Raw genomic sequence first — 57,671 nt, forward strand, 5'->3', positions numbered from 1 at the left:
TATTATTTAACATATCATAAACTATGTTGTCATTATAGTTGCAACTTGCTTTTCTTGATTCCAGTCTATTTTTATACCCATAGATTCAGCTATTTGCCTCAATGGTAAAAGCACCCTAGAATTATCAACTTCAGGATCTTCTTGTAGGTTAACCTTTTTACCATTACCACAACTAGGTTACCATTCATTTCAAGATAATCAGCTAGATTAAACTTACCACCCATTCGTGAATCTTGTGCTTTTATTTGGATATTTAATAGGTTTTCTATATCGAAATTCGATGTAATTTCTTTGAATTGACCCTTATATAAAACTAAAGCATTATCTTCTTTCCATCAACCTTTTTAAGATCAGTCATTTTACTAATAACTGATAGTGTTGCCTTAGTATTACCTAAGATAGAGTTGTCATTATTTTGACTAACAACTATACCAGTATCAATCCATTTTGGATTTTCTTCCTTACCTTAGGGCAATTTGTAAAGTTTGTCTAGGTTCAGTAGATTCAAGTTTAGGACTTTCAAAAACTGAAGGAAGATTTTCTTCTTTGAGACTATCAAAGGAGAAATTATCTATATCAGCTTGAGGATTATTTTGATTATTTTCTGGAGCCTTACTTTCATCTTTTTGTTGTAATTTATTATCCTCTTGGAAACCAGTATTATTAATAAAATCCTTCATACTTGCATTAGTTTGAGGATTATTTTCTATAGCTGGTGCTGGTTGAGCCTTCTTATTATTTTGCTCTTTGAAAGAGAAGTTATCCCAATTAAAACTTTCATTAGTTTTAACTTCTTTGTTATTAGACTTAGAGGATGAAGCCTTCTTTTCTAGTTTATTGTCTGTAGTTTTTTCTTCTGCTTTAGCCTTAGTATCTTCTTTTATATCTTCTATCTTATTATCCTTCTTATCGGATTTCGATACTTCTTCTTCATCCTCAATAACAATTTCGTGTTTTGATTCTTCCCTATCTCTAACTTCTTGCATATCTATAAGCTTAATTATTAGTGGAATAAGTTCATCTTTATTTAGCTCATCTACCCCATAGTTAATTCTAACTTTTAGATCTTTTAACAAGTCAGTAGTTTTATCTCTTAATTCTTTTAAACTTAGACTATTTAAGTCATTAGTCATTGAGTTTTTGACTTCTTCTACATCATTAGTAACTAGGTCACCAGTAGTAGCTTTAACTTTATAGTCATTAAATATGTTGTTTCTTACACCTAAATCACTTCTAGCAAAAGAATAGTCATTTTTCTTATAGGCCTCTAGGGTTTCTTTAAGAGTTAAACCTTTAGCTTGCTTTTCTTTTAGGTATAAGTAAGAAATATTGTTAGCACTATCCATTGATTGAGCAAAAGTTCCTATTGGACTTAATAGGCTTGCTGCTAAGCACATTGTTATAATTTTTTCTTATTCATTTGTTTCCTCCTAAATATAATCACTTATTGATTTCCAAAATATATGACTTAATTTCTTCTACTGGATCTTCTCCAAGTAAAGATTCAAGTTCATCAGATGTTTCTATAAAACATTCTTAACATCTCCTGCGAAGATTTGAACATTGGCATAACCTTCTTCATCCAAGGTTAAAGTCACGACACAATCTTCATAAACCAAGATTTTGGATTCATAAGGAATTAAACTCTCCAGATTTCCAGCGTCTTGGAAAATTTTATCCATCATATTTTTGTATCTTATTTCATTAAAATTCATTCTTTACCCCCTATTCCTATATGAAGGAATTTAATATTAGTGAAACTATTAAACCGACAGCCGATAACAATGATACACATATTAGAACAGTAAATATGTCCTTCAAAATATCTCTACGAATTAAAGGATGACTATAGGATCCTTGAAGTCGAATAAAGTGAATAATCAGACATAGTATAGCTGTTACTAATGTGAAGGCTATTAAAAAAGTTGCTAGGTCATTAATTTCACCCTTAAAGGCTCCTAGAGCCTTGTTTAATTTACTAACTTCTTCTGGTGTTAGCGTATCTAACCCAGCAGCATAAACTTTAAGCATATAGCCACCTACTTTCCTCTTAGGGGTAATCATTAAAAATTAATTATATATTTAACCTATCGGATTTCGATAAGTCTTAATCTTTACTTGTAGTATAGCAAGGTCTATACAAGACACAAGTTATTTTGCAAGTACCTGAAAAGTGGAGATAAGAGCTTTTAATATTAAATCCAAGTCGCTTTATTCTCTCCACTTTTCGAGTATATGAAATATAAAGGTGGATTCTCTCGATAACTTTACTCTAGGAGGTAAATATGAAGAATGTTTTATTAATTACAGAAAAACCTTCTGTTTCAAGGGCAATATCGCAAGTTATAGGTTCAAGTTTTGGCGATTTTAATATCACCTACAAGCCTTTACACGGTCATATTACTTGTTTATATGAGCCTGAAAAATACAAAGATTCTTGGAAAAGTTGGGATATAAATGAACTCCCCATGATACCGAGTAATTTTAAATATGAGATTACGGACAAAAATTATTTAAAGAGATAAAAGAACTAATAAAAACTAACAAGTTTGATTTTATTATAAACGCTACTGATGCAGGGCGTGAAGGTGAGGCAATCTTCTGGAATGTCTATGATTTACTAAATATCAAGACTTTAGTTAAGAGGCTCTGGCTAAAAGATATTACTGATACCTCTATTAAGGAGGCTATGGATAATCTTTTAGATTATACAAATCAAGACTTGGAAAATTTAAAAGAATCAGCTCTTATACGACAAGAGATTGACTGGCTGTATGGTATGAATTACTCCAGATTTTATTCAATTTCTTCTTATACAGGGATGGCTATGGGGAGGGTAATGACCCCAGTCCTCAAACTCATCTTCAACCGAGATGAAGAAATAAAAAACTTCAAATCCAAAAAATCCTACTACTTAGAAGTCTTATCGAAATCCGATATGACCTATAAGTCGGGGAACTATGAGGATAAACTGGATGTTGAAAAAATGAAGGCTGAAATAGATAAGGACAAGTTTCTTATATGTAAGGAATTTCAAAAGAACTTTGAATATACAAACCCTCCATTGTTACCAGACTTAACCGATCTTCAAAAAGAAGCTAATAAGATGTTTAAATTTTCATCTAAAAAGACCTTAGATATATTACAAGCCTTATATGAAAAGGGCTTAGTTTCATACCCAAGGACAGATTCAAGATATTTAACAAAGGCTGTAGCAGACACCCTCAAAGACACCTTTATAAAACTCAAATCTTATAAAGATACAGGGGCAGAGTGGGAGAGAACAAACCAACTAGCTCTCTTATCGAATTTCGATATACCCAAGAGGTTTATAAACGAAGGAAAGGTTACAGACCACCATGCAATAATTCCAACGGGTAAAACTAGCTCTAACTTAAATAGTGATGAAAAACTTTTGTATGAATATATCCTTAAAAGATTCTTTATTATTTTCTTAAAACCAATTAAAAAAGAGGTTTATAGAATTATTGGAGAGAAAAATAAGAAGGAATATAAGGCTAATAAATCCCTAGTAATTGAAAGAGGTTATGGAGAAATTCTCCTAGGCTTAAAAGAAGATAGGGAAGTTGTAAAGGAAATCAAGGTTGGGGAAGAAATTCCAATCAAATCTTCTAAGATTAAAGAATCTATAACTAGACCTCCAAGTCATTATACTGAAGCAAGTCTACTAATGGTTATGCAAAATCCAACCCTAAGTATGGTTGAGGACTTAGACCAGTATAAAGACATACTTAAAGAAGTAGGGGGCATAGGTACTCCTGCAACAAGAGCAGGCATTATTGAAAAACTTAAAAAGAAAAAATATATCAGCATAAAGAATAACTATATTTATATAAGCGATTTAGGACAAGAGATTATTCTCACAAGCCTTAATCATAAAATTCAAGACATATCTTTAACTGGATCTCTTGAAAGCAAGCTAAAGGAAATTGAGAGTGGGGAACTAGACCCAAGTGTATTTAGAAAGGAAATAGTTGATAGTATGAGTGAAGATATAAATAGCCTAAAAGAAAGTACGGAAAAACGAGTTATGAATAGAAGTGGGGCAGTCATTGGTACTTGTCCTAAGTGTGGTGGTCATGTAGTAAATGCCAAGAAGTTTTATAAGTGCGAAAACTATAAGTCAGACTCTGGCATTATGTGTGATTTTACCCTACCAGGAACTCTATGCCATACAGACATTGAGGTAGAAGATGTAGAAAGACTACTTAATGGAGAAGAAACCGAAGAAAAGGAATTTACTTGGAAGTCAGGCAAGACTGGCTCAGCCAAGTTAAGACTTGATGATGAAGGTAAACTTGTTTTTATCTTCCCAGAAAATAAAAAACTTCCAAAAGAAGAAGTAGGTACTTGCCCTAAGTGTGGCAGGAAAGTAATAGAAGGCAAGAATTATTACCTATGTGAAGGTTATAAGGATTCTTGTGATTTTATCTTTGGTAAAACCCTTTGTCATAGTCCAATCACTAAGGCAGATATAAAAATCCTCCTAAGTGGTGGTACAACAGATGAAAAAGAATTTACTTGGAAATCTGGTAAGAAGGGAAATGCCAAATTAAAACTCAAAGATGACGGAAGCCTTGAGTTTATATTTGAAGATTAATTTTAGGAAGTATTAAAAGTAGGAGAGGGGCTACCTAATAAAAAAAACAAGCCCTCATATACTCCTACTTTTACAGTAGATGAGGAGGAAATACATGATCAAACCAATAGTAGTTATATTTGATGAAAACCAAGCCTCAAAGAAACTTGTAAGTAATATTCTAAGAAAGAATTACAAGTATATTAGCGTAGATAATTTAAAAGACCTTAGCTATGCTATGAGGAATAATGATGTAAAAGGGCTTTTAATAGCAGATACTATTAAAGACCATAAGAAAATTATAGAACAGATAAGAAAAATCTATCCAGCTAATGAATTAGGGATTATCCTACTACAATCTATGGATGATAAGGAAGAATATAAGGAAGAACTTAATATAGGTTTTGTTAAGAAACCATTCCAACCTACAGAGCTTTCATCTTCTTTAAAATTTGTCTTATCTTCAATTCCTTTAGTAGAAGAAGATAAAGCTTTAAAATTTCCAAAGAGTAAAAGCAAAAACCTAAATAAGGATTTTGATATAAAAAAACTAGATGAAAAAGAATATGAAGAACTTTATCAAAGACCACCTTTAGGTTTAAAAATTCTTCAAAGCTTTACCTATGCTGGAGAAGTAGAATCTATCTATTTAAAAGATTCTAAATTTGATGTAATTAAAAAACAAAAAGTTGAAAAGAAAAAGGCTCCAGAACAACTTAAAGAAGGTAAGAAAAAAGAAATAGAAAAGGTAGAAGTAAAAGAAGAAAAAATCGACTTACCGAAATCCGATAAGGAAGAAATAAGAATAGAAGAAGTTATAGAAGATAAAAAACTTGATGTAGAAGTAAAAGAAATTAAACCAGCTCAAGAAGAAGAACTTAAAGATAAAGATTTAGTAACTCCTATTAAGCTAGATATAAAACCAGTAGATCGAGAAGAAACTGAAAACTCTAGTGATAAAGAAATATTCTTAGACCTAGGTACTATGAATGTGGAAGAAGATAAATCTGAAAATTTAGTCTTAGAAGTTGAAGAAAAACCAAAAGAAGAAAATTTTGACTTAAAAACAAAACCTGAAGAAATCTTAGATTTAAGCCAAGACTCAAACCCTTCCCTTCAACCTCAAGAACCTACACTTAAAACCCTAGACCTAAGCCAAGATACAAATGAAGTTAATAAATTAGAACCTAACAGACCCTATGATTCAACTTTTGATATGTATGTAGATGAACATGAGGATTTAGAGGAAGAATTTTCTTTATATGATTCTAAGGAAAATAAGGGTTTAATAGTTTTAAATATAGATTCATCCCTAGAAGATAGGGGAAAAGAAGGTCAAGATATGAGTTTAAATAGGATAACAATAGATCCTGATGAACCCACTATTCCACCCAAGCACCAATCCTCAATAGACAAAGTTAAGAAAATGTTTAAGGATTCTAAAGATTATTTAGATGACAAGGTAGATGAATATGAAGTTAAAGAAAAACTAGAAGAATCTAAAAACTTCTTAGATGAAAAGGCTAAGGAATATCAAGTAAAAGATAAATTAAAACAATCTAAGGACTATATATCTAATAAGGTTGAGGAATATCAAGTAAAAGATAAATTAAAACAATCTAAGGACTATATATCTAATAAGGTATCGGATTTAGATATAGAAGATTTAATTAAGCCTCCTAAAAATGCTAATAGGTTTGAGGGGGATGAGCTTGAGAAGAAGTGGGGATGGGATAAGAAAGACGATATTGATGAAAATATAAACCTTATCAATCCTGAGATTACAAATAACGATAAGAAGAATAAAGAAAAGAAATCTTTATTCAAGAAACTTTTTGGAAGAAAGTAACTTCTGTATTTTAAAAAAGAAAGTGGGGGATGGGCCTAGCCCAGAATTATGTTTATAAAAACAAGAATAAATAAAATTAACGCAGATAATCTATATTGTGAAGGACAAGTTATCAGTATTCTCGATAACGATAAAAAAACAATAGAAGATAAGAAGTTAAATGATTATAAGGTCATCATTTCTTTTGACAAGATTGACCTATCAACTTCTTTAAAGAATTATGATTTTATGATTAATGAAACTGTAATAGGTAAGGTTATAGAAACTGATGACAAAGGAAAGTTAATCTCTTTAGATATTTCTGAATATCAAAAAGAAATCTTTGATGATTTTGTAAAAGGTGGCCCTTATAAGGCTAAAATCCTATGGTTCCTATCTTATGGTGCTATGGTAAAAGTAAATGAATTTCTAGGAATTATTAAGAACTCTGATTTTTCTAATAAATACCTAAAGGTTTCTCAATTTTACCACCCAGGAGATTTAATTGAGGTAGAAGTTGCAAATACTTACTTAAATAAGATTTATTTTAAGCCAACTGATATGAGTCACGAAGATTATCAAGCTGACCTATCTAAGTATAAGGTTAATGATGTAATAATAGTTAGAATTAGCTCAACTAGACCTTGGGGAATTTTTGTAGGCATAGCTCCAGGTGTTGACGGACTTTGTAATAATCCAGATAACCTTGGCTTAAAAGCAGGTATGAAAATAGCCTACAAGATTACAAAAATTAATGAAAAGGGAATCAAAGGTCGCTTTGTTAAATTGATTGGTTAAGGTGATCTTATGTATTTCCTAAACAATCAAAATTTACTAGAAATAGATGATTCTTACCACCAAGTTTTTAAAAATCCCTTCCATGTAAACCTAGCCCTACATGAAATTCCTAGAATGAAGGATGCTGGCGACTTAACTGATTTAGATGTTAAAGTCTGTAAACTAGTCCATAAATTCACATTCCTAGACAAGCAAAGAATTGAAAGATTGTTGGGAGTTGAAATTAAGGATAGGTTGGAAAGCTTGGTGAATATGAGGGTATTGAACAAGTTTGTTTTATCTAATGGATATGAAGATTATCCAAAGGTTCATGACTTAGATGTTCCAGATATTATTAAAATGAAGAACAAGGAAGTTCTTGAAAAAGACTGCTATATATTGTATTGCCTAGATATGGCAGGTAAGGTTTTATTAGAAAAATATACTAACCTCGATCTTGAATCTTGGTACACATCAGAAAACTTAATAAGAGCCAATGCAGTTCTTAAAAAATTGATACTAAGTGATTTTTATATAAATATTATGGAAAACACTAAGCAATATACTTGTGAAGAATTTAACCTAGGAAGGACTTTTTATGTAAATAAGAAACCCCTAACCAATGACGCTGATTTAACAATGAGGTTAAATAACCACAAGGTAAACTATATTTTATTAACTTTGAGGGATGAAGATTTTCCTCAATATTTAAGGTCTATTTCAGAAAGATATGAAATATTATTGACTACTAAATCTTGGAAGAAATACTTCTTTGAAATAGAAGAAAGCCCAGTTTTACTAATTATTTGTGAAAATACAGATTTAGCACTAAGGGTAGGACAATTTATTAGTCAATGTACTAACATCGAAAGATTTAGACTTGGAGTATTTGAAAATATAAGAGATATTAAACTATCAGATTTAGGAGCTTTTTACAAAATAGAAGATGACAAGCTAAAGAAGATTAAGGCAGGAAGTTTTGAATAGCATCTACTCCAAAAGCAGAGTTAATAAGGGGCGATCTAATTGTATTTAGACCATTTGACTCTGCTTTTGTGGTACTTGGAAAGGAGAGAGCATTTTGAATATTCAAAAGAAGCGTAAATTTATTCTAATAGCACAAGTTGCAGTAGTTATTGTTGCTAGTATGGGAATTTACTTTTACACAAACAATCAAATAAGTCCTACTAAAGCCTATATCTATACAAGAGATGTAGAGGCTTATTCTACAATTTCTGACAAGGATATAAAGGAAATTTCAGTTCCTAGTAAGGCTGTAAATAACAGTTTTGCTAAGACAAGTGAAGATATAGTAGGCAAAAAGATAGATAGAAAGGCCAAGAGTGGAGAATATGTTTATATGTCAAATTTAAAGACATCTGAAGATAAGAAAGATCCACTTGAAGGCGAAAATAGTGGCAAGTATAGGATTGTAACCCTATCCTTAAAAGATATTGGGGATTCAACTATAAGCCAACTAGAAAAGGACTCTAGTGTTGATTTAATTTTTGTTGGCAAAGGACAAAACAAAAATAGCGATACTGACCAAAACTTTGTCTATTCCAAGACTTTTATGCAAGACATCTTAGTTAAAGATCTTGTAAAAGAAGATAAGGGTAATGCCAAGGAAGGACAAAATCAAGGGGCAGTTATAGGAGTTAAACTTGCAGTAACCCTAGCTCAAGCTGAAGAAATTGAGGCTCGTGCAAGTGTAGGTCAAATCAAGCTAGTCCAAAGATTTAATGTTTCTAAACCTTATGATACTTCAGGTTATGTTGTAGGTGACTATAACAAAGTATTCTCTGGTAAGGCATCTGCTGAAACAGCTCGTACTGATTTACCAGAAGATTCTGCTGAAGTTTACCAAGAAGATAACACAGGCATAAACAATCAAACAAATGTAGATTTCTCTCAAATAGACTTAAAAGATACAACAGTTAATAAGTAAGGGGTTGATAAAATGCAAAAGATTATAACAGCGACAGGTGTAAACAATGTCGATTTGGCTATTGCAAAAGAACTCCAGAGTAATTCTAATTTTCAAGTAATAGGGGCTTATGATAAGAAAAAAGACTTGTTACTTATTTGTGAGAAATATCAGCCTAATATTTTAATTATTTCAGATGCACTCTATGGCAACGAAAACTTAACAAAACTTTTAATAGATATTAAGAAATCATTAGAGGACATTAGGATTGTTTATCTAACAAGCCCTTCTAAGGATAAACAGGTCTTATCTGATTTAAGCCTCTTAGTAGATATGGGGATATACGACATAGCTAGGAATAAGAATTTTACCATAGATTTTATTGTTAACCTTATAAAAAATCCAAAAGATATATCCTATGTCCAAGACCTACAATTAAAAAGAGAAAATAGGCAAGAAAATGTGAAGTTTATTATAGACGACTTCTACGATGAAAAGGCTAAAAGAAGGGCAAAGATAGTCATTTGTTCTTCAATTAAACCAGGTTCAGGTAAGTCCTTCTTATCAGTTAATTTAGCTACTGGTATAGCTAAGTATGGCAAGGATCACCCAAAGGTATGCCTAATCGAGGGGGATTTGCAGAATCTTTCTATTGGAACTCTCTTAGGCTTGGAAGATACTAAGAAAACATTAAAGACAGCTATGGATAAGATTGCAACTATAGTAAGTAAGACGGGGGAACTAGAAGCCTCTCCCTACCAAATAGAGGAGGTAAATAGATTTATATTAAACTGTTTTGTTCCCTATAAGCATAAGGAAATAGATAATCTCTATTGCCTAGTAGGTAGTGAACTTAGCTTTAATGAAGTTTCTAGTATCTATCCTTCATATTACGCCTATTTAATTGAGGCTATTGCTGATGAATTTGATGTAATCATTATAGATACCAATTCTTCAGTATCTCATACCACAACTTTACCCTTACTGGAGTTTTGTGATAAGGCTTACTATGTCATCAACCTTGACTTCAACAATATTAAAAACAATGTCAGATATAGGGAACTCCTAAAAGAAATTGGCATAGCGAAAAAGGTTAAATATGTTCTCAATGAGGCTATTAATAAGGATAAATCTAGCAACCTAAAAGAGGATTTATTGTTTAGTCAAGAGAATATAGTTGACGCAGGTTTTGACCTAGTGACTAGCATACCAATAATAGACAAATCAGTATTTTTAAATAGGTTATTTACTGGGGAGCCAATTATTCTTGATAAAAATATAGATTATACAGAGGATGCCAAGAGGGCCTTGTTAAAAGTTTGTGAGGATGTCTACCCTTGTGAAAATACAAGTGAAGATAAGTCAGTAGGCACTAAGAAAAAGAAAGGTTTTTTTAGGTGATGTAATATGCAAGGAATTGAACAAGATTTAAAAACCTTTAAAAAAGAGATGTATAAGATTAGGAATGTAGAATCTAATAATATCACCATATCCTATGAAGAAGCCTTAGAGAGAGTTAGAAGTGAAATAGTCCAAAACCTCCTAGAGGAAGAAACTAATGTCAATTCTGATGAAATCAAGGATAAGGAGTATTTAGAAAGGCTTAAAAGAGAATATAAGTCAAAAATTATAGATATTATAAATCTAAAAGGCATAAAGGTTAATGGACTGAGTATAAATGAATTTGCTGACAAGGCAGTTAGTGAATTTGTAGGTTATTCAGTCCTTGAGCCAGCCTTCCAAAACCCAAATATAACCGATATTTACCTCATCTCCTATGACAGAATCTATGTAGAAATAGATGGTTGCAACAAGAGATACCCTATAAGTAATTGCTTTAAAAATGAAGAACACTATAATAACTTCATTAAGCGACTTGTTTCTACGGCAGGCAAATCTATAAATGTAGGTGAGTCTAAAATCTGTGATTTTGAGCTTTATGGTAATCGTGGTTGTGCAACAAGCGAAATTATAACCCAAGGCTCTATGAGTTTAACTATGAGAAAGCATGGGAATAAAAAGGTTTCTTATGAGGACTTAATAAGTGGAGGAGTCATAGATAAGGACTTGGGTGACTTGTTAAATATTTTGATTAAAGGTGAATCAAATATTATTTGTGCTGGTATTACTGGTTCAGGTAAGACTACAACCCTAAGAGCCTTATTAAATAACTCTATAAGCAATCTAAATAAGAGGGCTATAGTTATTGAAGATACTAAGGAATTAGACCTTGAAGTAGGTAATTCACTATCCTTTCAAACTTTTAAAAGCACTAATGATGACTTGAATGTATCTCAAAGAGATTTAATCTATGCTGCCCTAAGACTTAAACCTAAATACATCATAGTAGGGGAAGTTAGGGGGGCCGAAGCTGAAGCAGCCGTTGAGGCTATGGAAACTGGACACTCCACTATCTTTTCAATGCACGCTGGATCTCCTAAGAACGCCATAAATAGGCTTATTACTAAATACCTAATACAAATGCCTACCATAGGCACAGATGTCGTTAAAAGGATAATAGGAGAGGCTGTAGAGTTCATCTTTATCCAAGATGATATACCCAATATTGGTAGAAGGGTTTCATCTCTTTGGGAAGTTTATTTTGACTATGATAAGGACACTATAGGTTATAAGGAAATCTATAGCTTTGATTTAGATAAGGGTAGTTGGGTTTGGAAGAACCCTATTTCTGAATCTAAGTTGTATAAGCTAGGTCGTAGGGGGGTTAAGAAGGAAGAAATAGATAGGTTTAACGAGAGGTTAAGATTGGAGGGTTGATAATATGCCAATTATTATATTGCTCTTAATATGTGGAAGTTTATTAATTGGACTTGCCTTTTTAAGAGAGAGTTTAACAACTAATGGTAACTTTAGAGTATCTCAAGCTCAAAGGTTATTAAAGGAATCAGTATTAAGAGATAAATTTTTTAATGCAAATAACAAAATCATACAAAGGATCCCTTCTAAGAAAAAAGAGAAGTTAAAAAGCAACTTAGAACTGGCAGGAATAAAGCTACAAGTCGAAGAATTTATTGCGATTTTAATAATGTCCTTGATATTTACAGGCATATTAGTCTTTATATTATCAAAGAGTATTTTCTTAGCCTTAATCTTATCTGCCTTTGTGCTTTTAGGTTCTTTTCAAATCTTAGAATTTAAGAAAAACAGAAGATTAGACAGAATAAATCAAGAAATAGGAACATTCTTACAACTTATATCTAAAAGATATGAAAATACCAATGATATGACTAAATCCTTAGAAACAACAGCTTATGAAATGCAGAGGTCATATTTGGGTGAAGAAGTGAATAAGGCTCTAGCTGAAGTGTCTACTGGTTTAAGTGTAGAAACAGCCATTACTAATATGGCAAATAGGCTAAATAACAAGTATTTACTTAGATTTGCAGATTACTTTGAAACCATAGATAAGATCGGCTCAAAAAAGACTAGTAAGAAGTTGTTTGATACCCTAATTAAGCAATATCAAAAGGATATTGAATTAAAAAGAAACCTAAAGTCAGCTTTAAGAAGTCCTGCAAGGGATTGCTACTTGTTAATTGGGTGTATTCCTGTGTTTTTCCTATATCAGGCAAAGACAAACGAGCTATACTTACCTTTTATGCTAGGTACAACTTTGGGAAAGATAGGGATAGGAATAGTCTTATTTATTGTTTTGGTTTGCGTTTTAATAATTGAAAAGAAACTTGCTAAACCAGTAGATTAAGAAGGAGGTAAATATGCGAAAAGAAATAGATGATTTTGATTTTAAGAAAGTTCAAAAAGATATAGAAGAATTTTTAGAAGAAAATAAGCACATAAAGAAAAAAGACTTCTTTTATGAATATCATTCCTTATTAGATATGTTAGAAGAAAGACTTGCTGAAGAATAGGACAAGTACCAGAAAAGAAAAGTAGGGAGGCTTAGTAAAAAAATAAGTAAGGCTTACCCCTCAATACTTTTCTTTTCCAGTAGATGCAGGAGGGGAACATGGAAAATTTAAAAGACTTAGGCTTATTTTTGCCTAGCTTTGTTGTAATAATTACCTCTTTTTTCTTAGTTAAAAATGTCTTATTAAATCTTTTTAAAATAGGGGATTATAAACTACAAAAGAGGCGTTTAAAACAGTTAAATAAGCTAAACAATAATAAATCAAGCAAGGATATATATGACTTTGCTGAAAAAGCAAGTAAACCCATTATAGATTACATCTTACCAGTTTTAGATATTAACATTAGGCAAAGAGAAGAAGTAAAGAAGAAACTAGACCTTGTAGAGGCTCCAATAAATGTAGATACTTATTTTGCTTTAAGTTTTGCAAGTAAGGTTTTAGCTATATTTTTTACTGTCTTTAATATTTCAAGTCTAGGACTTGCCATAGCTAGTTTTATAATGTTTTGGTTTGGCCCTGGATTTTTATTAAGAAATGCCTATAAAAACAAGTTAGATAGTCTATTTAATAGCTTTCCAGACTTTTTAAGAATAATTCAAGCTAACTTATCTGCTGGTTTTACCTTTAAAGATTCTTTATATAGGAGTATTGATAAGTTAGATGATAACTGGAACAAGATTTGTAAGGAATTATATATAGACATAGACCTCAATGGAGAGAGTGAAGCTCTTGAAAAATTTAAGAATAATGTTGATATAAAACCTGTTAAAGAATTTGTATCTATAGTTAAATTAACCTTAGAACAAGGTGGAACAGCTGAAGAAGCCTTTAATATGCAGGAAGAAAATGTGGTAGCTATGATTCAAGATAGACTAGAAGCAATTATTGAAAAAAGGAGAGTTTGGACTGTTGTTGTCCAAGGCCCTCTAATGATTGCTATTTTACTTATATTCTCCCTACCAATCTTCGGTCAAATGGGTCAATTCTTGGCTTTTCCAACTTAAAATATAATATGTTAAATTTGAATGATTACTAAGATATAACTAGTTACAATACTAGATTAATTATAAATAGGAGGTAAATTATGCTAAAGAAAATTGCAAAAAATACAAAATTGGTTCTCTGTAATGAAGAAGGAGCCTCAACAGTTGAGTGGATTATATTTGCGGGAGTCGCATTTCTTATCGCAGTAGCAATGTTTCGCTTTAAAGACTCAATAGTTGCATTTATAGACCAAGCTAGGGGTAGCGTTGATACTTGGACTACTCAAATTCCAAGATAATAGGAGTGAGGCTAAAGCCTCATTCTTTACATATTAATTTATGTAAGGGGGATGAAGATGTTAAAAAGACTTAAAAAACAAATTAAGAGTTCTGATGGATCTTTAGATATATTTTCTTTTGTAACGGGAGTTATAGTATCTATATTTTTAATTTGTACCTTACTAGACCTAATGTTATTAGGTTGGCAGTTTAATGGTATATCACAACTCAATACACAAATTGCAAGAACAGCCTCTATTCAAGGTGGAGTTTTAGATACAGCACCTAGGGATTATCCTGGTAATTATGTTACTCTTACTGACTTGTCAAATACTGTAAATAGTAGGATGAGAAGTCTTGGAGTTCCTAATGGTGAATATCAAGTAGATATTGGTGATGGGTCTATTGGAAGAAATGGTGACTTTGCTTCTAGTGAGTATGATTACAAGACACATTTTACAACTAGGGTTACTACTACTTATCATTGGAAGTTCTTGAGAATGTTATTCCCTATTGCAGGTGGTCGAGAAATTAGCTCTACAAGACCAGCTATGTCAGAGTGGAAGTATAACTACGGAACTTGGGATGGTGAATAAAATTGGGAAATAGAACAATTTGGACTGTAATCCTTGCCTTTATTGCTATGATCCTTATTAATTTTTATTCATCTACTATGAGAGAAACTATGGCAGTAAATGAAATTCAAGGAATAATGGATCAAGCTGGCGTTATTGCTTTAAGAGAGGCAGTAGATGACACAGATTTAAGAGATGAAGAATTAAGCCTTAATGAATCTCTTGCAGTTACTAGATTTACAGAGATTATGAATGAAAAGCTAAACCTTAAAATGGCTAACAACGGTTTAATTACAAGTTGGGAGTTAGAAAATGTAAAAATCTATACTAGGAGGGGTCAAAGTAATAACTTAGAATATTATTTAGACTCAACTATTAGTGCAAATTTTTCTAATATGCCTAATATGGACAGAAATCATAGGAGTATTCAATATACAGACTTAGAGCTTGGTAGACAAGTTACTAAGGATGTAAATGATACTGAAAATGACGGAGAATCAGGTATTTTAGTCCATTCTGTAAGTCGTTTAACTTTAAGATAATATAGCACCCTAAGTCTAAAAAATGACTTAGGGATTTTTTTTGTTAAATACTTTTAAAGAAACTTGTTTCTTGTTTAGGATATAGTATATTTTAGTTAAGATAAGAAAGGAGATAGCCTATATATAGTAGGCAGGTGAAAAATTATGAAAACAAGAAATATTTATCAAATCAATGATTTATCTAATAGATTTTATACAAATACGCAAATACTAACAAGTGGATTATTTAGTATTATTGTCCAGTTTTTTAAGTCAGGACTCTTTGGTTTACTTATATGTCTAACAGGACTACATGAAGTATTGTTCTGTTATGATGCCCTATTTCTTCTATTATCTCAATTTGTGTTAGAGGGTGCAGGAGAATATCATAATATGAAGGTTTTTAAGTCCTTTGCAAGAATTTCCTTTACTATTGGATTCTTTAGCTGGATTGAGCTTGGCTTTAAAGATTACTTTTATATCTTTACTAATATGAAGCTATTTATACCTATTTTACTTCTTGTAATTTACAACCTAGTAAAAGCTATGTCTTATAGCCACAGAGAAAATATGCCTATGGAAGAATATTAAAATCTTAGATAATCACTAGCCAGTATATATACTGGCTATTTTTTTACATATTTTTAAGATTTAATTCGATTACATAAATTAGTTAGAAAAAAATGTAGTTTTATTAAATATGTATAAGGAGCATGACATGATAAGAAATTTAACAGTTGTAAACAAGAGTGGCAATGCAGTTGATGTAGTATTAGTAGTTGGAAGAATGGGAGCAGATCCTAAAATTCAAAAACTTAATACTAAGTATGGTGAAGCTATTAAAGCTGGTAATACAAGTATTTTTGTTGATTTTTATAACAAAGATATGACACCAGAAAGACAAGCTGAACTAGATGAAAAGAATGGTTCCTTTAAAAAGAGCCGTAAAGTTGACACAGAAGTCTTTAATGTTGAGTATTGGAGCAATAGTAATGCTGAAAACTTTGCAAAACTAGCAAAGAAAGGCTCAGAAGTATTACTTATGGGTAAGGTTATCGAACCCACTCAAGAATCTATTAGCAAAGGCTATGACAGACGAACTATTAGGGTAACAAGTTTTGATATTATTAGATATGCTAAAAAGAATCAAAATGATACTAATGTTGGTCAAACAGAAGCACCTATTGAAGATACTACTGTAGAAGAAGCACCAGTTGCAAAAGCACAAGACAATAGTCCTGTGGAAGTAGATATTCAATATGTAGAAGATATAGATATTGATGACTTACTAGCCAACTAAATTTTAGAAAAAGACCTTTTATAGGTCTTTTTTTACATATATTTACTAAATTGAAATATATCTCAAATGTTTTCTGAGATTACCCAACTTTGAAGTAGTCAAAACAAAAGAAAGGAGTAGGCAAAGTGACTAGTAGTTTTTTCTCAATCTTTGATAAATCTTTTATTGAAAATCCTTATTTAGTTATTAGTACGTTAATTTTTCTAATTATTATTTCAATAATAGATTTTAAAACTTTAAAAATTCCCAATAAAATAGTGCTAGTTTATTTTATTTTAAGATTTATTTTTATACCTCTAGCACCAATAAAAAATGATTTAATCTGGTTACTATTTACTGGATTAGTTGTCATTATTCCAGCACTTATTCATAATCGCCCCATGGGTGGAGATGTAAAAGCTTTAATGAGTCTAAGTATTTATTTGGGAGAAAATATTATTCCTTTTCTAGCCTTGTTCTACATGGTTGGACTGATAATAGGTCTTATAGCCTATGGAGTAACTAAGGATTCAAAGAAGAAAATGCCACTAGCTCCCTTTATGCTTATAGCTTACTTTATATTTTTGGCAATTCAAATGCAGGCAATTTAGAAAAATATGATTAAACAAAACACAGGAGGAAAATAATATGCTAAACGATTTTAAATCCAAGACTAAGAAAACTGTATCTTTGGCAGCTGCTATGGTGTTATCACTAACATCTATATTAGCACCTTTAGGAGTAAATGCTGGATCGACTCCTTATCCAGATACAGGTAAACCTTACACAATTACGATTCAAAATAAGATGAAGTCAGATGGAAGTGTTGACCATATACTTAAAGGGGCAACATACAAGTTTGAAAAGATTGCTAGTAAAAATGCAGACGGCTCACTAACAGACCTTCCACAAGCTGAATTAGTTGATACTAAAACTATTGGAAATGAAAATTCTATTCAGTTTACTGCACAAACACCTGGCAAGTATAAGGTAACTCAAACTGAAAGATCTCCAGGTTATCTATTAGGACAAGGCTTTAAGGAAAATGGAGATGTGGCAGACTCAACTATTGCAGACTTCCCATTAATGAAAGATGGCAAGATTTCAGCTAACCAAAATCTTAATGTAATTCCTAAGTTAACTAAGATTGAAAAACCAGTTACACTTACAAAGTTAGGCGAAGATAAAATTGCCGTAGATGGAACTGAATTTAAATTTAATTCAACAGAACTTAATGTTAATGCTCAAACAACTGATAAGATTACAGATAGAGTAGTTACTGTTCAAAATGGTAAAATCGACCTAGGTAAATTAGTTGAAGGTAAATATACACTTCAAGAAACTAAAGCTGTTAAGGGCTATGCTCTTAACAATAGAATGATTAGTTTTGAAATTACTGGCGATAAAACTGCTAAGTCTTTAGATGAAATTAAAGTAGTTTATGATACTGCTTCCAATAAAGACTTAACTAAAGACGGAAAATTCCAAAACTTCTTAAAGCCAGGTGGTAATCCTGAAGAACCAGGAAAGCTATTTGATAAGAAAGTAAAAATTGAAGGTACTGACGCATATTCTAAAGATGTTCACGCAAATGTTGGACAAACTGTTGAATATATGGCTACTTTCAATATTCCTACTGACATTAAAGATTATGTAAAATATGAAATTAAGGATGTTATTGATTCTAGGTTAGATATAGTAGAAAGCTCTATTGCTTATCAAGTAGATGGTCAAGCAACTACTGCCATGACAAGCAATTATGATAGTGCAACTAAAACTATCAATGCTTCTATTACAAATCCTGCAACTTTTGAAGGTAAAGTAGTTACTCTTACTTTCAAAGCTGTAGTTAATAAAACAGCTGTTAATAAGGATGTAATCCCTAACGATATTACAGTAAACTTTGACAATGGTAAGGGCGAAACTGGAATACCTAATATTCCAGAAAAAGAACAACCAAAAGTTACTGTTGATGAAGGTTCTTTAACAATTAACAAAATTGACGGAGAAACTAAGGTAGCTCTACAAGGTGCTGAATTTAAACTACAAGTAGAAAAAAAAGGTAAATTCGTTGACTTTACTAACCCTTCAGGTGGTGCTACTACTGGAACTACAAATGCACAAGGTACTCTAGTATTTGAAAGACTTCCACTTGGAACTTACAAAATTGTAGAAACTAAGGCTCCTAAAACTGCTGACGCTGAATATAAATTAAACAAAGAAGATATTCAAGTAACTCTTACAGGTGTAAAAGCAAGTGTTACTCAAGAAGTTAAGAACTTTAAGACTACAACTTGGACTCCTGCAACTGGTACATTAGGAACACTTCCTTATATCGCTGCTGTTGTTGGACTAGGCTTAGTTGGAACATTTATGTATAAGAAATCTAAAGAATCTAAATAATTTAAAAAAAATATAGGACTAGGTAAGGTAAAACTTACCTAGTTTTTTCATTTACTGACAAAAAAGAGAAAAGGGCAAGCTGATTAATTTAAAAAAATAAGCAAAGCCCTCTTTTTTGTAACCCCTCCTTCAACTAACTTGTCACCAAAGTTACCCTCCACGCTCAGCGACAAACAATATAAAACATCCAAAAACCTAACCATAAACAAACCATAAATATCCAAAACCCCAGCAAATTACATATCTAAGAAAACCAAGAAAAAGAAGGCAAAACTTATATATCAAACCTAGTTTTCTAAGACCCTTCTTTTTCTCAGTAGATGTTATATATCTCTTAGGTTTTTTTTGATTACATTGAATAGTTCAAAAAGAAATTACTGAAAACAGGAGGTAAATTATGCAAGAAAAGAAAACTATAAGAATTAAATTTGGACCTATTTCTAAATCCCTTACCCAACAATTAAAACCCCAAGGTTTTGAATTTAAAGACAATCCTCAAAGAGATTGGCAAAACCTTTATAACGAACTTGTAGATTTATATATTAATGGAATTATTACTAACACAGAAAGAAATACTATTATGAAAAGATTTACCAATGAAATATGCAAGGACTTGGATTTTGTAATTGAAGAAAAGGGTGGGGAAGTTGAAGAAGCAAAGACTGATCAAAAGGTCGAAAAAGAAGAAAAGGCTAATTAAGAGGTGATTGAAAGTGAAGATTAAAAGACTTACCCTCATTTTTACCCTACTCCTATCTCTACTTCCTATGCAAATTTTTGCTGAAAGTACATCAGGAACCCTAACCATTAGAAGCTCAATGCAAGTTAATGGTGGAGGAAGTCCAGTTTATAGAGTTAAGAGTGTAGGTTCAGATGAGAATTTTTATCAAGATATAGTTGTGGATTCCTTGTATGGTTCTACTATTAAATTAAAGAAAGGTAATTATACTATACAAGAAATTAAAACAACTAAAGGTTTTAAACCAGAAAATCCTAATAAGATAACTATAGATATACCACATAGAATGGAAAATGGAGAATATACAAATAGGATTATTATGGATTTCAAGTCATATAAGACTACTCCAGAAAAACCTAATATAAATCCACCTACTCCAACTTATGATGAACCTGGCAAACCTCCAATCTATGACACTCCAGAGCCAACACCAAAAGACACTCCAGAAAATCCTACTTATCCAATTTTAGGGTTAAGGGAGATTGAGGATGGGGATAAGCCAGAAAAGAAAGAAATAATTATTTCTGAAGAGGATAAAGATGACAAAAAAGACCCAGATCCAACTCCAAAAGAAGATAAGGAAAAAGAAAAGAAGGATACAGACACTCCTCAAAAGACTCCAAAGAAAAATGAAGGACACAACCCAAAAACATCAGATGATTCTTTTGCTTTTGAAAGAGTTTTAATCTTTATGGCTCTTGGAGGTATATCTGGGGGCTTAGTATTCCTTTACTTATACAAGAGAAATAAGAAAGACAATAAAGATGAATAATATTACTCAAGCAGGAGCAGGGATTGAATCCTAATCCTGCTTTTTCAAGATATAGGAGAGAATGACTTATGAAAATTTACAATATGCCTTCTGATGTTAACGAGAAGGAAAAAATTATTGGTGGTCTATTTACTTGGCGACAATTCCTATGGATCTTGGCTGGAACCCTTACTGGTTTAGGTGTTTTTGCCTTATTCGGACAAGTTATTGGAGCTGTGCCAGCTCTTATATTGGGCTTGGCTTGTATTGGAGCATCATTACCCTTTGTATTTTACAAAAAGCATGAGATTTATCTCTTTGAATATTTAAAGAGAAAGCACTTATTTAAGAAGTCAATTAAGTATTTGCCTTTTAAGGTTTTAGTAAGAGATAAAGACAAGAAATAGGAGAGTTTTTATGATTATAAAATTACTTATTATATTAATATTTTTAGTTATCCTAGGTGGTGGCATATTTGCAGCCTTGTCTGTCATAAAGAAAACAGATCCTAAGAATACTGTAACCACAATGGATAAGGAAGTAGACAATGCTCAAGACGCTTTACCTTTTGATACTATTAAAAATGGTGTAATCGACCTTGGTAATGACAAGTATAGGGCAGTAATTGAAGTACAATCTTTAAACTATGATTTATTATCTGGTGCTGAACAAGACAACATCGAGTTAATGTTTAGAAGATTTTTGACTTCTCTTATTTTTCCTATCCAAATTCATATACAAACAAGAGTCTTAGATAACAAACAAAGAGTCATAGCCACAGAAAAAATGATTAACAAATCAGTAGAGCAGTTTCCACAACTAGGTGACTATGCTCAAAAATACTTAAATTCAATGATAGAACTACCAAATATTATTAATAACAACCTACAAAAGAAGAAATATATCATTATTCCCTATGATGATGCCTATAGCCTAACAAAACTATCTGATTCAGAAAAAAGAGAATACATCGAAAAAGAACTAGAAAATAGATGTGGACTTATTAGAAATGGTCTACACGGCATTGGTTTAAGGACAAAGAGATTAGGAACTAATGATATTGTTGAAATGAATTACGCTATTTTCCATAGAGATGGCTATGAAAATGTTGAAAATATTACTAATGGCTCTTACTTACAAACTCTTGTAAGGGGAGAAGATATTTTAAGAGAAGATGAATTAAATGCAGATGAAGTTATCGACTTAATTCTTTATGAGGCACAAGCAAAACTTGCAAGCCAAATAGATGATCGTTCTCTAGTGATAGACAAAATAGCTAAGATTAAGGCTCTTAGAGAGGATAGTTCAAGAGGTGTAAAACGTGAAGATATTTAAGAAAAAAGATAAAGAAAAAAAGAAAAAGGTCAAGGAAGAAGTAAGCCAAAGCCCTAAAATAGTCGAACAAGATAAAACTATTAAGGGTGGTACAAGAACGCTAAAAGACTTGTTAGCTGTACCAGTTGATAAGTCAAATCCCGATTATATAAAAGTCGGCAATAAATATATCAAAAGTTTTTTCATACATGGCTATCCTTCAACTGTAAGAGTAGGTTGGCTAGACCACCTATATAACTACAAGAAAGATGCCGATGTTTCCTTATTTATAGAACCTTCAGATGAAAGAGATGCCATAGAAGAAATTTCTAAGAAGATTACTCAATTCCAAACTCAATTAAGGATTGAAGAAGAAAAAGGTATCAATAAGAATATCACTTCTCTACAAAAGAAGTTAGATGACTCTATAGCCCTTAGAGCCTCTATGGAACAAAACTCTGAAAAGTTATTTTATACAAAGATTTACACCAATTTATATTGTAATGATGTAGACGAATTAGAAAAAGAATCTCAAACTATTACAAATTTTATGAAGTCCAGAAATACTGAGATTTTGCCAAACTTCTTACAACAAGACAAATCATATTTATCTTGTTTACCTTTTGGGGCTTGCTATTCCAATGACCCCTATCGAAACTTTTCAGCAGGAGCCTTGACTTCTTGTTTTCCATTTTATAACGCAGAGATTTCTCATCCTAATGGAGTATTTATAGGACTGAATAAGCCTAGTAATACACCTGTGTTTATAGACCCCTTTAATAGGGATTATCTACCAAACAACAATGTTTCAGTTTTTGGTATGTCAGGTTCAGGCAAGACCTTCTTAACCTCCCTATTAACTATGAGGCTTGCCTTAAATGGAGTAAATACAGTTATTATAGACCCAGAGTCTGAATATATAGCTATGACTAGACAAATCGGAGGAACAGTTATAAACCTAGGAGCAAATTCACCTACTAGGATTAATCCCTTCGACCTTGAGGAAGAAGAAGATACCCTAGCCAATGGAACAGTAGTAAAAAGTGTAAACTTAAATGAAAAGGTCGCAGATATTACTAATCTTATTGGTGTAATGGTTAAAGACCTATCAAGAGAACAAGAATCCCTATTAGCTATTAGTATTAGGGAACTTTATGAAAAGTTTGGTATAAATGACAACCCAGATAGTCTTTATACTAACGAGAAAAGCTATGATGAAAATACTGGTCAGTTCTTTTATAAGGGAGAAAGAAAAACTATGCCTACTTTGACTGACTTGTGGAATCTTATAGCTGAAAAAACTCAAGACCCAGATTATCAAGTTTTAATCCCTATCTTAAATGCCTTAAAGATGTTTAAAAAAGGCGAAGTTTATGGAATCTTTGATGACCAGACTAATGTTGATATAAACTTTAAAAATTCACCAGTTATTACCTTTGATGTTGGTAACCTAGAAGAAGGTACCCTAAGACCAATAGGTATGTATCAATGTTTATCTTGGGTATGGGAAAAATTTGTTAAGAAGAACCCAGACCAAAGAAAAATGGTCTTAGTAGATGAGGCTTGGCAACTTGTTTCTTCAGCCTTACCAGGTTCTCAATATACGGCTGCCTTCTTAGACAAGGCTTCAAGAAGAATTAGAAAGAGAAATGCAGGTCTAATTATAGCCTCTCAATCCTTTAATGAATTTAGAGATTCTAGTTTAGGTAGGGCAGTTTTAACTAATACATCTTTAAATATCTTGTTAAAACAAAAGCAAGTAGATATAGATGCAGTTAAGGATGTTTTTGCCCTATCTGACGGGGAAAGTCAAGCCCTCTTAACGGCAAGGGTAGGGGAGGCAATTATTAAAACAGGTCAAGAATCAGCTAAGATTGAATCCATAGCCTTTAGCTATGAGTATGATTTAATAGTGCCAGACCATCTAAAAAAATAAGAACAAGTACCAGAAAAAGAAGGCAGGAAGGCAATATAGCCTAGCCAAATATTAAAAAAGCCTTCTTTTTTTCCAGTAGATGTAAGGAGCGTGAATAGTTTGCAAAAGAATAAATTATCCGTAAAAATACTTGCTCTCTTTTTATTAGTCTTAACTGTTTTTCCAATGCTTACACCCTTATCTACCCAAGCCCACAACGCATATTTTTTATATGTACTAATAGATGACGGTAACTTCACCTACACAGGCTCGGTTTCAAGGGATAAGGTTGGCAAATATTTAAGTAATTTGACAAAGAGAGATAGTTTACTCAGTCCAGAATCAGCCCACTTAGAAGCTATGATGTGGAATCCAGACAAGTTAAAAGATGGTAGCTTGGGTCTTAGTGATAGCTTTTTGAAAGACTTAGATAAAGATAACAATGGAAAATCCTCTATGATCTTTACCTTCCCTTCAAAGCAAATTGATGATAAAATGCCAAATCATGCCAATGCTGAAGATGCCAACAGGGCTTTCTTGATTAATAATACCCTCCTACCCTCATTAAACACAGTCCTCTACAAACTAAATGGCGATAAGCCTTTTACAAGTAAAGAGGAGTTATATGAGGCTTCAGAGCGTCTTTTAAATAATCAAGGTTCAAATGGATATAGCATTTCCTATACAAATGATAAGAATTACATTATCTTGACTAAGGGAAATGAAGTAAACAAATTACCCTATAGACTTGCCAAGGGTTATAAAAGTGAAAAATTAGAAAATGGCAAGAAATCAGTTTTATATCATCCAGAGTTTTCAGATGATATAGATAATATAACTTTAAAGACAATTATGGTTCAAGGTATGTATAATGCCAAGGTTAAGAACGCTTTTTATAAGGATATAGCTGAATTACAAAAGCAATCTATCCTAACACAAAAGATTGGAGAGTTCTTTGCAGAACTATCTGATGGTGTGCGTTCAGTCTTTGGTCTATATTCTATGGATGAACTTGTCTATAACCAAGGTTTGAGAGCTAACCCTATGTATGTTTTTGGTATTATGCCAAGTGGTTGGTTTTCAGTTGCCAAGATTATGTTTGTTATCTGTCTAGGAGTTGCCTTATCCTTATCGGGTATAGCTATGGTAAATATGCTCTTAAACAAGACCCTATCTACTATAAATGTAACTAGAAGGCTTAGCCTAATAAACGGAATGAAGGACTTAATAACGGCTATATTTTTACTAGGTGGTTGTGTCATCTTCTTTTCTGTTATATTTAGGTTGAATAATAGGATAGTAGACATCTTCTATGCTGTCAGCCCACCTCAATCTGCCCTATATTCAGGAGCAGGGAATACTGGTTTAATAGGATCTGTATTCTTAGGACTCTTTTATTTAATAATTGAAGTTTATTTTAACTTCTATTATATCTTTAGGGGTCTTATGGTAACCTTCCTAATTGCAGCTAGTCCATTATTTATTATTTCTATTGCCTTTGGAGATGCTTATAAGAGGATATTCTACACTTGGCTTAGAGAATTAATATCTAATGTCTTTATCCAATCCTTCCACGCTATTATCCTAGCCTTATTTTTAAGACTTCAAGGTAATTCAAGACCAATAGAAATCCTAGTTGTTTCCTTTGCCTTAATACCAATGACTAGATTCCTACAAAGCCTGATGATAGGCACAGATGGAAGTTTAACTGAACAACTTTCAGGCAAGTTAGCTGGCTCAAGTATAGCCTTTACAGGAGGAGCTATAGGTGGAGCTATTGGAGGTTTAGCAGGGGGTAAATTGGGTGGTTTAGGATCAGCTTTAAGTAGGGGTAGCAACAAGCTTGCAGGGTCTGTTGGAAATTCTGCCAATATATCTAGTGGGCTTGGATCTAGTGCTACTGGTGGAACATCAGTAGGTTATGGTCAAGCTAACTCATCTGGAGCCAATCCTTCTGATACAATCAATCCAAGTAGTGCTGGAGATATATCAACAGACAAGTCATCTGGAACTACAATTAATCCAAATATTGCTAACTCAGGTGTTAATGGCTCTACAACCAACCCAACTTCTAACCTAAATTCAACTAAGTCTGGTTCCTCTGGTACATCTAGTGGAGGTTCAGGAGGACTTAGTGCTGGTTTAGGAACTGCTGTTGGGGTTATTGCAGGTATGAGTAAGGCAGGAAGTAACCCAATGTCTGCCAACCCTAAATCCAACAATTCTACCCTTGGAAGTGTTAAGGGAAGTTCTGTAGGTGGTAATTCTGTTGGTGGAGATTCTATATCTGAACCTACATCTAGCTCCACTTCTCCTACTTTTAGAGAAAGATTATCTAGTGTTAAGGAACATGGAGGCAAGGTTATAGGAGATATTAAGGATAATAGGGTGGTTGGAGGTATAGGTAGGGTTGCAGGTAGTGTAGCCTCTGGCATAGGTCGAGCTACAATAACTGCTGGAACTGGTATGGCTGCTCTTGCAACTTATTCTGCCCTTCACGAAAACACATCTGTTACTAGGATGACTGGGGGAGTAGGCAAACGACTAGTTGGCAGAAATCCTCAAAAGGTCGATTATGGTTCTGGTGTAACCTATGATCCTTCAAAACCCGAAAGTAGATTTAATCAAAATATTGATAGGGTTGTTGAAGATGAATATAAGAGTAATCCTTCAGCCTTTAATATGTCTGGTGAAGAACTTAGAGATTTACAAAATGAACAAAATGCTGCTGCTGAAACAGCTGAAAATAGACGAAATTATGAAATAAATCAAGATCGTAAAAATGCAAGAAAGACTCGTCATAGAAAGGGTGAAGATCAAGCCTTTATAGATGAGAACTATTTAGACAATAATTAATATTAAGAGCTAGGTGAAAGCCTAGCTTTTTCTATGCTATTAGGGATAACGATTACATTAAGACTTGTTTGTAAGATTACATTTACTGAGAAAAAAGATAGTTTTAATAAGCCTATTTAAAAATATCCGAGTCTGCCTATCTTTTTTCTTGGTAGAGGCTATATGTAACTAAACTTATGTCGATTTATATTTACTAAGATACTAATGATTACTTATATATATGAAGATAAAAAATAGGCTTTAAAAAATATAAGGAGGATTATCAAATGCAAAATAAAATTGAATTAATGGAACCCTTTTATAGTCAAATAAATCCAAGTCATACTCTCACTTCAAAGAAGTTTAGTGACAATGCCTTTAGGGCAAGGAACTCATCTTCTTTTGTCATCTTTGACCTTGAAACTACTGGTTTTTCACCTTTTACTGGGGGTTATATAACAGAGATTGGTGCAGTCAAGGTTGAAAATGGTGAGATTGTTGATGTTTTTGAGAGGTTTGTAGACCCACAAATAGCTATACCAAAGAAGATAACAGCTCTTACTGGTATAAACTATCCTATGGTTTACAAGAAGGGAAGATACACAAGACATATAAGTGATTTTCTTGAATTTGTAGGTGATTCTACTTTAGTAGCTCATAATTCTAAGTTCGATTGGGATACTTTTATAAAATATTATGCCGAAAAGACTTGTCTATATCCTACAAATCCTGTAATCGACACATTGTGTATTTCCCGTAATCTATATCCTATACCTTCTCATAAGTTAAGAGATATTTGTGACTATCTTGGCATAGAAATGACTAATGCTCACAGGGCCTTAGATGATGTCAAAGCAACCTATAAGGTTTTTATGAAAATGCTTGAAGATAAGGCTTTAGAAGAAAGTCCTAATAAGGAAATTTTTGTTAAAGAAGATATAGATTTTCCAAAACAAAAAATACTTTCAGCTAAACAATGGATTAAAGAATTTGAAGTAGAAGGATTAAAACAAAAACATAATAGGCTTTATGTAACAACTAATTATTCAAAACTATTTTATGATTTATCAGTTAAAGACTGGGAGGTCGTAGAAACTAGAGTTCCCATTGATAAAAAGGATTTATCTAAACAATTGGGAAATATTTTGAAGAAGAAACTAGCTTAAAGGCTAGTTCTTTTTCTTTAGATATTATATAAGATTTTTGAGATTACTATTAATATAAATGTAAAACAAATCCTATTTTTCTCAACTAGCAAGAGCTTAAAACTTGCAACTTAAAGGAGGGATTAAGTTGAGTAGATTTAAAAGAATAATGAGTTTTCTGTTAGTATTACTTATGATATTGCCTATACTTTTACCAACTGGCTCAGTCTTAGCTAAAGAAGTTAGCGAAAGTATACCAATAGAAGAAGCGAATAAAAAAGATGAAGTAAAAATTATCGACAAGACAGAAGAAAAACCAGAGAAAGAAACCGATAAAGAAAAAGACAAGATAAAAATAGAAGAACCTTCGGAAGATAAGGTGACTATTATAGATCCTACTGGGGAAGAAGATAAAAAAATAGAACCGAAAGAAAAAACTGAAGTTAAAATAGAAGAAAAAGAAGTAACAGAACATGAGGGGAAAAGGGAAACCATAAAACCTAAAGAAGAAAAAATTAAAGAACCAGAGAAAAATAAAGTCGAAGAAGTTGTTTTACCAAAAGAAGAAATCGGAGTAAATAAAGAAGAAAAAGCAAAATTAGATAAAGAGCTTTTAAATAAATTAAAAGATCAATTAGAAAAGGAAAATTTAAATAAATCTAATCTAAAGAATAAAGCTCTTGAAAATGTAGATATGATGATTCCTATGGATCAAGCTCAAGATATAAATAGGGAATTATTATTATATTTTATTGCTAATTATGAAACTATAACATTAGAGGACATGACTAAACTTTTAAGAGATAATGCTGAATTTGGTTTAGATAGAGCAAGACTAGATCAAGAAGAATATCTAAAAACCCATAAAAATTTAAAAGATTATCAACCTAGTTATGAGTTCGACCCTTTCTATGAAATGCTTATAGATCTATTTAACTTTAAGCATAGAAATATCAAGGATATTTTTTCTAACTTAGCAATAGAAGAAGAAAAAGAAGAAACTCCAATTGAAAATAGAAATATATATCTTAGAAGCACTTTCTATGCAGCTAAAGAAATTGATAGTGAAAATATGTTTAAGAATGTATCTGATGAAAATATTTTTACATTAAGGCCTATTAGTCAATTAATAATTGATAAATTTAGAAGCATGGGAATAAATATAAAACAAGGGACTATGGAAGCATCATTATCAAAAAAATTTCTTGATTTACGTTATAGTTTTAATAACATAGAAAATTTAACCATACCAGATAATATAGCTATATTAGACATAAGAGTTGAAAAACCAGATAATTATGGATACAGTAAAGAATATTATGAAAATTTTAGCCTTCATAATTTAAACAAAATTAGAAATATTAATTTAAATTCTGATAATTTAATTTATGCGAACATAGACTTGGGAAATTATTATGGACCGAACGAACATATAAAAGCTAATGAAGTAAATACAGCTGATCCATATAATATTAACTTAAATATATCAGCTAAAAATTTAAGCTTTGTGAGATTTGTTGGGTTGACAACTGGAGTTCTTAATATTTCAAATATAGAGGTAATTTCTGGTAAAATTAATTCTACTTTTACTGACTTCAATGTAGATAACACTTTAAAAGCCATTGGTCCTCATACTTTTAAACTAGCCTTCAGCCCAAATAGCAAGATTGAACTATTTAAAAAGGGTCAAGGTGAGAATATTGAATATATAGGTGAGGGGGCTTTTACCACAGATTCAAGGTTCACAAGTGTGAGAATGGATCATAGATATAGCGAAGATAAATATTATGAACATATAGGTTTAAGAAGTAATTTTATACTAAATTTAAGAAATATGACTAATTTAAAATATATAGGAGGACAGGCTTTTTCATTTCCTCTCAATAAAACTAAACAAGACATTTCTTTAGAAAATTTACCACTTCTTGAGGGGGTCGGAGCAGCTGCTTTTTATGACACGCCTAGAGAAAAAAACATTGTATTAAGAAATTTACCTTCTTTGCGATATTTTGGAACTCCAAATTATAGATATCCTCGTGTCTATCCAACAGGTGTATTTTTATCAACAAATAATGAAGTCGAAATATTTAATATGTATTTTAAAGATAAATTAGTAAATTATATATCACCAAATGAACTTGAATGGGATTCTTCAGAACTTAAAAGAGTAAATGAAATTATAAGGTATGGTCATATTCCTGCGTTTTATAGTAATACTATAGGGTCACAACTTTATATTGAAATTTCTAAAATTTTAATGGAATATAGAAAAAAATTTGCCTATGATGAAACAGAATTGATTTCTACGGGAAGAGATGGTAAGGATAGAATATTTCATAATGATATAAGAAGCCCCTACGGTAGTAACATACTCGACTATGATATATTAAACGGAGAAGAGCAAGAAAAATTTATAGCTCCAGCTCCATGGAACCTAGTTATAGAAAATTTACCTAACCTTGAACTATTAGATTTGTCTGCGTCAATTATGGCAAGTATCCAATTTAAAGACGACCTTCCAAAAATTAAGTCTATTGATGCTAGTGCAAATAGGCTAAAAGACTTAGATTTAAGACCTCTTGCTTCAATGAATAAAATTAATAATAAGGCATTTGCCCATAATTTCTTGACTTGTGTTTTTGTGGGAACAAATATTAAATCTATAAGACCCAATGCTTTTAGTGTTAATAAATATTATAACTATAATGGAACAGTGGATGATGGGTACGGATATTTCAACACTAAACCAGTTATGATTTCAATTACTGGAGGAAATGTGAATAATATCCAAGATACAGACACTTATACAATAGATATAAAAGATGCTTGCAAGGAAGTAAATACTATCAAAGTCAAAAAGGTAGACGATACAGGTAAATGGAACCCATTATTAGCACCTTCTGAATTTACTGCATATTATTTAACAGAAGAAAAAATAACATCATTCGATAACACTTTTAAACAAGTAATGTCAGTTATTAGGCTTGTAGCAATACAACAACCAGACGGAAGTTATAAAAATTATAATAGCGATTCATTTACAACTCTTTCTAATGGGAATATTGCAATTGAACAACAGAGTCAGTGGATTGATGTGGGGACTGATAAAAAAGTAGCCGATAATATTAAAGCTTTTAACGATTGGCAAAATATCAAAAGATACGATATTAATTACAGGACTGGCGGAGTTCACACTTTAAAAAATGGGGCTGACTTTGAAAAAAATATTAAGTCTGCTAGCCAAGTTGATGCTCAAAACATTACAGTTGAACAAAAACAAGAAAATGGCAAGTACTTCATAAGAATTAAAGGAACTTTTATATTTAATCCAAATACTATGCCTAAAGAAGATTATCTACTAAACTTAGTAAACAACTATGCTATGGAGAAAGATATTGAGAGTATAAAAACTCAATTAAATAATCTTGTTTTAAGTAAATATACAATGGAAAAGATAGATAGTCAACAAGCTAACAACTATTATGCAGCATTTTTAGGGATTTCTGCTAATAAAGATGTATTAGAAGAAATAAAAAAATATGCAAATGATCCTAATTGGATTAAAAATAGACGACAAAAACCAGCTGCATATCTATATGCTACAACATTCTTAGAAAACCAAGAAATTAGAAAAAAAGTTGAAAATAATGAGTATGTAGAAAAACACTATCTCCCAAATCCACAAACTCCTGATGAATTTGGATATTTAACTTATAATATTGGTGGAACTTATAAAGAAATTATGATTAAGGAAACTAAAGTGCCTTATGGATATACAGCTAAAAAGTTAGCAATACAATATGATCCAAATAATCCAGAAAACAATATTTTTGTGAATATTAGAAAGCCTGCAAAATATGAAGTTAGATATCTCGAAGAAGGAACAGATAGACAACTGGCAGATTCAAAATTTGGAGATGGTAAATATTCAGAACAAGTTACTGAAAAGGCAATAGAGATTCAGGATTATACTCTTCAAGGTCCAAGCGAACAAAAGATAACTCTAGCTGATGTAGATAATGTAAATGTTATAATCTTCTATTACAAGCCAGAAAAAGTTAGTACAAATAAAACACTCACTATTAATTATTATGTAGAAGATACTACAAGCTATGTCCCAGACATAAGTCCTAACCCTATATTTATAGATAATGTAAAAGAAGGAGAAGTCATTAATATAAATTATCCTAGTTCTAATTTCTTCGTACCAATAGAGGGGCAAGATAAATCAATAACAATAGGTAAAGAGAAAAATGTGGTTAAAAATATCTACTACAAGCCAATTTATGCAAATTATCAGATAAGAAGATTCGAAGTTGCTCCTAATGAAAAATTACAAAAATATGAATCAAGAATTTACGGACCAATAATTGGATATAAATTTCGAAATGAAGAGATCCACAAGGGGTATCATAGTCAGATTATTGATATTGATAAAATTGCTGAACTAGATAAAATATTTGAAACAGAATATAAGGGGGAAAAATATAAACTTAAATATAATTTAATAAAAGATAATGAAAAACTAAAAAGATGGGGTTTAAACGAATATAAGCCTCAAATCTCATTAGATAAAAATAATTTAATAGTAGTTGACTTATACTACACTGCTAAAGAAGTTAAGGGAATAAACTATAAAGTAAACTACTGGCTACAAGAAGAAGGTAAGGAAAATAAATTAGTATTGACAGAAAACAAAATGGTTCCTAACGAAAATCCTACTGTAACAATAGTAAATCAAGATATTAATACAATATTTAAGGACTATCCAGAAAATGTTAGAAATCTAATTAAATTTGAGAATATGGATAAAAAACTACCTTTTACTGTAACTGCAACTAATAATGTAATTAATGTTTATTATGCAAAAGAATTAATTGCAAAGGATATTACAGTTAAGAAAATTAATGAAAACAATTCTCCACTTCAAGGAGTTACAATATCTATCTATAAGAAGCTTGATGGAGACCAAACTTATGAAAGATATATTAAAGAAAAGCCATTAGAATCAATAACAACAAGTGATCAAGGACTTGCAGTATTTAAAAAAATTAAGTCTGATGTAGTAATTTTAGAAACTAAATCAATAGAAAATTACAGTATAAATAGAGATATAAAACTTGTTAATATTAAAGAATACACTGGTGAAGAAATAATAATTAAAAATTACCGTTCAACAAACAACCTTCCTGAAACTGGGACTCTAAGCATTTACCCTTATATACTTGTCTCAATAGTTGGAATAGGATTATTTGTAATAAATAAAAAGAAAAATAAATAACAAAAAGGACTCTTAGGAGTCCTTTACATAATAATTGAGTAAACTTGTTTTTTGTCCAGAGATTGTTATATTAAAGATAGAAATAAGTAAGTTATTTTTCACGATTACTAAATATGGTTATATTTTTATAGGAGGAAAATTATGAATAATAAATTTAAAAAAATATTAATAATAGGACTTATCACTGCAACATTAACGCCCAGCCTTGTTTTTGCAAAAGAACTAAAACCCCTAAACTTCTACCAAAGAGAAGGCGTAAAAATCAATGAAATAATTGAAAAAGATAGACAATCTTTAAATAAGCCAACACAAATTCAACCATTTAAAGTGACTAACTTAGGAGAATTTTACAAATTTGACAGAAATGACCCAAGTTTAATTAACGTAACAAGTCAAGAAATTGGTTCTCAAAAATATGTCCGTGACGACATGAAAAACGATATGATAATTTATAATGGATCAAGATTATACAATCCAAAATTCACAATCGCTGGGGTATCTCAAGGATATATGAATATTAAAATGCCAAATATTGTTTTCCTAGAAGATATGGGAGCTACTAGCTCTGATGCTGCATACTTTGAACCTATTTATGTAGAATTTGAAAACGGAGAAAAAGCAGATATAATTGTAAATACTCTACTAGATTCAGTTGCTCAAACGAAAGATAAAAAAACCGAAATTAATAATAGAACAATTAAGAGAATTGTATTTAGAAACACTAGAAACTGCTTTGAAAGATTAATACTAGACGTTAATATTAAGACACCAAAGAAAATAGCAGATAACATACAATCAGCTTCATTCGTGACTGGAGAACAAATGAATAAAGATGGAACCATTGAAATCCCTCAATAATAGGTAATATCTATAAATAAATCAGAAACTAGGAAACTCGTAATGTCTCACTTTAATTTCTATAAAGAAAATATAAAACACCACTCTACCTAAGCCCTAATCTCCGACTCCCACTTCAGGTCTACACGGAGGCACTTCAAAAGGCAGAAGAGATTATAAAATTTGCCTTTGATTATAAAGAAAAAGAGTAATATATTTTTATAAAAATAGCCTTGGCTTGAATCAGTTAATTCACTACTTAGATCTTGACAGATCTTGAAGTTGGAGCTTTGATTAAAAGTCGAGGCTATTTTAGTGTTATAAATCAAAGACATTTAGTATTATATTAAAAAAATATTCAATACAAGGCCCTAAACATTGAATAAAACAAACCAAAAATTATTTAATACAATAAACAATAGATATAAAATCTAAAACAAGGAACTTGTTTTATAGTAGATGTAGTTCTATTGTTAATCAAAATAGATTAGTCGGGATCAGCTTACTTTGATACAAATATACTTAAATCTCTGTATTATATGAGTTTAAGGCTCGGTTTAAAGGAAATATAGTTTTATCAACTTCCTAAAAACTTCAAAGTCCTCATGGAATCTATAAGGGACTGATGAGAGAGAGTGAAGGTAGGGAGATTAGTAATACTAGAGAATATTAGGTTAAATTTTTATGATTACAGAAATACGAATAATGTAAAGGAGGAAAATTGTGAAGAAAAAAACATATACAAAACTTTATCTTATATTTTTCTTGTACTAGCCTTAATGCCAGTAATCTACCTAATCGCCTCTAGGATACAGCTACATAGGTTAAATATGAAATCAGTTACTACTTATGTGAAATCACAGTATACTGAAGAAGAATTAGAAGAGCTTAGAAAGAAAAAAGAATCTTATAATAAAAAAGTAAAAGAAAGCTTTGCCCCCACAACCGAGCCTCAGCATACTAGCGAAAATAATAATAATATAATTGGCATTTTATATATTCCCCGTATTTCTGAAATAATCCCAATTTATTTTGGAACTAGCGATGAAATATTGTCTAAAGGTGTAGGAATAATGGAAAAAACATCGCTACCAGGTGGAGTGGGGTCAAATTCAGTTATAACGGGGCATAGAGGGACACATAATGCTAAGTTGTTTAGATATTTAGATAAGCTAGAAATGAATGACTCAGTATATATTTATACAAATGAAGAATTGTTAAAATACAAGATATTTAATCATGCAGTTATACAACCAGATGACGGGACTCTGTTAACTCTAGAAGAAGATAAAGATAAAATCACTTTACTGACATGTACTCCTTATTTGATAAATACAGAGAGATTATTGTACTTTGGAGAAAGAACCAATCTAAGCGATGAAGAAAATAAAAGTATATTAGAGATTATTAAGAACGGAAATAAGCAGCTTGAAAAGAATATTTTAGATAACGAAAACACAAAAGACTTTAACGATGCCAAAGACAACAGAACTCTATACTTAATACTAATAATAGTTATAATCTTTATTTTGATAATCTTAATTTATATAATAATAAAATTGTTACTAAATAAGAAAGATGAAGAATTAGATAATTTACACAAAGATTAATAACATATATAAGGACTGGCTAAATTTAGAAAAGATTTAGTTAGTCTTTTTTTGGGGTGAGATTAATAAAATAAATAAAATTAATCTTAAAGTTAAAACATCTGACTTGTTTGTAAAATTAATAAAAACTCAGCCTGTCATAAAAACATCTTAAATATTTTCACAAGCTGTGGTCTACCCAATACAAGTAAAAAAAGGAAAGTTAAAATAATAAGCCTCCAGATTAACTGACCATATATTTTTCTTTTTACCAGTAAATGCTAGATATTAACTAGTATTCTAGCGATTACTGTATAAAGCGATAATTAAAAAATAGGAGGCAGTTATGTATTACAAAAACTTAGAAAAATTTACAGAAGAACAAAAGAAAATAAGAGATATAGTTCATTATATTTTAGACAATGGAAACGAGGGGATTACGCTCATAAGAATGAGTAAACTTGTGTATCTTGCCGACATGTTTGCAAAAGAAAAATTAGGTAGACAAATTACCAATATCGAATGGATCAACGATAGATTCAATATACTTACCTTTGATGTCATCAATGTAATGGTAAATGACCCTCAACTTGAAATATCTGAAAAAGTATTAAACTTCGGGACAAAGGGGTTCTACGTCAATCTAAAGGTAATTGGTAGGAAATCTCTGTTATCTAATAAGGAGGTACAAGTGTTAGATAAAGTCATTGAAAAGACTAAATTTATGACCTTTAATCAATTAATGGCGATTGACAAGATTTTCTAATAGGGAAGTCTACATATTGTAGAAAGGAGTATTAATTTGAAATTAGAATTACTTAATATACCAAAGGCAAAGATAAATCAATTTCACCAAAAGAATATTTACTCTATTGAAGATTTGCTGAATTATCTTCCAAAAGAATATAAAGATTTCAGACAAATAACTAAAATCTCAAATTTAAATAATAGTTATATCGGAGAAGAAGTTTTAATAAAGGCTAAACTCCAACATATAGAGGTAAGGGATAAATTTTTTAAATGCTATTTTGACGATAATGATAAAACTTTCTCCCCCAACTACCTCCCACCTTCAACCCTTGAAGTAGTTTATTTTCATATGGATTATTTATTAAAAAAGCTAGAAGTGGGCAATGTGTATCTCATTGGGGGTAAGGCATCTGTAAACTCTTATACAAATAAACTAAACATTGTCAACCCCCCATTTACCGAATATTCATCTAATACAAGTATCCAAAGAATAATAGCCAAATATAGTAAGATAAAGGGAATGTCTGATAAATACTTGTTAGATTGTATAGACAAGGCTTTGAAATTATACAATAACGAAGAAATACCTAAAAAAGTAATGCAAGATTTCAACTTAATTTCAACAAAGAAAGCCTATACAAGTCTACACAGACCCAAAGATTTCTCTGAAGTTGAACAAGCTCAAGAAAGATTAACTTTTAATATTTTATACAATTATTATAGCTTGCTTAACAAAAGTTATACAAAAGACGAAAGCACTAATATAAAGATAGAAAAGTCTAAAAATATAAGAAAGATTATTAAAGATTTACCCTACACTCTAACTGAAGATCAACTAAGCACAGTAAATAGCTTATATAAAGATATGCAAAAAGGCAAGAAACTTAGAGCTTTAATTCAGGGTGATGTAGGTTCTGGAAAAACCATAGTTGCATTTTTACTAGCCTTTATACTGGCAGATAATAATTACCAGACAATAATAGTAGCACCTACGCAGACCCTAGCTTATCAACATTATTTAGATATTAAAGAATACGAAAAATACGGATATAATTGTTTTTATTTAGACTCTAACACCAAAACTAGAGAAAAACGTAGATTAGAAGAAGGATTAAAAGACGGAAGTATAGATATATTAATTGCAACACATTCAGCATTTTCTGGTCTTGAGTGTAAAAGTCTAGGGCTTGTAGTAATTGATGAAGAACATAGATTTGGGGTGTCTCAAAGAGAATCTATTACAAAGCAATACCCTAATGTACACTCAATTACTATGTCAGCAACACCTATCCCTCGTTCCCTTGCGTTAGTTTCCTATGGCAGAAAAATGAAAGTATATAATATAACTCAAATGCCTACTGGTAGAAAACCAGTTGAGACTCATGTGATTAGTAATTTAAGGCAAGGGTTTGAGGGGGTATGTAGTGAGATTGCAAAGGGTAGACAGGCATATATAATTTGTCCTTTAATAGATACCAATGAGGATTTCAAAGCTATGTCAGTTGAAGAAATCCAAAGAGAGTTTGAATTATATTTAGAAGAAAATAATTTACAATACACATTTGAAACGATTAACGGAAAAATGAAGGCAAAGGAAATTAAAGAAGGACTAGAGAAGTTTTCTTCTGGAAATGCTGACGTCTTGATATCAACAACAATCGTTGAAGTTGGGGTAAATGTACCTAATGCAAGTATAATAATGATAGTTAACGCTGAGAGATTTGGTCTTGCTCAACTTCATCAGTTAAGGGGTAGAGTAGGTAGAGGTAAGTATCAATCATATTGTCTATTAATATCCGATTCTGAAACCGACAGATTGAGAATTATGGAAAAAACTACTAATGGTTTTGAAATAGCAAAAGCCGACCTAGAACTTAGAGGTCCAGGGTCGTTAATTGGAGTTGAACAATCGGGAGAATCCAGAGAACTTAACTTAATATTAAAAAGACCAGTATTGGCTCAAAAAATATCAGATTATATTACAAGTAAATAGAGGCAAATACTGCAAAAAAGAAATATGAAGACTAGTTGATTTAGAAATAAATCAGCTGGTCTTTTTCTTTTTTGAATCTCATTGGTAGGGATTTTTTAAAAGGATATGTTCCTAGCTGCAAGAACATAAGTTTAAAACAGCAGAATTCTAAAAATAATCTAACTATCTGCCAATATAAATCATAAAAAGGGCAGAATTACTTACGCCCTACAAATTAACTTACAGAACCTTTTTTATCGGTACTTGGCTTAGGCGATTATTACAAGAATATTACAAATAGCTAAAAATAGCAATATTTTTCTATATTTTACTTTTTTGAATGGATTACTATAAAAGATACGAAGGGAAATATCTCTTTAGTAGCATAACGAAATTTTTATAGGAGGAACTTATATGCAAAAGAAGAATTTAACAAAATTATTAGCTGTAACTTGCTTAGCAACAAGTTTTACCCCAATCTTAACCTACGCTCAATCTCCAAAAACCTTAGACGATTTTATTAGAAAGGATATTAAAATTGAAAGTTTTAAAGAAGCTGGAGTAGATTTAAGCAAAGTTAAGGAAGTTAGTAAAAATATTAAGCTAATAGAAGAAGATAATAGACTATTTCTTACAGTTCCAAAATTAGAGGAATCCGTAGGAAGTGGATTGGTTTTAAATATCAAAGGCGATAATCTAAAAACAAAAACTATTAACTATATTGACTTAAAAGATAATTTAAAAATTTTAGTTATAGATAAAGCTAAAGATTATCAAGGAAATATTGAGGTAGAAGTATATCTAGTAAATACTGAAACAAAAAAACTAGATTATATTAACAAAACTACTTTTAATATTAAAAAAAATCTGCCAGATGTAAAGAAGCCAGAAGAAACAAAAGAAGAATTAAAGATAAATTATGCTTATGTAGTTCAAGGTGGTATTGTAATTAACCTTCCAGACAAGTCTACCCTTGCCAATACTCCACTATACTGGAAATATTCTTATGAGAAAGATTTCAAACCAATTTCTGCTGATTGTGGGTATGGATACTCATATAAAAAGGACAATTCCAGTCAAAATGGAGATTTTAGCAAGTTATTTACAAAATATAATTTTAATAAATATGATAGATTAGATAAGAATGATTATAGGATTCCTGTTGACATTCCTTCAAGGGTTCAAATCGTGATTGTTGATAATAAGGGAAATACAAAGCCCTATGAATTTAGAATCAACGAAGATAATTTTATTTTAAATGTAGGCAAAGCTCCAGAATATGTAAAAGATATTCTATTAAATCTAAAAAATGGTAGAGATTACAACGATTATGAATACGACAGATATTCTAAGAAAGATCTATTAGTTGTTAGAAAAAACTCAACTATTGACCTTTACCAAAACTTTAAATCTTTATTAACATCAACATGGGATTCCTTTAATTCAAGAGAACTTGAATTTGCAATAAACGACACTATTATTAAAGAGCCAAGTTCTGTAAAGTTTGACGAAGTTGGTTCATATAAGGTTAATGTTTCTAAAGAAGATAGCAATAAGACAGTTGATTTTACTATTTTAGTTTTAGACAAAATCAACAAAGATTATAAATACGAAATAAAAGATAATGTAGAAATTACTAAAAATGAATTTACTGGTTATGACTTATTTAAAAATAAAGATAAAGCTGATATAAACAGATTCTATATTGAGTATGATAAAAACTACTATTTATTAGACTATAAATTTAATTTTGATAAAACTAAAGAATATAAATTAACCTTAGTAGATATTAAAGATAATAGAAAATTTACTGTCAATGTTAAAAAAGTAGGTTTAAAAGCAATTTCTTACCAAAACGCTATCAATATGTTTACAGATATTAACAAGCATTGGGCAAAAGATAAGATTATAGCGTTAGTGTCTAAGGGTGTCATAGCTGGCTATCCAGACTCTACTTTTAAACCCGACAATAACATGACTAAAAGAGAAGCAATTGCCTTTATAGGTAGATACGCTGAAAATATGAATCAAGCTTATATTAAACCTACTATTAGAACAAATGTAGCCTTTAATAAAACTAATTGGGGTAATGAAGAGGTAGATTTTGTGTTGGGTAGGGTGCCAGCTAACCTAATCAATGAAGGTAACTTAGATGAAAAGATTACTAGAGAAGAAGTTGCCCTATTGTTAGAAAAAACTTTCCTTTTTAATGAAACTAACAAGTCTTTAACATTTAAAGACAAAGAAGATATTAAATTTGCTAACTCAGTAGAAAAACTTGTAGCCTTTGGAAGTATTAAGGGTTATCCAGATAACACCTTTAAGGCAAAGGGATATATAACCAGAGCAGAGTTTATCTCAATGTTATTTACCCTTCCAAATGTTAATTATTAAAAAATAGAGGACTTGGCTTAGGCTAAGTCCTTTTTATATTTGAAAAATTGCCTTAGATTACCTTTTATAGATTATCAAGAAATAGGAGGAAATCAAAATGATGGTGAATTACAAAACAAAAATAATAATGGCAATAATATTTGGTATAGCTCTTATAGGTGCTATGGTTTTTAAAATTAACGCTTATAACAAGGAAGCTAATCAAACTGCCAACGATATGGATAAGACAATCAGTCAAATTATGAAGGGCTAGTTAATTATAACTAGCTTTTTTCATTATAAGTGGCTAATTTCAAGGGATTACCTAGAATAGCAAGACATAAGAAAGGAGCAAAATTATGCAAGACATCGAACTTTTAGAAGAATTTGAAGAAGAAAGACAGATACTAGATAATATTAAGACTAAAAATAGAAAGAAATATAACAAGAATAGAATTGCTAAACATAAAGAAAAAAAGAAAGCAATCCTAGGTGGAGGAGTCAGAAGCCGTAAAACTCTAAATTATTATAAAAGACCTGAAAAATATATTGAATATATCAGCTTAAAACCTGCATATATATACTGTGACGAAGAAGAAGAATATACAAGTCTAGGTTATTATGATAGGGCAGGTTTAAAAGAGGTTAAAAATATATATCCAATGAATGATTTAAGGATTATGCAAATCGACCCAGATACTTTCTATTGTGTATATATCTTAGAGCGTATTAAGAAGATTTATATATATAATAAAGATAAGACTAAGATATTAAGAACCTTCTCTTATGAAGATGATAAATTTTTCTTACCACCTTATGAATATCAAGAAATAAATGATTTTATCTTATATAAATTAGAAAAAGAATTTGGAGAAGAAATCATAAATCTTATGTATTGTCAGGGAGAATATAGATATACTGAAAAATATGTTAATGAGCATAAATATAATAAGTATAAAAAGATAAAAAAAGAATCTAATTTCTTCAAAAAGCAAGAACCTCTTGGTAATATGAGAGCAAAGAATAAACAGATATTGAGAAATTTAAAGAAGTTTGAAGTGGATTCTGATGAATACAATGATTTACTATGTAAACTAATTGATAGATATGATGATACTGATTATAAAAACTGGTAGAGGCATCTACTAACAAAAAAGAGTAGAGGATTAGCTAGGGCGACCAGCCTTGGTTAGTCCTCTTTTTTGTGCTTATTTTGATATGCACTAGATTATGCACTTAAATCAGGCTGAATCAAGGATAGCGTTTACATTTGAACTTGTCATAAAAATTAGAAAACTAGCATGAATAATGATCATATCAAGAATACTTCAGAGTCTGTAACCAAGGATCTTTATTATAAAGGGCTAAATTTAGAGGATTACATAAGGTAGAAAACAAGACAAGCTTTTGAAAATCTAAAGAAGGGATGGTAAACTATACAAGATAAGCTGAGAAATGTAATTTTATATATTGTTAAAACTTATCCTTATAGCAAGATTCTGACTATAACTAGGATAGAAAAACTAATTTATCTTATAGATTGGGAGTATGTAACGAGATATAAGACACAAATGACTAATATATCTTGGTATTTTGACCATTATGGGCCTTATTCATCAGATGTTTATAATATTTTACATCAAGATAAGGATATAAAAGTTCAAAAAAGATACCTCAAACTTTGGAACTGTAAGATATTTAGTTGAGCCAAGAAAAGATAAGGATAGTTTAAATTATGTGGGGTTAAGCGATAAAGAAACAGAAGTAATAGATGAAGTTATTACAAACACAAGGTTACTAACTTGGAATCAGCTTATTAACTATGTTTACGCTACTCCACCTATAAGGGAAGGGAAGGAAGCACATATGCTTAAATTTAGAAGAATTTAATATATAAGGAGATTTGACGATAGATATGGATTATCTATCGACTTTTAGATGTTTATATACAGGGGAGTAACTTTTCAGACTAGTTATAAAAGTTAGAATTTATGATCAAGAAAATGGCGAACCGTGCCAGGAACACCTCTATCTTATGAGGTGTCTATTAAAAACAGAAGAAAGGTGGGGTTTCAAACCTATATCAAACTAATCAAACAAAAAAGAAGGCAAGTCTAAGTTATTTTGGTCAAGCCTCCTAAATTACTTCTTTTTGCAGTAGATGAAAAAGTACAAAATAAAACCCTAAGATGATTTTATTCATCCTAGGGTTTATTGTTTTAAATATTAAAAAATCAGCGTATTATAAAACATCTGAAGCATCTGTGTTTTTACTTCTTAAATAATCAACATAACTTTTTCTATCATTACTTAGATTATAAGAACTAGCACTAGGTTCATCAGCTTTTTTTATATATCTGTTTTTTCTAGCTTCTTTTAATGCTTTTATTCTTGCCATTTCTGCCTCAACTTCTTCGTGTGTGCTTACATATTTCTTACTTCCATCAGTATATATAATAACCGTAGGTAATTTAGTATTTGAGTCTATACCAATAAGATATATCTCAACTATTTCCTCATCATCGTCTATGACTTTATATCTTTGATTTTGATTATAAGAAGATTGACTCTTGTTTACATAAGATGAATTTGAAGAATTATTATTACTTCCAAAATCTTCAATCTTATCTATACGAATTGGGTTATTAGTGTTAACTGTAGCCTTATTACTTGAAGAAGTATTAAGTGTCTTATAAGTTGTAATATTACCAAGTTGTGATCTTCCACTTGTTTTATAGTTATCAAAATCATTAAATATTACAGTCAATAAACTAGCTATACTGTTACAATTTTGAATGATTTGACCATTTTGTCCTATTACTCTATAGGTAACAATATTTACTGTATAGTCAGTAATTACTGGATTAGCACCTTCATAATAATAAACTACCTTGTAGTTTTTATTATATACAGGATTATCACCAATATATACTGCCTTATAATCTTTAGAATAATCTACTTTTTCACCAAAAGATTCGGCGATTGCACGAAGTGGTACAAAAGTTCTCTCATCTTTGATTTCAGCAGGTGCGTCTAAAGTAAGAACTTTACCATTTACTTTCATCTTGTTTGAGCCAATAGTAAGTTCAACATTTGTGTTGCCATTCTTCATTATGACTTTTTTATTGGCACCATCCCACTTAACATCATATCCTAATTCTTCAGCAATAAATCTGATAGGTACATAAGTCCTAGAATTTTTGATATAAGGATATACGTCACTATATACGATATGGTCATTTACTATTATTCCATTTAAAGGTATATCTTTTACAGGGTGTCTTACTGCAAATACATTAATTGTAGAAAGTAATATTAGTAAAGATAAGAAAAATGAAATAATTCTCTTGCTTTTTTTCATAAAAACCTCCTTAAATTTAAAATAAAGCAAAAGCTAACGCTTTCAAGAATATTATACAACATTATTCTATTAAATTGAACGATAAGATAAAAAAAGAAGGCAAGCCTATTTATTTTAAACAAGCCTCCCAATATACTTCTTTTTACAGTAAATGTAGGGCAGAGCTTGTTAATATCTCTTAAATTATCAAAGATTACATATATAAGAAGTAAAAGAATTAGTTGTATAACAAGAATTAGGAGGACTACATTATGAAGGTTAATTGTTATTTTTTAGAAAAAATCGAGGACTTTAAGGATGATCATTGTCAAAGATCTTATGTTAGAGATTACTATGTAAGCCAATTAGACAATGTTGAATATGTAAACAACTTTAAAGATTTAAAAGAGGCTTGGAATAAATTTCAAGTAGACTACAAATCTTTAATAAAAGTTATAAACCAAGATGAAATGACTTTTAAATTTAATAAAGCACAAGCTAGGGAATACTTAGAAAAGTATTATAAGGAATTTAAAGAAAAGAGCGAAAAGCTAGATTTTAATGATTTTGTCGATGCAGATAAGATGGAAATTTTCTTTGAACCCTTTGGTATAAGTAAATTTGCAGATGTAAAAGTAATACAAGTTAAAGGTGAAAAAACTGAAATATGTTTACAATCTTATTTATACTTTTTACGCTGGATTAACAGTTTAGAAGATCGAGTATTAACTCTAGTAGACGCTTATATTTGTGTTTCTTAAAGTCAAAAGAGCCTATGAAGGCTCTTTTTTTATGGTCTAAATATTCAAGTAGGGGGTTATAAGACTACAAAAATTTAGTCACAAAATAAAACTTTTGTGACTAAATCTGTGATTTTTCTCATAATTCATATATTTTTACATCTTTTAGAATATTGTTCAAAATCCTGTATTTATTGGCATTAAGCCTGCCATATTGCAAATATCTGGAGGTCGTATTCCCATTTATAACACTTTTTATAAAGGACTCATCAAAGCTTACTATATTATATAACTTGATAAACTTTTCATAAGTTCTTTCTCTTAATATGCTGTAATTATCCTTAATATCTTTTAAATAAAAATTCTCATTATTAAATTTATCAAAACCTATGTTTTGAACGCTTGTTGTCTGCACTATTATTCCATAAAGGACTTTCTTAGAAAAGATATGCTTGATATATAGGTTATAGGTATCATAAAAGAGGTCTAAAAATGGCTCTATTCCCCTATTATCTAAATCACAAAACAAAGCCTTGTTATTGCTATCAAATGTCCATTCTGGATACAAAAGATGTTTCATAGGTCTTAATGTAAAATTAGATGTCTTATATTCTTGAGATATGGTATAGGAATTTTCATCTAAGCTAATTATATAAGTTAGTATCTTGTATAAGTTATCTTGGCTTATATCAGCCTTAAAGAAAGCCTTAAATTCCTCATTTTTAGATAGACTGATTAAAAAATCATATATTTTACCTTCTTCAAATAAGTCTAGTTCATTTATATAGGTGTCTATATTTATATCAGAGGTATCTAAATCAAAAACGAAATCAGTATCTAAGATAGTCTTTTCTTCTAGTTCTGTTAAAGAATATATATCTATACTGTTAGTTTCTGTTTCTTCTGCTTTATTTATTAGGTTTAAGAAATCTCTTATATCCTTAGTATATGAAGTAGCTCCTATTAGCCTATTTTCCTTATAGTCTATAATATCTATTGGTTTATAAATATCCTGTTTATAATCTTTAACAAAGTTCTCATACATACGCTTAAAGAATTTTTTAGCTTTATCCCTATTGTAATCATCGTTTAATTCTTCATTTTTTAAATTTGCCATTGTTAAGCCGTATCTTTTGATTAAGACAAAGGCAAACAAGTCTTTAAATGTTAACAAGCACTTCACCCTTATTTATATAATATTTCAAAGGCATTTACTGTAAAAAAGAAGTGTAAATAATATTAGCTATGTAGGTAAGGTCTGCCTTCTTTTTTATTATATCAAAAAAGCCCCTTATTTTCATAAGGAGCTTGATTTTTTTAAATAGCTTGTAGATTGTACTTTTCACCAAAGTTGTCAAATAGTTCCTGCCTTAACCCATAACTATCTATGTCAACCCTCATAGGTACTTTAAAAGTCCTATTCCCTACAAGTAAGTAAAAGTCTGTAAGAGAATTACTGTCCTTGTATTTATCAACAATAGCTAACATAGTCTTTTTATCGGAATTGCAGGTGATCTTCAATGATACAACCTTATTTCTATTTTTGTTTTGACTTACATATTGTTCTAAGTCATAGATTAAGTCTACTATAACTTGTCTACCATAATCTCCATCTTGGTAAGTACCCTCAACTAAAACAATGCTACCCTCATATATATAGCTTATATTTACGCCTAGTTGTTTATTAAAACAAACTGCTGATAATTGACCATATTGATCTTCAATCTTAAAAATCATGAGAGGTTCATTGGATTTTTTAGTGTAGAAAGTTTTAACATCTGTGATTATACCCTTAATCCAAACCTTATTACCCTCACCTGTTGTGACTAAGGAATTAACTAGGTTTAAAGATTCTAGCTTATCACATAAAGAAGTATCATAAATTGATAAATCTAAAGGATGTCCAGAAACATAAAATCCTGCGATTTCTTTTTCCATTTTAAGTTTAAACTTAACATTAAACTCATTTACATCTGGTGTTTCTATATTATACTTTTCAAACTCATTATCAGGTAGATCTTCTAGCCAAGGAGAGTTTAAAGTCTTACGAGTTTTTCTTGATTTAACAGATTTTGACAAGTCTTTAATAATACTAGCCCTTGCCTGACGATTCTTTGAAAAATTATCAAAGGCACCAGCAAAATTCAAAGATTCAACATTCTTAGTTGTAATCTTTCTTCTAATAGACATTCTGTCAAAGAACTCTTGGAAACCCTTAAATTCACCGTATTCTTCTCTTTCCTTAATAATAAGTTCAGAGGCTTTACCCAAGTTTTTGATAGCTTGTAGACCAAAGATAATCTTATCATCATATCTTTCAAATCTTAGGGAAGATTTGTTTACATCTGGTGGAAGAATCTTGATATTATTTAATAGACATTGACCTAGGTAGTAAGTTAGTTTATCTGGGTCATTAAAAAATGAGTTTAGGTTCATAGCCATAAAATCTACTGGATAGTAATATTTAAGCCAAGCTGTTTGCATACCCAAGCAAGCATAAGCAGCAGCGTGGGATTTATTGAAACCATAATCGGCAAAGTAAACTATCTTTTCAAAGACTTTTTCAGCTACTTCTTTAGCTACATTGTTATTAATAGCACCCTTGATAAAGTTATCCTTTTGTTCTTCTAGGATTTTTAACTTCTTTTTACCTATTGCTCGTCTAAGTATATCAGCTTCACCTAATGTATAACCAGCTAAAACCTGTGCAACTTGCATAATTTGTTCTTGATATACCATAAGCCCCATTGTTTCTTTCAAAACAGGTTCAAGGCTTGGGTGGTCATATACTATGCTAGAAGGGTCTTTTAGACCTTCTATATATTGAGGAATAAATTGCATAGGGCCTGGTCTATAAAGAGATACACCAGCTACAACCCTTGAAAAACATTCTTCTCCTAACTCTTTGAGAGCCTTATTTCTTTCCTCATCATCTTCTATATCTTCAATAACCTTAATCTTATCATCTACATCATATAACAAAGCCTTAATAGTTTCAGTCATACCTGTGCCTTCTAGTTGAAAGACAGCTTCTGTATGACCCTTTGATAAATATGAGTAAACATAAGGGTCGTCAAAGGGAATAGTCTCATAAGATAAGTTAAGACCTTCATTTTTGTTAATAGATTCAATACTTGACCTTAAAACTGTCATAGTCCTAAGACCTAGGAAGTCCATTTTTAATAGACCTAAATCTTCGCACTCAATCATATTAACTTGAGTAACAAGTTTGTCTTTAATAACTGCCTCTGGAATATACTCAGAAACAGCCTTATCAGCAATTATTACTCCACAAGCGTGTTTAGAGGCGTGTCTTGGAAGCCCTTCTAATCTTTTTGAATAGTCGATTATTTCCTTAACTTCCTCGTCAGAGTTATACATAAGTTGAAGTTCTGGGTTGACTTCTAATGCCTTGTCAATAGTCATCTTTGGATCTTCTGGGATTTCCTTAGATATTTTATCTCCAAGTTCATAGTCATAACCTAGAACTCTAGCCACATCTCTAACTACCATTTTGGCACCTAGGGTACCAAAGGTAATAATATTAGAAACATGATCTTCACCATAAAGAGATTTTACATAATCAATAACTTCTTCTCTTTTTTCATAGTCAAAGTCAGTATCTATATCTGGCATAGATACTCTTTCCTTGTTTAAAAATCTTTCAAATAGTAGGTTGTGCTTAATTGGGTCTAGTCCAGTAATATTTAAACAATAAGTTACTAAACTTCCAGCTGCTGAACCACGAGCTAGTCCTACTGCAACGCCATGATTTTTAGCCCAGTTGATATAATCTCCAACTATTAAGAAGTATTCAACGAAGTCCATTGATATAATAACTTCTAATTCTTTCTTGATTCGATTAATATAAACTTGGTTGTTAATGTCTAAGCCACGATTTTTATAACCTTCAAAGACAAGTTTCTTTAGATACTTAATCTTAGCATCCTTAGATTGGTCATCTCCAGGTATTTTAAAATTAGGCATTTTAATCTTGCCAAGTTCAATTTCAAAATCTTTACATTTTTCTGCAATTTCTAAAGTGTTGTCTAAGACTTCAGGTATGTCAGCATACTTCTTAGAAAATTCAAAAGAATCCATTAAGTGATAATCTTCGCCCTTAAAAGAATATCTATTAGGGTCATCTAAAGTTGACTTAGTTCCAATAGCTAATAAGATTTCGTGAGCCTTATAATCTTCTTTAAGAGTATAGTGAGAGTCACTTGTTGCAACAACCTTAATATCTAAAAGAGAAGCAATAGTCATTATAGCTGGATTAACTATCTTTTCTTCTTCTAAATTATGTCTTTGGATTTCAAGATAAAAGTCATCTTGAAATATTTCTTTCAAAGCACTTGCGATTTCAGTTGCCTTGCCTAGATTTTCTTCATGAAGTATAGCTTGTGGTATTTCCCCACCTATGCAGGCTGACAAGCATATAATATCTTCTGAATATTTTCTTAGGTCATTATAATTTACATGAGGTTTCCTGTAAAAGTGATCCTTTTGATAGGATAAAGAACTGAGTTTTGCAAGGTTTTGATAACCCTTGTAAGTTTTTGCCAAGAGAATCAAGTGATTTGATTTCTTTTCTCCGTCAATAGTTTCACAGTAGGCTTCCATACCAATGATAGCTTGTTTATTGGCTGCTTTCATAGACTTATAATAGTCTAGCATACCAAATAAGTTTCCATGGTCAGTTAAAGCTCCTACATATTCTGTCTTTTCTACCAAGTCAGCAATCTTATTAGAACCATCTAATAAAGAATAGCCTGAGTGTCTATGCAAATCTGCGTAGAATAAAGGTTCTAAGGTTATTTCCTCGTCACTTATATCTATGACAACAGCCTTTAAATTCTTACGATTTGCAAACCTTTCATCAATAGGCGTTTTACCAAGTATTAGTCTATCGGGTTGATTTAACCAGGTATTATTATTGCCCTTATACATAGGATTTTCAGTATAAGAGATAACTCCGTCTTTAGATAGGTCTAGGTAATCGCCAATTTGTAAATTGATACTTTCATTTCTTTTAATTTTTAACATAATAGTCATTCCTTTCTTTGTATTCACCTTGTAATTGATTACTACTTTTTTCTTAATTTATATAGGTAGTAATCAAGTCTAATTGGGTGAATATGACTATATAGCTTGTAATCGGTGGAATCAGGCTAGAAAACATCTACCAAGAAAAAAGAAGGTGGAGGGCCTTATAAAAATAAGCAAATATCTCTTGACTTCCCTTCTTTTTTCTAGTAAATGCCCCTTCCTAGGTGCGACAAAATTTGATAAAATCTTCTTATATGAATTACGTAGTATGAAATAACTATGTAATTCTTAATTTAAAAATTTTATGATTTATTGCATATAAAAAGAGGAGATTATAATGGAAAAACTTATACTTATCAAGGGAAAAATCAAGAAATCTGAAGAATATTTAATAAAAGACTTTGAAAAGTTTTCTAATAACAACCCAACCTACCCCTCCCTTCTCTCTTATATCTCTCATCTTAATAATCACAACAAGCCAACGACTATAAACAAGAAAATAAGAGTCTTTAGGAGGGTTTATGGCATAGATTTAGACTTGTTAGAAGAAGATAAATCTTACCCTATTTTGACTGACCGTGAAGTAAATTTATTACTAAAATCAGCTTATGGAAAATATGCCTTGAGAAATAGGTTAATAATCAAACTTCTAAGAGATTCTGGTTTAAATTTGCAGGAACTTGCTAATCTTAATAGAGAAGATATAGCTCCTAGAAGGGGGGCCTTATTAAAGATTCATAATGAAGAAGGTATAAGAGAGGTAAAGCTAAGAGATGATACCATAGAAACCCTAAAGGCTTACCTATCCCTCTTTAACCCCCAAATATCCCTCTTTATCTCCAACAAAGGAAAAACCTCTAAGCGTTTAACACCTAGAGGAATACAAAAAATCTTAGAAAAGATCGGAGATAGGTCAGGTATAAGTAAGTATAAGAAGGTTAATGCTAAAATCTTTAGAGATACCTATATAGTAAATAGATTAACAGTAGATAAATGGTCGGTTATCGAATTAAAAGAGGATTTAAAGGTAGATACCCTTGAGATTTTAAGGAATAGGAAGATAAAGAATAGGATAATGAATGGGGGTTTCTTGGGAAAATAGAGGGGTTTTTGGGTATGTAACAAGAAACGCCTAACTAAGTTGTTAGACGTTTCCAGGATCTCCTTCTAGGCGTGCTAGATGAGTCATATAAAATTGTTTAAAGGGTTTTTTCAATCCTATGCTTAATCATAGGACACCCTTAAGTAGGTCTGCCATAAGTTCATCAGCACTAGGTATATTATTACTCTTGAAAATTATAGAGTTTAAGTCTGTATCTAAGGCTAAATCCATTTCTTCAGTAAAGTTCATTTCTGGCTTTTCTGTTTTTTCTTTCTTTTCTTGGTAAGCCTTTGTTACTTTCTTGTTAATTGACTTAATGATATTTGTTAGAAGTTTTATTCTAAAATCTTCATCAATAACCATAGCTTTAGTTACCTTATCTGATAGATGAATATTCTTTTTAATGAGTTCCTTGTAAAACGCATAAGTTAGTTTACCAAAGTTTTCTTCATCTCTTACGGCATCAAGCACATAAGATACTAATAAGTCATCCTTATCTTCAGTATTAAAGATAGATACTCTTATTGTAAAATCCATTAGGTAATCAAATAACCTGTAATCATTGATTATAATTTCTTCATCTTCTAAACCATATTTATCTAATAAGAAATCTTTCCAGAAATAATCGAACTTATCTAGTTCAATTTCATAACGCATTAGATATTCTTTTTCGCTTACTTCTTTATCCATATCTTCAAAATATACTAGTCTATCTAAGTAATCGAATAGTTTAAATTCATCACTATTAAAATCAAGGGTTTCCTCGTTAATAACCCTTATAGCTGGAAGAGAGTCGCATTGGGTTTCAATAGGGTTGTTTTGTATTCTATTGATGTATTCTTCATCTACTTCAATATGATCTCTTTCTTGGATTCTTTTTATTCTTGTTTCAAGGCTTGCCTCTACTCTAAGAAAGATAAATCCAGCATCTCTAAGAGCATTATATTCATTGATAAATCTTACATCTGAAACAACTATCTTATCTGATTCATAGTCTTTCATCTTGTTGAAAAGTCTGTTTACAAAGACATTACTGTCTACTTCCCTCATCTTTACTCCTACATCTTGTAACAAAGCTCTATCCTTTGTTTCCATATTGTAGTAATCTTGGCAAATTTCATATAAGTCTTCAGCAAAGGTAAACTTTTCATAGCCGTGCCAAATTTTTAGATAGTCTGCTACTAAGTCTTTTCCTGCACCTGCTTTCCCCATAATTGCTATCTTGTTAAAATAATTTCTCATACTTGTATCCTCCCATATTAAATAACAATGTAGTCTGTATTGTTAACAGTTTCTACTTTAATTCCACGCTTTTTAAGCATTTTGACCATTAGCTTATTAGTTTCTTTATAAGTCCTATTTAGCATTACTAGGCTTGGCATAGGCATTGAAAAAATACCTCTGTCAATGTTGTAATTAATATAATCAAAAACAGCCTGAGCAGTTTTCAAATAGTCCATATTTCTTGTTATAAACAAATCTTTTAGCATAATATTTCCTACTTTCTTTTTGTTTTGCAAGATTTTTAGTTTATACAATAATATGTAATCACTAAAAATTTTAACCTTATCTACCATTTTTCCATTTCATTTGAAATTCGTAATTACTCTTAAAGTGTTCGTAAATAATGTCAATACAATCACTATCAGCAACAGCTTCGATAAACTTGTCATTTTGTCTTAAAATAACCTTATCTTCTGATGTATCTATATCAAAATAAACGCCTCGATAACAAAAAGTACCAACAAAGCTTGTAAATTGACAGTCCATATTTAGATTAAATAATCCACTCCAATAATTACAATCATCAATTAATTGATAAACACCCTTGTCTATTACTAGAATTTCAAAATCTGTTAAGATTTCCTTGTAGTTTTTACAAGTTAAAATAAACTTTCCCTTCATATTGTAGTCCTCCTAATTTCTTATTATTTGTTTATTGTAATCAAGCTGAATAAAGCTAATATTCATTTTTCATCTACTGGCAAAAAGAAAGACCTAGCTGGACTTTTTTATATAAGCTAGATCTACTTCTTTTCTTTTTGCTAGTATTTAAGATTTATGGAAAATAAAATAAACCTCTGAATGATGTTATTATCATTCGAGAGGTCTAAAAATTTTCTTAATAGATTTTTATGTTTTTATTTTAGCGTTTTTTAGGTCTTTTCTAAAAGTAAGGTTTTATTTGATTTTTATGTAATAGATTTTCTGTCAATTTTAATCTAGTGTTTGCAAGGTATGTAGCTATTTTATGTTTTTGATTTGCTATTTTACGCTTTTATATATGGGTCAATGAGTTTAATAAAAAACAAGGCAGCCATAAATCCTAGATGGTCTTAGGAAATATTTCTACCTTGTTTTTTAGTAAAAGAGGTTTTTTAATTTTGTATTAAACAACATATTTTAACTCTGATATTTCTTTTGTTTTGTCTACTTTATCAACAAAATCACTTATATTATATGGATATATACCAAGTTTTTCTTGGAACATTGTAAATCTGCACATATAGATAGTATCAGCATGAATATGTGGAGCTATGAAAACAGAAAAAACATCATTTTCTTGTGATTTTTCCTTTTGTTCTTTAAGATGTCTTGTAATAGCAGGGATTTCAGCAATAGACTGATCCCTTCCCCTCATTAGAGTAACTTCAATTAAAGAGTCCATATTAGTATCATAAACTTCAATATCTGCCACTCCACCCTTAGCTGTAAAAGTAGGGTTGCCCTCATCATCTATAGCGTAATTTGGCTTTATATCATAATGAGGATATTTTTGTATTAAGACTAGACTTATTAAAAACTCTAACCTTGTTGGTTCTTCAATTAATTTTAAATACTCATCCTTTGAGGCTTTTTTAATTTGCAGACATTTAAGCTCATCATAAATAATTGGAAGTGGATATTCCTTAGCAAATTCTTTTAAAGCATTTATTCTTATTTCATCAACATTACTAATTTCAATATCTCGTGTTTTTATAATTATAGGATCTAATGTTCCCATATAAGTATAGAAGTCATATTTATTTTTAAAGGTTTTGAAGTCAGTATATTCACTAATTACATAATTTGCAGTATCAAGTTCTAGTTTGTTTATATCAATGAATCTTCCCCTACCTCTTAAAGAAAACAAACCTGTAATTCTTAGTTTTCTAATTAGGTCATCTACACCTTCTTTTGTAATTTGATTCATCTTAAATCTTACTCTATTGTTACTTTGTAAAAGTTTAAGACATTCTTCATATACAACTTCATCACTAGCCTTATATCCAAATTTACTTCTAAAATTAATAATAAATTTATACAATTTCTCATGGTCACTATTATTCCAACAAGTTACAAAAGGTAGTTCCTTTCTTGATATTCCTGAAGATTTTGGATCTTGATTTAACAATCTTAGAACATTAAGAAGTAATGGTATAGGAGCATTTATATTAGCATTTTTTCTAAAAGGATTATTGGTCTGATATTTAACTAAAGCATTTAAAAATATCTTTTGTATCTTTTCTCCAGAATTTTCAGATGTACTGGCATAAGCGTCACAAAGCACATGACCACTAGGCGATATTTCTATAGGTTTATCCATTTCATAATAAATAAATCCAAATTCTTTACAAATCTTATACCAGGTGTCAAATCTACTTGGCCAACCTTCTTGAAATCCTGCTTCTTTATGTTTTTGAGGACTATTTATAATTATTTCTTCAATTTGTTCATCTGTAAAGACTTCAGCCTCATCATTAAAAATAGAGTTTAAGTAGCTTGTTCTACTAATATACATTGGTTTATAAAGCTTATCTTTAATAACTTTTGAAACAATGGATATAATTACTGAATTTGTTAAAATTTCACCTTCAAATTCTTTAATACATCCAATAAAATGAACAATCCTTTCTGGATTTCTCATAGTTGTTGAAAAAGATAAGGGTTTATGTTCTGCCTTTCTCATAATTTGTAATATACACCTCCTTGGAGTCTGTCTTGATAGTATTATCAAATCTTGAAATATAATTACTTTTTATACTATAAATGTTATATTTACTAGCCCATGTATATAATATTTCATTAAATTTATCTTTATGATTTAACATATTGGATAATCCCCATTTTATACCTTGAGCGTCTAACTTATCTAATAAGTCATAAAGTCTTTTTTCTTCTTTTTCATTCCATAATTTATTATAATCACTAAAAGTTATTAAATAAGGTGGATCAAAATAGACAAAATCATTAGTCTTGATATTTTTTGAGTCAACAAATGCCTCAAAATCCATATTATGAAGAAAAATTGCTCGATGAGAATTAACCCAATCAGAATAGTTAATTAAAGATTCAGTAACATTCTTATTCCAATCAAGGTTTCCTACTGGAAGGTTAAATTTTCCTTTTTGATTGAACCTTATCATGTGATTGAAACCATAAATTAATAAAAGATATAATAGATCTATATTTTTTAAATCTTTGTTATAATCTTCTCGTAATTTTAAATAAGACTCTTTATTATATTTAGAAAAATATGTCTTTTTATATTCTTCTTTCAGTTCTTCTAATTTTTCATCAACAGAGATTTCAGAGTGGCTTAGACCATATCCCTTTATTAAGGCATACATTCTTTCAATGAATTTCTCTATCTCAGGAGAGTTCTTTTGTAAATGAGAATGTAAAGAAATGATATTACTATCTATGTCATTCATATAGTAAGCTTTCGCATCTACATTTATAGAAGCACTTCCCCCACCACAAAATACATCATAGTAATTTCTTATATTTCTTGGAAATAACTCTTTTAATTGAGGCATAAGTTTATATTTATCTCCTACATAAAATAAAGGAGAACGAACTATTTCATGTTTATTTAATTTTACATCGGGATCTAATTTGAGAATATTTAATTGTTCCATAATTATCTAACCTCTGTTATAAAAACAAACTCTTTATGACCTTTTAAGTCAGTTTTCCCAGCATTAAAAAATCTATAATCCTTTTCAAAAACTTTAGTTGTGCCAACCTTGTTTAAACTATCTAATATTTGGTCGTGGGTAATCTTATTTCTTGAACTATTGCTTTTTGAATTATAAGTATTGTTGTAAGTTACCACAATATACTTAGTATCTAAATTACTTATTAAATCATCAAAAACTTGTGGTGCTGATACTTTGCAATATTCACTAATATTTTCAGGTTCAGGCTTCATAGCTACTCCACTTAGTTCTGGTTTATCCCATTTAGCTATACCTTCTAATAAGTGGTAAAATCTCTCATATTGTCTTGAATTATAAGGAGGGTCTATAAAGGCTACATCTGATTTAACTTCTTTAACAAGTTTATTAGCATCTTCTCTATAAATTTCTATCTTTTTGCCTTGAGTATCTAGTGGTTTAATTAACTTAAATTCAAACCTATCTTTTAAATCAATTTTTTTCCTATAGGCATCATAATGACCCACAGTATTAGCTATTTTATCTGCTGAATACATTAAAGATGTTATTAAAATACCTCTTTCTTTTTCATTTAATTCTTTATCTCTTTCAATTTTTTCTCTTATTTCGCCTATAATTCTACAGTCTTTTTGGCTAAAAAACTTATTTCCATAATTATTTACAAAATAATCATCATCAAGAGAATTACTTTTGATCTGATTAAATTCTTCGCACTTTAAGTCAAGTTTCTTTTCATCATAACTTTCATTTGAGAAAAAAGCTTTATAAATAATGTTATTTGAATAGAGGAAGTCATTAATGATTATGTGATTATACCTATCTAATAATTCTTTAGAAATTATTCCAGTTCCTGCAAAAACATCAAATAGTGTTTCTCCAGTAGTATTTTCTTCCATTAAATTTTTAATCCATTGAGATATTTTAGCCTTACTACCAATATATCTTCGATTTTCTAAATTAAACTTTTCAATAACTGGTATGTCTTTATTAGTCATTATTTCCTCCATTTTCTATAAAATATTATATCATATTTTATTCTTATTTATTTTAATTACATTCCTACCTACTTAAATGATAATAAACTCCAGACACCCTGCAAGTGGCTAAATCACAAGTCTTATGTAAAGAAAGCATAATTACCAGAAAAATCCAGTAATTATGCCTAAGCTTATACAGCAATAGCTATATTGCTTTCAAAGAATTTTTGAAAATATTCAAAGATCATAAAGCTATAATCAGAGTGTAAAAGTACCCTGTAGCTTTCATCAAAACTATTGACAATAATCTCATCACCAGTAGTGTTAATTAAAAACACATAACCTCTGCAGTCAAAATATCCCGAAAAACCTATATAACTTCTGTTGAAAAGGTTGGTTAAGTACATACCATCCCAACTTACACAAGAGTCCAGCATAGCTTTGACTCCCATACTTTCTACAAATCTTGTAAAATCCTTCGCTAATAATCTTGCCTTTTCTTCACTAAGAATTTGATTCATCTTCATTTGTTTGTTTCCTCCTATTTTTTTTATACTTACGATTGTTGTAATCGCACAAAATTGGCAATATATTAGCTGTTAACTTATCTAGTAGACAAGTTAATATATATTTTTAAGAAAATGCCTTGTTAATAAATCAAATTTAGACTTATATCTTAGTTAATTTTTATTAATAAATTTTCATAACACCTATCTGCATCTACTAAGAAAAAAGTATGAATGAGGCTTGATGTTTACAGGCCTAAGACTTGGTGGCTTTTTTCTTCACCCCTCCCTTCAACCCTCAATCCCCAATATAAAATCTAAAAAACTTAATAATATCAAAAGCAGCAATAATATGTAACTTTTATAACAAGTCTTAATGTAAACGCTATCCTTAATTCAGCCTAATCCATATTATTTTTTAAAGGCCATTCCAAACTTAGCCCAATTAACTTCA

General features: G+C 30.6%; 50 protein-coding genes and 1 pseudogene. 37 read left to right on the forward strand and 14 right to left on the reverse strand.

What is annotated here, in order from left to right; translation table 11 throughout:
• Nucleotides 1–21: 21 nt before the first annotated feature.
• The 4 genes and pseudogenes from BIV18_RS11515 to BIV18_RS09715 form a co-directional block, all read right to left on the reverse strand.
• Nucleotides 22–153: pseudogene (locus BIV18_RS11515) on the reverse strand (stalk domain-containing protein); the annotation flags it as partial.
• Nucleotides 154–461: 308 nt separating this feature from the next.
• Nucleotides 462–1,397, reverse strand: a complete 936-nt coding sequence (locus BIV18_RS09705) for a hypothetical protein (protein WP_075660426.1) — start codon at nt 1,395–1,397, stop codon at nt 462–464.
• Between the two features lie 126 nt (nt 1,398–1,523).
• A complete protein-coding gene (locus BIV18_RS09710; protein WP_075660427.1) occupies nt 1,524–1,715 on the reverse strand; it encodes a hypothetical protein in 192 nt (63 codons plus the stop codon).
• 16 nt (nt 1,716–1,731) lie between these two features.
• The gene (locus BIV18_RS09715) at nt 1,732–2,031 is read right to left on the reverse strand and encodes a hypothetical protein (protein ID WP_075660428.1); all 300 of its coding nucleotides are present in this window, start codon (nt 2,029–2,031) and stop codon (nt 1,732–1,734) included.
• Nucleotides 2,032–2,285: 254 nt separating this feature from the next.
• Here BIV18_RS09715 and BIV18_RS09720 point away from each other — a divergent pair, with 254 nt between their 5' ends.
• From BIV18_RS09720 to BIV18_RS11175, 35 genes are all read left to right on the forward strand, one after another.
• Nucleotides 2,286–2,525: a hypothetical protein gene (locus BIV18_RS09720; RefSeq protein ID WP_075660429.1), complete on the forward strand. Its 240-nt coding sequence runs from the start codon at nt 2,286–2,288 to the stop codon at nt 2,523–2,525.
• Between the two features lie 164 nt (nt 2,526–2,689).
• Nucleotides 2,690–4,621 (forward strand): type IA DNA topoisomerase, encoded by a 1,932-nt coding sequence (locus tag BIV18_RS09730; protein ID WP_075660430.1) that lies wholly within the window; start codon nt 2,690–2,692, stop codon nt 4,619–4,621.
• A gap of 94 nt (nt 4,622–4,715) precedes the next feature.
• Nucleotides 4,716–6,449: a PleD family two-component system response regulator gene (locus BIV18_RS10590; RefSeq protein ID WP_075660431.1), complete on the forward strand. Its 1,734-nt coding sequence runs from the start codon at nt 4,716–4,718 to the stop codon at nt 6,447–6,449.
• Between the two features lie 48 nt (nt 6,450–6,497).
• A complete protein-coding gene (locus BIV18_RS09740; protein ID WP_075660432.1) occupies nt 6,498–7,226 on the forward strand; it encodes a hypothetical protein in 729 nt (242 codons plus the stop codon).
• A gap of 9 nt (nt 7,227–7,235) precedes the next feature.
• A complete protein-coding gene (locus BIV18_RS09745; RefSeq protein ID WP_075660433.1) occupies nt 7,236–8,192 on the forward strand; it encodes a hypothetical protein in 957 nt (318 codons plus the stop codon).
• 94 nt (nt 8,193–8,286) lie between these two features.
• The gene (locus tag BIV18_RS09750; protein ID WP_075660434.1) at nt 8,287–9,153 is read left to right on the forward strand and encodes a CpaB family protein; all 867 of its coding nucleotides are present in this window, start codon (nt 8,287–8,289) and stop codon (nt 9,151–9,153) included.
• Between the two features lie 12 nt (nt 9,154–9,165).
• Nucleotides 9,166–10,533: a CpaE/TadZ family protein gene (locus tag BIV18_RS09755; RefSeq protein ID WP_075660435.1), complete on the forward strand. Its 1,368-nt coding sequence runs from the start codon at nt 9,166–9,168 to the stop codon at nt 10,531–10,533.
• Nucleotides 10,534–10,539: 6 nt separating this feature from the next.
• Entirely contained in the window at nt 10,540–11,910 is a 1,371-nt protein-coding gene (locus BIV18_RS09760) for an ATPase, T2SS/T4P/T4SS family (RefSeq protein WP_075660436.1), read from the forward strand.
• Nucleotides 11,911–11,914: 4 nt separating this feature from the next.
• The gene (locus BIV18_RS09765) at nt 11,915–12,856 is read left to right on the forward strand and encodes a type II secretion system F family protein (protein WP_075660437.1); all 942 of its coding nucleotides are present in this window, start codon (nt 11,915–11,917) and stop codon (nt 12,854–12,856) included.
• Between the two features lie 13 nt (nt 12,857–12,869).
• Nucleotides 12,870–13,022: a hypothetical protein gene (locus tag BIV18_RS10710; protein WP_178385803.1), complete on the forward strand. Its 153-nt coding sequence runs from the start codon at nt 12,870–12,872 to the stop codon at nt 13,020–13,022.
• A 98-nt stretch (nt 13,023–13,120) separates the two neighbouring features.
• A complete protein-coding gene (locus BIV18_RS09770; RefSeq protein ID WP_075660438.1) occupies nt 13,121–14,026 on the forward strand; it encodes a type II secretion system F family protein in 906 nt (301 codons plus the stop codon).
• A gap of 80 nt (nt 14,027–14,106) precedes the next feature.
• A complete protein-coding gene (locus tag BIV18_RS09775) occupies nt 14,107–14,304 on the forward strand; it encodes a hypothetical protein (protein ID WP_075660439.1) in 198 nt (65 codons plus the stop codon).
• Nucleotides 14,305–14,361: 57 nt separating this feature from the next.
• Nucleotides 14,362–14,880, forward strand: coding sequence for a hypothetical protein (locus BIV18_RS09780; protein WP_075660440.1), 519 nt, complete (start codon nt 14,362–14,364; stop codon nt 14,878–14,880).
• A 2-nt stretch (nt 14,881–14,882) separates the two neighbouring features.
• On the forward strand, nt 14,883–15,401 hold the full coding sequence (locus BIV18_RS09785; RefSeq protein ID WP_075660441.1) for a hypothetical protein: 519 nt from the start codon (nt 14,883–14,885) through the stop codon (nt 15,399–15,401).
• A 144-nt stretch (nt 15,402–15,545) separates the two neighbouring features.
• Nucleotides 15,546–15,971, forward strand: coding sequence for a hypothetical protein (locus BIV18_RS09790; protein WP_075660442.1), 426 nt, complete (start codon nt 15,546–15,548; stop codon nt 15,969–15,971).
• 127 nt (nt 15,972–16,098) lie between these two features.
• Nucleotides 16,099–16,680: a single stranded DNA-binding domain-containing protein gene (locus BIV18_RS09795; protein ID WP_075660443.1), complete on the forward strand. Its 582-nt coding sequence runs from the start codon at nt 16,099–16,101 to the stop codon at nt 16,678–16,680.
• A 125-nt stretch (nt 16,681–16,805) separates the two neighbouring features.
• Entirely contained in the window at nt 16,806–17,270 is a 465-nt protein-coding gene (locus BIV18_RS09800; protein ID WP_075660444.1) for a prepilin peptidase, read from the forward strand.
• Nucleotides 17,271–17,307: 37 nt separating this feature from the next.
• Nucleotides 17,308–19,062 carry a SpaA isopeptide-forming pilin-related protein gene (locus BIV18_RS09805; protein WP_075660445.1) on the forward strand — a complete coding sequence of 585 codons (1,755 nt, stop codon included), beginning with the start codon at nt 17,308–17,310 and terminating at the stop codon, nt 19,060–19,062.
• A gap of 397 nt (nt 19,063–19,459) precedes the next feature.
• Nucleotides 19,460–19,762 (forward strand): hypothetical protein, encoded by a 303-nt coding sequence (locus tag BIV18_RS09810; protein ID WP_075660446.1) that lies wholly within the window; start codon nt 19,460–19,462, stop codon nt 19,760–19,762.
• A 13-nt stretch (nt 19,763–19,775) separates the two neighbouring features.
• Complete coding sequence (locus BIV18_RS09815) at nt 19,776–20,573, forward strand: hypothetical protein (protein WP_075660447.1); 798 nt, start codon at nt 19,776–19,778, stop codon at nt 20,571–20,573.
• Nucleotides 20,574–20,641: 68 nt separating this feature from the next.
• Nucleotides 20,642–20,959, forward strand: coding sequence for a PrgI family protein (locus BIV18_RS09820; protein ID WP_083635595.1), 318 nt, complete (start codon nt 20,642–20,644; stop codon nt 20,957–20,959).
• Between the two features lie 10 nt (nt 20,960–20,969).
• A complete protein-coding gene (locus BIV18_RS09825) occupies nt 20,970–21,887 on the forward strand; it encodes a TraC-like domain-containing protein (RefSeq protein WP_075660448.1) in 918 nt (305 codons plus the stop codon).
• Complete coding sequence (locus BIV18_RS09830; protein WP_083635596.1) at nt 21,874–23,802, forward strand: VirB4 family type IV secretion system protein; 1,929 nt, start codon at nt 21,874–21,876, stop codon at nt 23,800–23,802. Before BIV18_RS09825 ends, BIV18_RS09830 begins: the two co-directional genes overlap by 14 nt.
• 99 nt (nt 23,803–23,901) lie before the next feature.
• Nucleotides 23,902–26,637, forward strand: coding sequence for a dermokine domain-containing protein (locus tag BIV18_RS09835; protein WP_075660449.1), 2,736 nt, complete (start codon nt 23,902–23,904; stop codon nt 26,635–26,637).
• 266 nt (nt 26,638–26,903) lie between these two features.
• Nucleotides 26,904–27,782, forward strand: coding sequence for a 3'-5' exonuclease (locus tag BIV18_RS09840; protein WP_075660450.1), 879 nt, complete (start codon nt 26,904–26,906; stop codon nt 27,780–27,782).
• A 127-nt stretch (nt 27,783–27,909) separates the two neighbouring features.
• A complete protein-coding gene (locus BIV18_RS10595; RefSeq protein ID WP_144015234.1) occupies nt 27,910–33,042 on the forward strand; it encodes a prealbumin-like fold domain-containing protein in 5,133 nt (1,710 codons plus the stop codon).
• A 141-nt stretch (nt 33,043–33,183) separates the two neighbouring features.
• Entirely contained in the window at nt 33,184–33,900 is a 717-nt protein-coding gene (locus tag BIV18_RS09850; RefSeq protein WP_075660451.1) for a hypothetical protein, read from the forward strand.
• A 614-nt stretch (nt 33,901–34,514) separates the two neighbouring features.
• Nucleotides 34,515–35,489 carry a class C sortase gene (locus tag BIV18_RS09855; RefSeq protein WP_075660452.1) on the forward strand — a complete coding sequence of 325 codons (975 nt, stop codon included), beginning with the start codon at nt 34,515–34,517 and terminating at the stop codon, nt 35,487–35,489.
• A 325-nt stretch (nt 35,490–35,814) separates the two neighbouring features.
• A complete protein-coding gene (locus tag BIV18_RS09860; RefSeq protein WP_075660453.1) occupies nt 35,815–36,234 on the forward strand; it encodes a type II toxin-antitoxin system antitoxin SocA domain-containing protein in 420 nt (139 codons plus the stop codon).
• Between the two features lie 36 nt (nt 36,235–36,270).
• A complete protein-coding gene (locus BIV18_RS09865) occupies nt 36,271–38,211 on the forward strand; it encodes an ATP-dependent DNA helicase RecG (protein ID WP_075660454.1) in 1,941 nt (646 codons plus the stop codon).
• A 393-nt stretch (nt 38,212–38,604) separates the two neighbouring features.
• On the forward strand, nt 38,605–40,584 hold the full coding sequence (locus BIV18_RS09870; RefSeq protein WP_075660455.1) for an S-layer homology domain-containing protein: 1,980 nt from the start codon (nt 38,605–38,607) through the stop codon (nt 40,582–40,584).
• Between the two features lie 97 nt (nt 40,585–40,681).
• On the forward strand, nt 40,682–40,837 hold the full coding sequence (locus BIV18_RS10715) for a hypothetical protein (protein ID WP_178385804.1): 156 nt from the start codon (nt 40,682–40,684) through the stop codon (nt 40,835–40,837).
• Nucleotides 40,838–40,922: 85 nt separating this feature from the next.
• On the forward strand, nt 40,923–41,699 hold the full coding sequence (locus BIV18_RS09875) for a hypothetical protein (protein ID WP_075660456.1): 777 nt from the start codon (nt 40,923–40,925) through the stop codon (nt 41,697–41,699).
• Nucleotides 41,700–42,134: 435 nt separating this feature from the next.
• Entirely contained in the window at nt 42,135–42,269 is a 135-nt protein-coding gene (locus BIV18_RS11170; protein ID WP_235860868.1) for a hypothetical protein, read from the forward strand.
• Between the two features lie 31 nt (nt 42,270–42,300).
• Complete coding sequence (locus BIV18_RS11175; RefSeq protein ID WP_235860869.1) at nt 42,301–42,453, forward strand: Panacea domain-containing protein; 153 nt, start codon at nt 42,301–42,303, stop codon at nt 42,451–42,453.
• 352 nt (nt 42,454–42,805) lie between these two features.
• Here BIV18_RS11175 and BIV18_RS09885 read toward each other — a convergent pair whose 3' ends face one another.
• Nucleotides 42,806–43,924 carry a copper amine oxidase N-terminal domain-containing protein gene (locus BIV18_RS09885; protein WP_075660457.1) on the reverse strand — a complete coding sequence of 373 codons (1,119 nt, stop codon included), beginning with the start codon at nt 43,922–43,924 and terminating at the stop codon, nt 42,806–42,808.
• A 251-nt stretch (nt 43,925–44,175) separates the two neighbouring features.
• On the opposite strand from BIV18_RS09885, the gene BIV18_RS09890 reads away from it, so the two are divergent.
• Nucleotides 44,176–44,664, forward strand: coding sequence for a hypothetical protein (locus tag BIV18_RS09890; RefSeq protein ID WP_075660458.1), 489 nt, complete (start codon nt 44,176–44,178; stop codon nt 44,662–44,664).
• A gap of 118 nt (nt 44,665–44,782) precedes the next feature.
• On the opposite strand, the gene BIV18_RS09895 is transcribed toward BIV18_RS09890, so the two are convergent.
• Entirely contained in the window at nt 44,783–45,817 is a 1,035-nt protein-coding gene (locus BIV18_RS09895; protein WP_075660459.1) for a hypothetical protein, read from the reverse strand.
• Between the two features lie 143 nt (nt 45,818–45,960).
• Nucleotides 45,961–49,689, reverse strand: coding sequence for a DNA polymerase III subunit alpha (locus BIV18_RS09900; protein ID WP_075660460.1), 3,729 nt, complete (start codon nt 49,687–49,689; stop codon nt 45,961–45,963).
• Between the two features lie 340 nt (nt 49,690–50,029).
• On the opposite strand from BIV18_RS09900, the gene BIV18_RS09905 reads away from it, so the two are divergent.
• Nucleotides 50,030–50,794, forward strand: a complete 765-nt coding sequence (locus BIV18_RS09905; RefSeq protein WP_075660461.1) for a tyrosine-type recombinase/integrase — start codon at nt 50,030–50,032, stop codon at nt 50,792–50,794.
• A gap of 126 nt (nt 50,795–50,920) precedes the next feature.
• Here BIV18_RS09905 and BIV18_RS09910 read toward each other — a convergent pair whose 3' ends face one another.
• The 7 genes from BIV18_RS09910 to BIV18_RS09940 form a co-directional block, all read right to left on the reverse strand.
• Nucleotides 50,921–52,036, reverse strand: a complete 1,116-nt coding sequence (locus BIV18_RS09910; protein WP_075660462.1) for an AAA family ATPase — start codon at nt 52,034–52,036, stop codon at nt 50,921–50,923.
• A 17-nt stretch (nt 52,037–52,053) separates the two neighbouring features.
• Nucleotides 52,054–52,284 (reverse strand): hypothetical protein, encoded by a 231-nt coding sequence (locus BIV18_RS09915; RefSeq protein ID WP_144015235.1) that lies wholly within the window; start codon nt 52,282–52,284, stop codon nt 52,054–52,056.
• A 76-nt stretch (nt 52,285–52,360) separates the two neighbouring features.
• On the reverse strand, nt 52,361–52,699 hold the full coding sequence (locus BIV18_RS09920; RefSeq protein ID WP_075660464.1) for a hypothetical protein: 339 nt from the start codon (nt 52,697–52,699) through the stop codon (nt 52,361–52,363).
• Nucleotides 52,700–53,183: 484 nt separating this feature from the next.
• The gene (locus BIV18_RS09925; protein WP_075660465.1) at nt 53,184–54,743 is read right to left on the reverse strand and encodes an AlwI family type II restriction endonuclease; all 1,560 of its coding nucleotides are present in this window, start codon (nt 54,741–54,743) and stop codon (nt 53,184–53,186) included.
• Nucleotides 54,724–55,695, reverse strand: coding sequence for a DNA adenine methylase (locus BIV18_RS09930; RefSeq protein ID WP_075660466.1), 972 nt, complete (start codon nt 55,693–55,695; stop codon nt 54,724–54,726). Before BIV18_RS09930 ends, BIV18_RS09925 begins: the two co-directional genes overlap by 20 nt.
• Before the next feature lie 2 nt (nt 55,696–55,697).
• A complete protein-coding gene (locus BIV18_RS09935) occupies nt 55,698–56,729 on the reverse strand; it encodes a DNA adenine methylase (protein WP_144015236.1) in 1,032 nt (343 codons plus the stop codon).
• Between the two features lie 173 nt (nt 56,730–56,902).
• On the reverse strand, nt 56,903–57,238 hold the full coding sequence (locus BIV18_RS09940; RefSeq protein ID WP_075660468.1) for a hypothetical protein: 336 nt from the start codon (nt 57,236–57,238) through the stop codon (nt 56,903–56,905).
• Between the last annotated feature and the right edge of the window lie 433 nt (nt 57,239–57,671).

The organism is Peptoniphilus grossensis (assembly GCF_001940285.1).
In the GTDB taxonomy this organism is placed as follows: domain Bacteria; phylum Bacillota; class Clostridia; order Tissierellales; family Peptoniphilaceae; genus Peptoniphilus_A; species Peptoniphilus_A faecalis.

Bases quoted from the DNA above. Each gene is read 5' to 3' on its own strand.
- BIV18_RS09705 (WP_075660426.1), bottom strand. From the start codon at position 1,397: ATGTGCTTAGCAGCAAGCCTATTAAGTCCAATAGGAACTTTTGCTCAA.
- BIV18_RS09710 (WP_075660427.1), bottom strand. From the start codon at position 1,715: ATGAATTTTAATGAAATAAGATACAAAAATATGATGGATAAAATTTTC.
- BIV18_RS09715 (WP_075660428.1), bottom strand. From the start codon at position 2,031: ATGCTTAAAGTTTATGCTGCTGGGTTAGATACGCTAACACCAGAAGAA.
- BIV18_RS09720 (WP_075660429.1), top strand. From the start codon at position 2,286: ATGAAGAATGTTTTATTAATTACAGAAAAACCTTCTGTTTCAAGGGCA.
- BIV18_RS09730 (WP_075660430.1), top strand. From the start codon at position 2,690: ATGGATAATCTTTTAGATTATACAAATCAAGACTTGGAAAATTTAAAA.
- BIV18_RS10590 (WP_075660431.1), top strand. From the start codon at position 4,716: ATGATCAAACCAATAGTAGTTATATTTGATGAAAACCAAGCCTCAAAG.
- BIV18_RS09740 (WP_075660432.1), top strand. From the start codon at position 6,498: ATGTTTATAAAAACAAGAATAAATAAAATTAACGCAGATAATCTATAT.
- BIV18_RS09745 (WP_075660433.1), top strand. From the start codon at position 7,236: ATGTATTTCCTAAACAATCAAAATTTACTAGAAATAGATGATTCTTAC.
- BIV18_RS09755 (WP_075660435.1), top strand. From the start codon at position 9,166: ATGCAAAAGATTATAACAGCGACAGGTGTAAACAATGTCGATTTGGCT.
- BIV18_RS09760 (WP_075660436.1), top strand. From the start codon at position 10,540: ATGCAAGGAATTGAACAAGATTTAAAAACCTTTAAAAAAGAGATGTAT.
- BIV18_RS09765 (WP_075660437.1), top strand. From the start codon at position 11,915: ATGCCAATTATTATATTGCTCTTAATATGTGGAAGTTTATTAATTGGA.
- BIV18_RS10710 (WP_178385803.1), top strand. From the start codon at position 12,870: ATGCGAAAAGAAATAGATGATTTTGATTTTAAGAAAGTTCAAAAAGAT.
- BIV18_RS09770 (WP_075660438.1), top strand. From the start codon at position 13,121: ATGGAAAATTTAAAAGACTTAGGCTTATTTTTGCCTAGCTTTGTTGTA.
- BIV18_RS09775 (WP_075660439.1), top strand. From the start codon at position 14,107: ATGCTAAAGAAAATTGCAAAAAATACAAAATTGGTTCTCTGTAATGAA.
- BIV18_RS09780 (WP_075660440.1), top strand. From the start codon at position 14,362: ATGTTAAAAAGACTTAAAAAACAAATTAAGAGTTCTGATGGATCTTTA.
- BIV18_RS09790 (WP_075660442.1), top strand. From the start codon at position 15,546: ATGAAAACAAGAAATATTTATCAAATCAATGATTTATCTAATAGATTT.
- BIV18_RS09795 (WP_075660443.1), top strand. From the start codon at position 16,099: ATGATAAGAAATTTAACAGTTGTAAACAAGAGTGGCAATGCAGTTGAT.
- BIV18_RS09805 (WP_075660445.1), top strand. From the start codon at position 17,308: ATGCTAAACGATTTTAAATCCAAGACTAAGAAAACTGTATCTTTGGCA.
- BIV18_RS09810 (WP_075660446.1), top strand. From the start codon at position 19,460: ATGCAAGAAAAGAAAACTATAAGAATTAAATTTGGACCTATTTCTAAA.
- BIV18_RS09820 (WP_083635595.1), top strand. From the start codon at position 20,642: ATGAAAATTTACAATATGCCTTCTGATGTTAACGAGAAGGAAAAAATT.
- BIV18_RS09825 (WP_075660448.1), top strand. From the start codon at position 20,970: ATGATTATAAAATTACTTATTATATTAATATTTTTAGTTATCCTAGGT.
- BIV18_RS09840 (WP_075660450.1), top strand. From the start codon at position 26,904: ATGCAAAATAAAATTGAATTAATGGAACCCTTTTATAGTCAAATAAAT.
- BIV18_RS09850 (WP_075660451.1), top strand. From the start codon at position 33,184: ATGAATAATAAATTTAAAAAAATATTAATAATAGGACTTATCACTGCA.
- BIV18_RS09860 (WP_075660453.1), top strand. From the start codon at position 35,815: ATGTATTACAAAAACTTAGAAAAATTTACAGAAGAACAAAAGAAAATA.
- BIV18_RS09870 (WP_075660455.1), top strand. From the start codon at position 38,605: ATGCAAAAGAAGAATTTAACAAAATTATTAGCTGTAACTTGCTTAGCA.
- BIV18_RS10715 (WP_178385804.1), top strand. From the start codon at position 40,682: ATGATGGTGAATTACAAAACAAAAATAATAATGGCAATAATATTTGGT.
- BIV18_RS09875 (WP_075660456.1), top strand. From the start codon at position 40,923: ATGCAAGACATCGAACTTTTAGAAGAATTTGAAGAAGAAAGACAGATA.
- BIV18_RS11170 (WP_235860868.1), top strand. From the start codon at position 42,135: ATGACTAATATATCTTGGTATTTTGACCATTATGGGCCTTATTCATCA.
- BIV18_RS09885 (WP_075660457.1), bottom strand. From the start codon at position 43,924: ATGAAAAAAAGCAAGAGAATTATTTCATTTTTCTTATCTTTACTAATA.
- BIV18_RS09890 (WP_075660458.1), top strand. From the start codon at position 44,176: ATGAAGGTTAATTGTTATTTTTTAGAAAAAATCGAGGACTTTAAGGAT.
- BIV18_RS09900 (WP_075660460.1), bottom strand. From the start codon at position 49,689: ATGTTAAAAATTAAAAGAAATGAAAGTATCAATTTACAAATTGGCGAT.
- BIV18_RS09905 (WP_075660461.1), top strand. From the start codon at position 50,030: ATGGAAAAACTTATACTTATCAAGGGAAAAATCAAGAAATCTGAAGAA.
- BIV18_RS09910 (WP_075660462.1), bottom strand. From the start codon at position 52,036: ATGAGAAATTATTTTAACAAGATAGCAATTATGGGGAAAGCAGGTGCA.
- BIV18_RS09915 (WP_144015235.1), bottom strand. From the start codon at position 52,284: ATGCTAAAAGATTTGTTTATAACAAGAAATATGGACTATTTGAAAACT.
- BIV18_RS09920 (WP_075660464.1), bottom strand. From the start codon at position 52,699: ATGAAGGGAAAGTTTATTTTAACTTGTAAAAACTACAAGGAAATCTTA.
- BIV18_RS09925 (WP_075660465.1), bottom strand. From the start codon at position 54,743: ATGAGAAAGGCAGAACATAAACCCTTATCTTTTTCAACAACTATGAGA.
- BIV18_RS09930 (WP_075660466.1), bottom strand. From the start codon at position 55,695: ATGGAACAATTAAATATTCTCAAATTAGATCCCGATGTAAAATTAAAT.
- BIV18_RS09935 (WP_144015236.1), bottom strand. From the start codon at position 56,729: ATGACTAATAAAGACATACCAGTTATTGAAAAGTTTAATTTAGAAAAT.
- BIV18_RS09940 (WP_075660468.1), bottom strand. From the start codon at position 57,238: ATGAAGATGAATCAAATTCTTAGTGAAGAAAAGGCAAGATTATTAGCG.